Annotated in this window: 45 protein-coding genes and 2 pseudogenes (1 of these 47 only partly in view); 21 read left to right on the top strand and 26 right to left on the bottom strand. The window is 37.9% G+C overall.

The window, feature by feature from the left end; translation table 11 throughout:
- Positions 1-1,700: the 5' portion of a polyphosphate kinase 1 gene (ppk1, locus tag HMPREF0014_RS11965; RefSeq protein WP_004887241.1), read on the bottom strand. 376 nt of this gene lie to the left of the window's left edge; only the first 1,700 of its 2,076 coding nucleotides appear in the window; the start codon lies at positions 1,698-1,700; its stop codon lies off the left edge, out of view.
- 307 nt (positions 1,701-2,007) lie between these two features.
- Here ppk1 and HMPREF0014_RS11960 point away from each other — a divergent pair, with 307 nt between their 5' ends.
- On the top strand, positions 2,008-3,789 hold the full coding sequence (locus HMPREF0014_RS11960) for a bifunctional metallophosphatase/5'-nucleotidase (protein ID WP_006580913.1): 1,782 nt from the start codon (positions 2,008-2,010) through the stop codon (positions 3,787-3,789).
- 72 nt (positions 3,790-3,861) lie between these two features.
- Here the strand turns inward: HMPREF0014_RS11960 and HMPREF0014_RS11955 are convergent, their stop codons facing one another.
- A complete protein-coding gene (locus HMPREF0014_RS11955) occupies positions 3,862-4,263 on the bottom strand; it encodes a transcriptional repressor (protein ID WP_004887245.1) in 402 nt (133 codons plus the stop codon).
- Positions 4,264-4,399: 136 nt separating this feature from the next.
- Positions 4,400-6,361: a TonB-dependent receptor gene (locus tag HMPREF0014_RS11950; protein ID WP_004887246.1), complete on the bottom strand. Its 1,962-nt coding sequence runs from the start codon at positions 6,359-6,361 to the stop codon at positions 4,400-4,402.
- A 217-nt stretch (positions 6,362-6,578) separates the two neighbouring features.
- On the opposite strand from HMPREF0014_RS11950, the gene HMPREF0014_RS11945 reads away from it, so the two are divergent.
- Entirely contained in the window at positions 6,579-9,713 is a 3,135-nt protein-coding gene (locus tag HMPREF0014_RS11945; protein WP_004887247.1) for a multidrug efflux RND transporter permease subunit, read from the top strand.
- A 45-nt stretch (positions 9,714-9,758) separates the two neighbouring features.
- Here the strand turns inward: HMPREF0014_RS11945 and HMPREF0014_RS26235 are convergent, their stop codons facing one another.
- The 5 genes and pseudogenes from HMPREF0014_RS26235 to HMPREF0014_RS11925 form a co-directional block, all read right to left on the bottom strand.
- A complete protein-coding gene (locus tag HMPREF0014_RS26235; protein WP_227501432.1) occupies positions 9,759-10,028 on the bottom strand; it encodes a phosphopantetheine-binding protein in 270 nt (89 codons plus the stop codon).
- A pseudogene (locus tag HMPREF0014_RS11940) lies at positions 10,011-10,628 on the bottom strand (isochorismatase family protein); the annotation flags it as partial. The pseudogene HMPREF0014_RS11940 and the gene HMPREF0014_RS26235, both read right to left, overlap by 18 nt.
- Before the next feature lie 20 nt (positions 10,629-10,648).
- Positions 10,649-12,313, bottom strand: a complete 1,665-nt coding sequence (locus HMPREF0014_RS11935; RefSeq protein WP_004887249.1) for an AMP-binding protein — start codon at positions 12,311-12,313, stop codon at positions 10,649-10,651.
- Positions 12,314-12,324: 11 nt separating this feature from the next.
- On the bottom strand, positions 12,325-13,548 hold the full coding sequence (locus HMPREF0014_RS11930) for an isochorismate synthase (protein ID WP_004887250.1): 1,224 nt from the start codon (positions 13,546-13,548) through the stop codon (positions 12,325-12,327).
- A 44-nt stretch (positions 13,549-13,592) separates the two neighbouring features.
- Positions 13,593-14,363, bottom strand: coding sequence for an SDR family oxidoreductase (locus HMPREF0014_RS11925; RefSeq protein WP_004887251.1), 771 nt, complete (start codon positions 14,361-14,363; stop codon positions 13,593-13,595).
- Positions 14,364-14,628: 265 nt separating this feature from the next.
- Here HMPREF0014_RS11925 and fes point away from each other — a divergent pair.
- The 4 genes and pseudogenes from fes (at position 14,629) to entS (ending at position 24,484) form a co-directional block, all read left to right on the top strand.
- Positions 14,629-15,828 (top strand): annotated as a pseudogene (gene fes, locus HMPREF0014_RS11920) (enterochelin esterase).
- 29 nt (positions 15,829-15,857) lie between these two features.
- Positions 15,858-16,073, top strand: coding sequence for an MbtH family protein (locus HMPREF0014_RS11915; RefSeq protein ID WP_004708805.1), 216 nt, complete (start codon positions 15,858-15,860; stop codon positions 16,071-16,073).
- 12 nt (positions 16,074-16,085) lie between these two features.
- Entirely contained in the window at positions 16,086-23,237 is a 7,152-nt protein-coding gene (locus HMPREF0014_RS11910) for a non-ribosomal peptide synthetase (protein ID WP_006580916.1), read from the top strand.
- Positions 23,234-24,484, top strand: coding sequence for an enterobactin transporter EntS (gene entS, locus HMPREF0014_RS11905; protein WP_004887256.1), 1,251 nt, complete (start codon positions 23,234-23,236; stop codon positions 24,482-24,484). The genes HMPREF0014_RS11910 and entS overlap by 4 nt, the downstream gene beginning before the upstream one ends.
- 42 nt (positions 24,485-24,526) lie before the next feature.
- Here entS and HMPREF0014_RS11900 read toward each other — a convergent pair whose 3' ends face one another.
- Entirely contained in the window at positions 24,527-25,258 is a 732-nt protein-coding gene (locus HMPREF0014_RS11900) for a 4'-phosphopantetheinyl transferase superfamily protein (RefSeq protein WP_004887259.1), read from the bottom strand.
- Between the two features lie 413 nt (positions 25,259-25,671).
- Here HMPREF0014_RS11900 and HMPREF0014_RS11895 point away from each other — a divergent pair, with 413 nt between their 5' ends.
- Complete coding sequence (locus HMPREF0014_RS11895; protein ID WP_004887261.1) at positions 25,672-25,962, top strand: hypothetical protein; 291 nt, start codon at positions 25,672-25,674, stop codon at positions 25,960-25,962.
- 2 nt (positions 25,963-25,964) lie between these two features.
- Positions 25,965-27,569, top strand: a complete 1,605-nt coding sequence (locus tag HMPREF0014_RS11890; RefSeq protein WP_020992228.1) for a PepSY-associated TM helix domain-containing protein — start codon at positions 25,965-25,967, stop codon at positions 27,567-27,569.
- A gap of 46 nt (positions 27,570-27,615) precedes the next feature.
- Here HMPREF0014_RS11890 and HMPREF0014_RS11885 read toward each other — a convergent pair whose 3' ends face one another.
- The 4 genes from HMPREF0014_RS11885 to HMPREF0014_RS11870 form a co-directional block, all read right to left on the bottom strand.
- Positions 27,616-28,236, bottom strand: a complete 621-nt coding sequence (locus tag HMPREF0014_RS11885) for an ATP-binding cassette domain-containing protein (RefSeq protein ID WP_004887264.1) — start codon at positions 28,234-28,236, stop codon at positions 27,616-27,618.
- Positions 28,237-28,240: 4 nt separating this feature from the next.
- A complete protein-coding gene (gene modB, locus HMPREF0014_RS11880; protein ID WP_000971578.1) occupies positions 28,241-28,933 on the bottom strand; it encodes a molybdate ABC transporter permease subunit in 693 nt (230 codons plus the stop codon).
- Positions 28,930-29,715, bottom strand: a complete 786-nt coding sequence (modA, locus tag HMPREF0014_RS11875) for a molybdate ABC transporter substrate-binding protein (RefSeq protein WP_006580918.1) — start codon at positions 29,713-29,715, stop codon at positions 28,930-28,932. Before modA ends, modB begins: the two co-directional genes overlap by 4 nt.
- A 182-nt stretch (positions 29,716-29,897) precedes the next feature.
- On the bottom strand, positions 29,898-30,248 hold the full coding sequence (locus HMPREF0014_RS11870) for a LysR family transcriptional regulator (protein ID WP_006580919.1): 351 nt from the start codon (positions 30,246-30,248) through the stop codon (positions 29,898-29,900).
- A gap of 222 nt (positions 30,249-30,470) precedes the next feature.
- On the opposite strand from HMPREF0014_RS11870, the gene antA reads away from it, so the two are divergent.
- From antA to HMPREF0014_RS11850, 4 genes are all read left to right on the top strand, one after another.
- A complete protein-coding gene (gene antA / locus HMPREF0014_RS11865) occupies positions 30,471-31,886 on the top strand; it encodes an anthranilate 1,2-dioxygenase large subunit (RefSeq protein ID WP_004887269.1) in 1,416 nt (471 codons plus the stop codon).
- A 2-nt stretch (positions 31,887-31,888) separates the two neighbouring features.
- Positions 31,889-32,380: an anthranilate 1,2-dioxygenase small subunit gene (gene antB / locus HMPREF0014_RS11860; protein WP_000076813.1), complete on the top strand. Its 492-nt coding sequence runs from the start codon at positions 31,889-31,891 to the stop codon at positions 32,378-32,380.
- A gap of 5 nt (positions 32,381-32,385) precedes the next feature.
- Positions 32,386-33,420: an anthranilate 1,2-dioxygenase electron transfer component AntC gene (gene antC / locus HMPREF0014_RS11855; protein WP_079377033.1), complete on the top strand. Its 1,035-nt coding sequence runs from the start codon at positions 32,386-32,388 to the stop codon at positions 33,418-33,420.
- Positions 33,421-33,870: 450 nt separating this feature from the next.
- Positions 33,871-34,929: an AraC family transcriptional regulator gene (locus HMPREF0014_RS11850; RefSeq protein WP_004887271.1), complete on the top strand. Its 1,059-nt coding sequence runs from the start codon at positions 33,871-33,873 to the stop codon at positions 34,927-34,929.
- Between the two features lie 56 nt (positions 34,930-34,985).
- Here HMPREF0014_RS11850 and HMPREF0014_RS11845 read toward each other — a convergent pair whose 3' ends face one another.
- Genes HMPREF0014_RS11845 through HMPREF0014_RS11825 form a run of 5 tightly spaced genes read right to left on the bottom strand, consistent with a single transcriptional unit; the run spans position 34,986 to position 39,876 of the window.
- On the bottom strand, positions 34,986-35,933 hold the full coding sequence (locus HMPREF0014_RS11845; RefSeq protein ID WP_004887272.1) for a transporter: 948 nt from the start codon (positions 35,931-35,933) through the stop codon (positions 34,986-34,988).
- 53 nt (positions 35,934-35,986) lie between these two features.
- Positions 35,987-36,517 carry a flavin reductase family protein gene (locus tag HMPREF0014_RS11840; protein ID WP_000379652.1) on the bottom strand — a complete coding sequence of 177 codons (531 nt, stop codon included), beginning with the start codon at positions 36,515-36,517 and terminating at the stop codon, positions 35,987-35,989.
- A 28-nt stretch (positions 36,518-36,545) separates the two neighbouring features.
- Positions 36,546-37,784, bottom strand: a complete 1,239-nt coding sequence (locus HMPREF0014_RS11835) for a styrene monooxygenase/indole monooxygenase family protein (protein WP_004887273.1) — start codon at positions 37,782-37,784, stop codon at positions 36,546-36,548.
- A gap of 43 nt (positions 37,785-37,827) precedes the next feature.
- Positions 37,828-38,613, bottom strand: coding sequence for an SDR family oxidoreductase (locus HMPREF0014_RS11830; RefSeq protein ID WP_004887274.1), 786 nt, complete (start codon positions 38,611-38,613; stop codon positions 37,828-37,830).
- A 12-nt stretch (positions 38,614-38,625) separates the two neighbouring features.
- Positions 38,626-39,876: a dienelactone hydrolase family protein gene (locus HMPREF0014_RS11825; RefSeq protein ID WP_004887275.1), complete on the bottom strand. Its 1,251-nt coding sequence runs from the start codon at positions 39,874-39,876 to the stop codon at positions 38,626-38,628.
- Between the two features lie 330 nt (positions 39,877-40,206).
- Between HMPREF0014_RS11825 and HMPREF0014_RS11820 the strand changes: the two genes are divergently transcribed.
- Positions 40,207-41,550, top strand: a complete 1,344-nt coding sequence (locus tag HMPREF0014_RS11820) for an MFS transporter (protein WP_004887277.1) — start codon at positions 40,207-40,209, stop codon at positions 41,548-41,550.
- A gap of 70 nt (positions 41,551-41,620) precedes the next feature.
- On the opposite strand, the gene HMPREF0014_RS11815 is transcribed toward HMPREF0014_RS11820, so the two are convergent.
- The 3 genes from HMPREF0014_RS11815 to HMPREF0014_RS11805 form a co-directional block, all read right to left on the bottom strand.
- Complete coding sequence (locus HMPREF0014_RS11815) at positions 41,621-42,607, bottom strand: AraC family transcriptional regulator (RefSeq protein ID WP_004887279.1); 987 nt, start codon at positions 42,605-42,607, stop codon at positions 41,621-41,623.
- 325 nt (positions 42,608-42,932) lie between these two features.
- Positions 42,933-43,718, bottom strand: a complete 786-nt coding sequence (locus HMPREF0014_RS11810) for a 3-hydroxybutyrate dehydrogenase (RefSeq protein ID WP_004887282.1) — start codon at positions 43,716-43,718, stop codon at positions 42,933-42,935.
- Between the two features lie 33 nt (positions 43,719-43,751).
- Positions 43,752-45,173 carry a GntP family permease gene (locus HMPREF0014_RS11805; protein ID WP_004887284.1) on the bottom strand — a complete coding sequence of 474 codons (1,422 nt, stop codon included), beginning with the start codon at positions 45,171-45,173 and terminating at the stop codon, positions 43,752-43,754.
- Between the two features lie 669 nt (positions 45,174-45,842).
- Between HMPREF0014_RS11805 and bla the strand changes: the two genes are divergently transcribed.
- The gene (gene bla, locus HMPREF0014_RS11800) at positions 45,843-46,697 is read left to right on the top strand and encodes a putative subclass B3 metallo-beta-lactamase (protein ID WP_006580921.1); all 855 of its coding nucleotides are present in this window, start codon (positions 45,843-45,845) and stop codon (positions 46,695-46,697) included.
- A 136-nt stretch (positions 46,698-46,833) separates the two neighbouring features.
- On the opposite strand, the gene HMPREF0014_RS11795 is transcribed toward bla, so the two are convergent.
- Positions 46,834-47,277 (bottom strand): BLUF domain-containing protein, encoded by a 444-nt coding sequence (locus tag HMPREF0014_RS11795; RefSeq protein WP_004708845.1) that lies wholly within the window; start codon positions 47,275-47,277, stop codon positions 46,834-46,836.
- A gap of 229 nt (positions 47,278-47,506) precedes the next feature.
- On the opposite strand from HMPREF0014_RS11795, the gene HMPREF0014_RS11790 reads away from it, so the two are divergent.
- Positions 47,507-47,770, top strand: a complete 264-nt coding sequence (locus HMPREF0014_RS11790; RefSeq protein WP_006580922.1) for a hypothetical protein — start codon at positions 47,507-47,509, stop codon at positions 47,768-47,770.
- Between the two features lie 372 nt (positions 47,771-48,142).
- On the opposite strand, the gene HMPREF0014_RS11785 is transcribed toward HMPREF0014_RS11790, so the two are convergent.
- Both HMPREF0014_RS11785 and HMPREF0014_RS11780 read right to left on the bottom strand, forming a co-directional pair.
- Positions 48,143-48,559: a hypothetical protein gene (locus HMPREF0014_RS11785; protein WP_002050243.1), complete on the bottom strand. Its 417-nt coding sequence runs from the start codon at positions 48,557-48,559 to the stop codon at positions 48,143-48,145.
- 97 nt (positions 48,560-48,656) lie between these two features.
- Positions 48,657-49,484 carry an RsiV family protein gene (locus tag HMPREF0014_RS11780; RefSeq protein WP_006580923.1) on the bottom strand — a complete coding sequence of 276 codons (828 nt, stop codon included), beginning with the start codon at positions 49,482-49,484 and terminating at the stop codon, positions 48,657-48,659.
- A 183-nt stretch (positions 49,485-49,667) separates the two neighbouring features.
- On the opposite strand from HMPREF0014_RS11780, the gene HMPREF0014_RS26230 reads away from it, so the two are divergent.
- From HMPREF0014_RS26230 to HMPREF0014_RS11750, 6 genes are all read left to right on the top strand, one after another.
- Complete coding sequence (locus tag HMPREF0014_RS26230; protein WP_004887292.1) at positions 49,668-50,057, top strand: hypothetical protein; 390 nt, start codon at positions 49,668-49,670, stop codon at positions 50,055-50,057.
- Between the two features lie 147 nt (positions 50,058-50,204).
- Positions 50,205-51,086, top strand: a complete 882-nt coding sequence (locus HMPREF0014_RS11770; protein ID WP_004887293.1) for a LysR family transcriptional regulator — start codon at positions 50,205-50,207, stop codon at positions 51,084-51,086.
- Between the two features lie 244 nt (positions 51,087-51,330).
- Positions 51,331-52,035 (top strand): CoA transferase subunit A, encoded by a 705-nt coding sequence (locus tag HMPREF0014_RS11765; RefSeq protein ID WP_004887294.1) that lies wholly within the window; start codon positions 51,331-51,333, stop codon positions 52,033-52,035.
- A gap of 1 nt (position 52,036) precedes the next feature.
- Complete coding sequence (locus HMPREF0014_RS11760) at positions 52,037-52,678, top strand: 3-oxoacid CoA-transferase subunit B (RefSeq protein WP_020992227.1); 642 nt, start codon at positions 52,037-52,039, stop codon at positions 52,676-52,678.
- 115 nt (positions 52,679-52,793) lie between these two features.
- Positions 52,794-54,203, top strand: a complete 1,410-nt coding sequence (locus tag HMPREF0014_RS11755; protein WP_006580924.1) for a TIGR00366 family protein — start codon at positions 52,794-52,796, stop codon at positions 54,201-54,203.
- A 65-nt stretch (positions 54,204-54,268) separates the two neighbouring features.
- A complete protein-coding gene (locus HMPREF0014_RS11750) occupies positions 54,269-55,441 on the top strand; it encodes a thiolase family protein (protein ID WP_004887297.1) in 1,173 nt (390 codons plus the stop codon).
- Positions 55,442-55,501: 60 nt separating this feature from the next.
- On the opposite strand, the gene HMPREF0014_RS11745 is transcribed toward HMPREF0014_RS11750, so the two are convergent.
- Together HMPREF0014_RS11745 and HMPREF0014_RS11740 are read right to left on the bottom strand one after the other, a co-directional pair.
- Positions 55,502-56,398: a LysR family transcriptional regulator gene (locus tag HMPREF0014_RS11745; protein ID WP_004887299.1), complete on the bottom strand. Its 897-nt coding sequence runs from the start codon at positions 56,396-56,398 to the stop codon at positions 55,502-55,504.
- A 237-nt stretch (positions 56,399-56,635) separates the two neighbouring features.
- On the bottom strand, positions 56,636-57,532 hold the full coding sequence (locus tag HMPREF0014_RS11740) for a LysR substrate-binding domain-containing protein (RefSeq protein WP_002050172.1): 897 nt from the start codon (positions 57,530-57,532) through the stop codon (positions 56,636-56,638).
- Positions 57,533-57,671: the final 139 nt, after the last annotated feature.

The following is a 57,671-nucleotide window of genomic DNA, read 5'->3' as shown; positions in this document are numbered from 1 at the left end:
TCAATTTGTACACCCGCTTGAGAAGCTTTATAAAGCGCGCTGATGAGCTGTGGTTCAGTAAGCGCATTCACTTTAATGATGATGTGTGCTTTTTTGCCAGCAAGGCTATTTTTAATTTCTTGTTCAATAAGCTCTAGCAACTGAGAGTGCAAGGTAAAAGGTGCATGAAAAAGTTTCTTAAGCTTTGCCATTTTGCCCATACCGGTCAGTTCTTGGAAAATCTTATGTACGTCTTCACAAATTTCAGCATCACTCGTAAGCAGGCCAAAATCGGTATAAATTTTGGCATTCACCGCATGATAGTTGCCTGTACCTAAGTGGACATATCTTTTAATTTTGTCTTGTTCACGGCGAACAACTAAAATCATTTTAGCGTGAGTTTTATAGCCAACAATGCCATAAACGACAACTGCACCTGCTTCTTGCAATACGTTAGCTACTTCAATATTGGACTCTTCGTCAAAACGTGCTCGTAACTCAATAACAGCAGTGACCTCTTTACCGTTACGCGCCGCTTCTGCAAGAAGTTGAACGATTTCCGAGTTGGCACCACTACGGTATAAGGTTTGTTTAATTGCCAAGACATTTGGGTCTTGAGCAGCTTCCCGAAGAAACTTAATAACGGGTGCAAAAGAATCAAATGGATGATGAAGTAAAACATCCCCTGCTTTTAACACATCAAAAATTGGCTTTTTGCTATAGAGAAGTTTTGGTAAAACCTGTTGATACGGTTTATAGCGCAACTCTGGCAAATCAAAGTTGGAAATAAAACGGGCTAAATTGACAGGACCATCGACGTAATAAAGATGTTCTGCATCTAAATCAAATTGCTCTAATAAATAGTTCGCAATTTCTTCAGGACATTTTTTTGCTACTTCCAAACGAACTGCTTGACCAAAACGGCGTGAAGATAATTCACCTTTTAAAGCTGCCGCCAAGTCTTCTACATCTTCAGAAACGGTTAAATCAGCATTTCGGGTCACACGAAATTGATGACAGCCTGTCGCTTTCATACCCGGAAATAAATCCGAAATATGCTGGTGAATAATGGCAGAGAGCAGAATGTAATGTTCTGCACCACCGGAAATATGCTCCGGAATTTTAACAAGTCTTGGTAAAGAACGCGGTGCCGGCACAATAGCTAAATCAATCTGACGTCCGAAAGCATCTTTGCCTTCCAAAGTCACAATGAAGTTAAGACTTTTATTAACTAACCGTGGAAATGGGTGTGCAGGATCAAGACTAATTGGTGTAACTACAGGTTGTACTTCTTTAAAAAAGTACTCTTTAATCCATTCTTTATGTTTTTCTAATATATCGCCGTGCTGAATAAAGTGGACGCCATAGCCTTGCAACTGTGGCAACAACGTATAATTTAAAATCTTATATTGCTCTTCAACGGCTTCATGAGCATTTTTCGAAATTTGCTTTAATACTTCTGGTAATGGCAGACCTTCTGGTCCAGTCGCTTGTGTCATTAGGCTAATTTTCTGGATTAAACTTGCCACACGAATTTCAAAAAATTCATCCAGATTACGTGAAAAAATAATTAAAAAATTTAAACGTTCAAGTAATGGGTGTTCAATATCTTTGGCCTGAGCGAGCACACGCTTATGAAACTCTAATAAAGAGAGTTCTCTATTGATATATGTCTCTAAATTATGCTGGTTTGAGCTAGATAATGTAGGTAATGATGTCATTCTTGACTCTTATAATGGATAAAAAGTGAACATGAATAAAAAAGATTAATTTAAAAATATATAACCGATTTTATTCACTGAACATTTTGTAACTGTTTTATTGCAAATTCATGAATTTTTTATGAAAAACTTAAAAATTAACATCTATTTATGTGTCTTAAATATTTCCTTTTATTAGTTTACCTCTAATATTATCTTAGCATTAATTTTTTAAAGATCATCTGATTTTGATTAAGATTTAGTTTTCATCAAATATTCACACAGTATGCGTATTTTTTATGCATCTTAATTCACCAATTGATAAAAAATGACAACTTTAAATATATTATTTAAGACAACATCTTTATGTCTGGCGATGGCTTTATTAGCCGGTTGTAATGATAACAATGACAGTGATTCAAATACATCTGCGCCCCGAAGTAACCAGATTGTCGATATTTTAGCTTTTAATGACTTTCACGGAAATCTAGAGCCACCTAAACGCTACGTTGATGCCGCTAACCCTAATGACGCGTCTCGAACAGTTCGTATTCCAGTTGGTGGTGTGAGTTACCTTGCAGACGCAATTAAAAAACTTAGAGCTCAAAATCCAAATAATGCTGTTGTTTCAGCGGGTGATTTAATTAGTGCTTCGCCACTCACTTCTTCATTATTTTTAGATGAGCCAACCATTGACGTCATGAATGATATTCAAATTGACTTTAATGCAGTCGGTAACCATGAGTTTGACCGAGGTACAGATGAGTTACGCCGTTTGCAAAATGGTGGATGTCAACAATATACAAGTACAGTACCCTGCCAAATTAATAAAAACTTTAGTGGGGCGAAATTTAATTTCCTTGCAGCTAACGTCGCAATGAAAAACGATGCAAGTAAAACTATTTTTCCAGCTTATAAAGTCAAAATGTATGGCGGAATTCCAGTAGCATTTATTGGTTTAACGCTTAAAGCGACTCCAAGTATTGTTTCTGCAGCCGGCATTAAAGATGTTGAATTTCGTGATGAAGCGGATACGGTCAATGCGCTAATTCCTGAACTACAAAAACAAGGAATTCAGGCAATTGTTGTAGTTGTTCACGAAGGTGCTGCACCAAGTACTAAACTTAATGAAAAAACTTGTGATGGCTTAAGTGGACCTATTTTAGGTATTTTAGATCGCTTAAATCCGGCAGTTGATATTGTTGTTTCAGGGCATACGCATCAATCTTATATTTGTGACTATGCAACTAAAAATCCAGCTAAGCCATTCTTACTGACTTCAGCTGGCCAATACGGCACACTTATTACCGATATTAAGATTGAGCTAGACGGTAAAACTGGCGATATCATTAAAAAAGATGCTAAACAAATTCCGATTCAAAGTGAGGCCTATACTTCAGGCACAATGACCGTAAGCCTTACAGATCTTTATCAAAAATTTAGTAAGACACCAAGTATTGAAGCGATTTTAGATAAATACCGTCAGGCGGTAACAACCATTTCTGGACGCGTAGTTGGAACTTCTACTGCCGTTGTGAGCCGTACTCAAGTCGAAAGTGGTGAAAGTCCGTTAGGTGATATGATTGCCGACGCACAACAAGCCTCTGCTCTTAAAGCAAGCGATCAAGGTTCAGACTTTACACTCATGAACCCAGGTGGTGTACGTGCCGACCTCTTAATTAATAACAATAACCAAATTACTTTTGGTGATATTTTTGCGGTTCAGCCTTTTGGTAACTCTATTGTGACACTGAGTTTAACCGGTAAACAAATTCGAGATGTGCTTGAGCAGCAATGGTCTGGTGGAAATGCAAGTTCTCCTAAAATTTTACAGCCGTCTAAAGAGTTAAGTTATCAATATTCAGCAAACACAACCGTTTCACCACGAGCAAGCAATATTATGGTTGCTGGTTCCCCATTGGTTGATACGAAGGTGTACCGTGTAACGGTAAATAGTTTCTTAGCAGATGGTGGTGACAACTTCACTGTATTAAAAGATGGCCAGAACCGCGTTGGTGGTGGTCAAGATATTGATGCCTTTGAAAGCTATGTTGCTAAAAATTCACCACTCATTATTCCGTCTACAACTCGAATTAAAGTCATCAAATAATTTCATTTAATGAAGTATAAAGGACAGTACGAAGCTGTCCTTTATTTTTATATGAAAATTTAAACGAAATTTTTATTCAGTATAGAGGTTAAGTTCTACACTGCTGATGTCTGTTCCAGTATTTGCAAAAATAATATCTATAACTTCGTGTAATAGTTCCTTCACTTTTTCATGTTCAAAGCTTGAAGTTTCGGCTGTTTTTAAGCAAATCAGATTACAACTCATTTTGTCTTTTCTGAGTTTATAAATACTTTTACTTTTTCCCAAAAACACTCTTTTGACGAGTTTACGATTTTCAAATTCAGATAAAATTCGGTAAATAGTTCCTAGCGTAATTTTATATTCATTTTTAAGTTGTGCATAAATACTATCCGCACTTAAGCCATGTGGGTTCTGATTTAAAATTTCAAAAACCTGTATTCTCGATTTTTTTATCGGTAGTCCATTTAATAATGATTTTGATATTGTCGTCATGTTAATTAACCTGAATGTTTAGAAATATAGGAATTTTTAAAAATTATTTTGTCTATATTTACTTGAAATCATGGGTGTTTTACTAAAAATCTCAAAGCCTATTCCCCTATGAATAAGCTTTGAGTCTAGATTTAGCTTAGAAACTATAAGTCGCTTTTAAGAAGTAATTGCGGCCATAAAGTTTGGTATTAAAGGTTTTGTTTTTATCCTCCAAATCAACATCGGTCAGGTTTTTTACACCATAGTCCAGTGTTAAACGTGGCGTAATAGGAGAAGTAAATGTCACGTCATAGGTGGTATAAGCTGGCAACTCTTTAGTTGCAGAGTACATTTGTTTGCCTACATAACTCACGCCTGCATTTACACGAAAGTCTTGAACTGGTGCCCAGGAAATAGAGCCATTGGCAAGCCATTCTGGTCGTTCGGTTAAGTCTTTACCTGTGGTTTTATTTTTTGCGTCGAGATAAGTTGCGTTTGCCTTAACACCTAAATTGTCAGTGAAATCATATCCACCTGTAAGCTCAACACCTTTGAGTTCTGCGCGACTCACATTGGTCCAGATTTTTCTAAAATCACCTACTAAACGCGGGTCACCATCACTCAAGGTAATTGCTTCAATCAAGTTCTTCACATCGTTTTGGAAAACTGTAACGCCAGCATTCCAGTTTGGACGGGTCACAATTAAGGATGCTTCATAGTTTGTACTTTCTTCGGGTGCTAGGTTTGGATTACCTCGAATGTGACAACTACCTCCACATGAAATCATCGAGTAGTTAATGTCTAACTGAGCAGGAGCCGGAACTTTATAAGCTTGTCCCACGCCACCTTTAAGTATGACTCCTTCAGCGAGTTGATATGCTAAATAGGCTTTACCTGTGGTTTTACCATCAAAGTCATCAAAATCGTCATAACGACCACCTAATGTTAAGGTAAGTGCGTCATTAATATGGGTATCGTTTTGAACAAATATACCGTAGCTCTTTTGCTGATTCTTTCCAGTGCCGATATAACTTACGACATCTGTAATTTTCTGATCTTTATAATCAAAACCACTGGTCGTATTATTCATGAGCCAGTCAAAGTTGGCAAAAGCACGGCCAATTAAATTTTCTTGTTTATAGTGACGGCTTTGAGGCGCATCGTATTCACTGTCATAGTCATAAATTTTGGCGGTTTCTTTACCGATATAAGCTTCTGTTTTACCCCAAGCCCATTTACCACGGTGAGCAATCCCCACATTGGTACGTTTCATTTCTGATTCTTGAATGGAGGTAGCTGCATCTTGAGTTAGCGGGCGTTTATCGTTGTTATAGCCCAAATCTAGATCTAAGGTTTGCTGGTCATTAATATTCCAGCTTAAAGTACCATTTACGTTTTTGGTGTCTTTTTCTACAAAATATGCACCATCTGGATCTGGCTGGCCCTTTCTATACCATGCATCGCGGTTATAAGCATCACCTGCCAGAGTGAAACTTAAATTATCGGTTAAACCACCGTATAGATTAAACCCGTAACGGTACTGGTTTTTACCATCACCACGGTCTGCTCGGTTATATTGACCAAAAATAGAACCGTGTAATTGTCCATCTTCTGCTTTTTTGGTAATAATGTTAATAACACCGCCCATCGCATCTGCACCATAGAGAGATGACATTGGCCCACGAATCACCTCAACACGCTCAATACTATTTAAAGGAATCGCACTCCAGTCAAAGTCATTGCCTCGCCACATGGCGCCATTAGATGACATGCGTTTACCGTTTAAAAGAATTAAGGTGTAGTTCCCTGAGGTATTCAGCATTCCCCGTATAACGATTTTATCTTGACCACTGTTATAGTTATAAACCCCAGCTTGTTTTTGTAAAACATCGGCAAGGCTGAGTGCCGCGCTACGTTCAATATCTTCACTTGTGATTACACTAATCGATGCAGGTGCTTTATCTACATCTTGTTCTTTTAAAGCAGCAGAAACCACAATAGTTTTAAGTTTTTGAACAGGTTCATTTGTGCCTTGTTGGTCAATATCGGTATTTGCTTGGACTGCAAATGGAAGCAGTGTTGAGAGGGCGACCACCAGCGCCTTTTTTGTTAACGTCATTTCTCGGTCCTTATATTTTATAACGATTACCATATGATAATTGTTATCATTTATGATGTGCCGAGCATGATAGCCCCATGACTTTTATTGTTCAAGATAAAAGTAATTATTATTTATATAATGATAATCATTATTGTTTGTTTGGTTTAAAAAAGTTAATATTGCAATTTGGTGTGCCTAAAAACCTATTGAAAACAAGCTTAAAGTAGACATAACAATGCTCTCTCGATTTTTTATTTATCACCCTATTTTTGTATCTGTCATTGCCATCACTATTCTTATTTTTGGTTTTTTTTCTATTCGTGCAATGCCGGTTGAGCGTTATCCAAACCTAGCTCCTCCAAGTGTCACAGTGATTGCTAATTACCGAGGTGCGTCTGCTGAAACTGTTGAAGAAAGCGTAACTCAGATTTTAGAACAACAAATTAAAGGACTAGATAACTTACTTTATTTCACATCAAATAGTGAATCGTCAGGAACGACCAGTATTGATATTCATTTTAAAATTGGTACAGATATCGATAAGGCACAATTACAAGTACAAAATCGCATTAACAGTGCATTAAACCGTCTACCTGAACAGGTCCAACGACAAGGGGTAAATATTTGGAAAACCACAGGTGATATGCTGTTAATTGTGGGGCTATACGATGAAACAGGAAAAGCCAGCAATATCGAATTATCGGACTATATGGTCAATCACTTTGAACAACCACTCTCACAATTGCAAGGAATTGGTGAAGTGGATGTGTTTGGTTCAAGTTATGCAATGCGTATTTGGTTAAATCCAAATCAACTTAGAAATTATCAACTTATGCCGAGTGATGTTGAACAGGCACTTGAAGATTACAATACTCAAATAGCTGCTGGCTCAATTGGTGCTATGCCTTCTGCTTCTGATCAGAATATTTATGCCAAAGTTACTGCTGGTTCTCGATTAAAAACAGTCGATGATTTTAAATCGGTTGTCGTTAAAGCTAATGTAGATGGCAGTCTGGTTTATTTAAAAGATGTGGCGAGAGTTGAATTAGGCGCCGAAAACTATGAAAGTATCAATACGCTAAACGGCTACCCTTCCGCTGGTTTAGGTATTTCACTCAGTCCTGATGCGAACGCGATTGAAACCTCTGGTCTAATTAAAGCAAAAATTGAACAGCTCAAGCAGCATCTACCTACTGGATATAAAATTGTTTATCCACGTGACAATACACCGTTTATTGAAGAGTCCATTAAACAAGTCATCATTACTCTGCTTGAAGCTGTGGTGTTGGTCGTCATTGTCATGTATCTCTTTTTACAAAATTGGCGCGCTACACTTATTCCAACCATTACTGTACCTATTGTGATTTGCGGTACCTTTGTTGTGTTGTATTTGACTGGTATGAGTATTAACACTCTTACCCTGTTTGCACTGGTTTTAGCGATTGGATTATTAGTCGATGACACGATTGTAGTGGTTGAAAATGTTGAACGGCTTATGCATGAACAACATTTAAGTGTTCGGGATGCATGCTTAGCATCGATGCAGGAAATTACTGGTGCATTGATTGGTATTACCTTGGTACTAACCGCCGTATTTATCCCGATGGCTTTTTTTAGTGGTTCAACGGGTATGATTTACCGCCAGTTTTCAATTACCCTAGCGGCTGCGATGTTGTTATCTTTATTGGTAGCCATGTTTATTACGCCAGCTTTGTGTGCTGTCTTACTAAAAAAACAAACTCAAAAACCTAAATGGGGACAAAAACTTGAGACTTTGCTTGAAAAAGTTAAAGTTGGTTTTAGTTTTTTAGCAACAAGTTTAATCAAATTTAAAGCACTTTCATGTCTTGTCGTGTTGGCTTTAGTTGCTGTTTTAATTGTGATTTATCGTAGTTTGCCGACGAGCTTTATTCCAAATGAAGATCAAGGTTTGTTGGCTGTGCCTTATAGTTTGCATAACAGTGCTTCTATGAGCCAAACACAAGAAGTAGGTAAACTGGTCAATAACTATTTCTTTGAACATGAAGCTAAAAATATTAATACCGTACTAGTAGTTAATGGACAAAACTTTTCAGGAAGTGGTCCAAATTTAGGCATGGCCTTTGTTTCCTTAAAGCATTGGAATGAACGTAAAGGTGAAGCTAATACTGCAAGTGCTATTCGTGAACGTGCGCAAAATTACTTGCAAAAAAACTTACCAGCTAAAGTTATGGTGGGTATGCCTGCAAGTGTTTCTGGTTTGGGCCAATCTGATGCTCTAGAACTTTGGCTCAGAGATGTAAATGGTCAAGGACGCAATGAACTCATTAAACAATATAAAGCTTTAGAAAATGAATCTCGCAATTATCCTGCTTTTGAAAATTTAAGCCCGCTTGTAAGTGAGAATAAGGCTGAGGTTTTCATTCAGCTCGATCAGAATAAAGCCAAAATATTAGGGATTGATCAACAAGCGATTCGCTCAACCCTATCAACTGCTTGGGGTGGAAACTATGTGGGTGATTTTGTTGAAAGAGGCAAAATTAAACGAATTATTATGCAAGGTGATGCTGAATTTCGTTCTAAACCTGAAGATTTAGCTTATTGGCACGTCCGTAATAATACAGGTGGAATGCTTTCTCTTGCACATTTTGGTCGAAGCGAATGGATTGGTGGCCCAGAGACCTTAACGCGATTTATGGGGCTTGCTGCCATACAACTTGAAGCAAATGTCAGTTCTGGCTTTAGTTCAGGTCAGGCGATGCAACAGTTAAGTGATATGGTGAGCAAACAGTCTGGTGTAGATGTCGCATGGAGTGGCCTCTCTTTACAAGAGCAGCAATCGAGCCAACAAGCCTTATTTTTATACATTATCTCTATTTTATTTATTTTTTTATGTTTAGCCGCTTTATATGAAAGCTGGAAAGTACCTCTTATTATTTTACTAGGACTTCCACTAGGAATTACTGGAACTCTTGTATTTGCTCAAATCTTTAGCTTACCAAACGATGTGTATTTCCAAATCGCGTTACTAACGGGTATTGGTTTGTCTTGTAAAAATGCGATTTTAATTGTGGAGTTCGCAACTAAAGCCATAAAACAAGGTAAAGGCTATGTTACTGCTGCGTGTGAGGCTTTAGCTTTACGCTTACGTCCAATTTTAATGACGTCTTTAGCTTTTGGTGCAGGTGTTATTCCCCTTGTCGTTGCTACAGGTGCTGGTGCCGTGAGTCGCCATGAAATTGGTATGAGTGTATTTGGCAGTGTAGTTATAGGAACTTTACTGGTGCCTGTATTTACGGTCTTTTTCTTTGTTTTGGTACATAGTTTACCGGTTTTAAAATGGTCGCTTGGCCGTGTATTTAGATATAGAAAAGACCATTCATCTTTATAAAATAAAAAAAGCAGATCAATGATCTGCTTTTTTTATCATTTGAATTTAAGCGACTAGTTTCTCAATCCATACTTCTAATGTAGGTTGTTCTGCCAAATCTTCAAAGCTTACCTGAGCACCATAAGCCTGCCATTTACCCACTAAAGTCATTAAGCGAACTGAATCAAGCCCAAGCATGAGTAAATCATCATTTAACTGAATGTCTGAAGCTGGAATTTGTAATTGTTCACTTACCGCGAGAACAATTCCTTCTGGGGTTAATGGCGAGGTTGCTTGTTCGAGTTCCCAAGCACGAGTCACTTGTTGAGTTGTCATCACCTGAGCACAACGTGTACTCGCATATTTTAATGCCATATCGTGCTCTTCGCGACTAAAGTCAGCGAGTGCATCTCCACATAAAAATGGTTGTATGTTTAGCATAAATGCTTCTGCGGCACTCATGAGACAGCCAATATGGGCATAAACACCACAAATAATAAGTTGATCACGGCCCGACTCACGCATGAGTTGTTCAAGTGGGGAAAACTTAAATGCGCTATAACGCCATTTTGTTAAAACAGTATCATTTTTCTGAGGCGAGATTTCCGGCAAAATCTGAGTAATATACGGATCATCTTTTAACCCGGTTCCCCAAAAATCGGTCAATAGTTGACGGTGTTCAGGCGTCTGATTACCGGGCTGTGCAGTATAAACCACTGGAATATTAAATTTACGTGCGGTTTTAATCAGTTCTTTGGTATTTCTAATGAGCTCTGGAATAGGTGCTTGAGTTTGGTCATAAAAATCTAAAAAATACTGCTGCATGTCATGGACCAGTAACACGGCGCGATTGGTATGTAACTGCCAATGGGTTTTATTGGGCGTAAACTCATGGGCTTGAGGCATACTGTAGCTAGCAATTTTGGGAATACTCATTAAATTTTCCTTTTTTATCTTTAGGCAAGAACATTGGTTTTAGTTTCAAGTTGTTGACGTAATCTTTTTTTGTTGATTTTTCCAAAAGCTGTATATGGAAACTGCTCGATAAATTCGACACGATCAGGAATTTTGTAGGTAGCAAGCCCATAGTCTTTCAGATGTTGTCGAACTGACATCGCAAGGCGAATTGGACTTGGATCATCAGGTTGTGATTGCCATGCCACGAAAGCACAACTTTTTTCACCCATAACTTCATCGGGCATAGCAACCAGCGCTGCCAAGCGGATTTGTGGATGAGTTAATAACGCTTGTTCCACTTCTTCAGTCGCAATTTTTTCACCAGCACGATTAATTTGTTCTTTTGAACGCCCTTCCACAACAATGCAGCCATCTTCACGGATACGGACTAAATCGCCTGTGCGATAAAAACCGTCTGGTGTAAAAGAACGAGCATTATGCTCCGGTGCTTGGTAATAGCCGCGAATGGTATAGGGGCCACGAGTGAGCAAATGCCCTACCTGTCCAGCTTCTACGGGTTGGTCATGATCATCTAGTACTAAAATTTCGTCATCTGGCGAGATTTTTAAACCTTGGGTATGAATAATTTGTTCTTTTGACATGCCAAAACGGGTGTAGTTCACAAGCCCTTCAGCCATTCCAAAGACTTGTTGCAAACTAACCTTAAACTCATCAATTAAACGTAAGGCAGCAGCATCGGGTAAGCGTGCTCCACCGACTTGCAAGCAACGTAGAGTTGATAATATTGAATCTTGATCTTTGGCTGCTTTATCCATCCACGGTCGAACCAAGGCAGGAACCAAACAAGCATCTGTCACACCGTGTTTTTTAATAAGTGGGAATGCAGTTTCAGGGCTTGGATCTGTACCTAAAACCACCGCGCCGCCAGCATAAAAAATGCCTAAAGAACCAGCCGAGCTCATTGAAAAGTTATGTGCCGCAGGTAAAACCATCAATAAACGTGAAGTCTGATTGAGTTCGCAAATTTTGGCACTTTCACGCACACTGTATAGATAATCATCATGAGTACGTGGAATCAGTTTTGGAACACCTGTGCTACCCCCCGAAAGCTGTAAAAAAGCCACTTGATCTGCTGTAGTTGGCGAGATTGCTTCCGCTAGAATTTCTGTTTCTTTTAATAGATTTTCGATAGCAACAAAATTGCCAGCATCTCCAAGTACAAATACATACTCTAAGCAAGCTGCTGTTTGCTGAAGCTTTCCGGCAAGCTCTCGGTAGTCAAATTTTTGTGCACCAAAATCAGAACAGAAATAAGCTTTTGCTTGCGTTTGTTTAAAAAAGCTACTGAGTTCAGCATATCGATGGGCAGGCAATGACATGATAGGTAAAGCACCTAATCGAATCAGGGCGAAAAATAGAACATAGAACTGATAGTGGTTTGGCATTTGTACGACGGCTTTATCACCCGCGCGTAAGCCATATTGATATAAATGGCTTGCACAACAGTCAACTAAGTTGTCAAATTTTTCATAGCTAACAGCTTTATCTCCATCATAAATTGCAATATTTTTCGCATACTTTTGAGCACTTTCCCGTAAAAAGTCACTCAGATTTTGCCCAATCCAATAGCCTTTTTTACGGTAAGCCATGGCAAATTCTTCTGGATATGGTACAGCGCCCTCTAAATACTTTATTGTTGTCATCTGTATATTCCTTATCGTGGTAATTGGTCTGGTGAAATGTGCAGGCCATCAAGTACAGTACGGAACTTTGCAGCAGTTTCAGCATGTTCAGCTTGTGGACGTGAGGCTTCCACAATTCCTGCACCGGCAAATAAACGGGCAATATTTTGATAAATACGAGCACAGCGCACGGTCACAGACCATTCACCATTACCTTCGGCATCGGCCCAACCCATGGTTCCGGCGAATAGTTCACGGTTAAATGGTTCAAGTTGCTGAATCAAATTTTTTGCTACGGAACTTGGCTCACCACAAATTGCAGGTGTTGGATGTAGACGTTCAATTAAGTCAAAAACATGAGTATCGGCTTGCTTAAGCTCGCCCGTAATGTGTGAGGCCAAGTGCCAAAGACGTTTGGTGCGAATAAGTGAAGGTTGTTTGGGCACATGTAGTTGCTTGCAGAAAGGAGTGAGTTCATCGGCAATCATTTCGATGACAAGAGCATGCTCATGTTGATCTTTTTGTGAAGCCAGTAAAGCTCTTGCATTATTTTGGTCAACAATTGGGTCATCATCGCGTGCTAATGTGCCCGCAACAGGTTTACTCCAGATTTTATTATTTTGCTTTGCAATTAATAGTTCAGGACTTGCACCAACAAACCAACCTTCGCTTTGAGGGTGTCTTGCGACTGCATAGTTATATCCTTCAGGATTATGCTTGGCCAAGTTATAAAATACATCTGAGACTGGAAGATTCTCTTCAAATTCAAGTTGTAAAATACGTGCAAGTACTGCTTTATCTAGCTTTTGTGCCCGCATTTGTTGTACTAAATATTCAACCTGTTGTTTATAGTGTTCACCTGAAGGTAAATAATCGGCCTGCTTTAAGATTAAGTCATCAAGATTAATATCAGTTTGTGAAAATAAAGCTTTCTGGTAAACCTTGGCATCTAGCATTAGCATTAAATTGACATCTGCCGATGAACTAAATGGCAACCCACCCATAACCTTGGCATCGCTATAACCATCTGCAATTGCTTGTTGTAATTGTAGACGGGCTTCGTTTAGCCACTCTTTTAGCTGAGTGTCTTTTGTAACCTCAATATCTTTAAGTTTTTGATGACTCGATATGATGTATTCAGGAGTCGTAAATATAAAACCAGCGTTATCAGTGCAATTTAAAACTTCTTTTGCGAGTGTAATTCTGCTTTCAGTAAAATTTTCTCGTTGGATAAAATACGGATGCTGTACCGACATCTCGCAACTCCTTATAAAATTATTTTGTTGTGATGAATTAATATTTAAACGCCTAATGTGGCTCCCCCATCGACCACAATTTCTTGCATAGTAATTTGTGCTGCTTGGTCTGAAAGTAAAAAGCTAACGGTATTAGCGATATCTTCAGGCTGGGCAAGTTTTCTAAGTGGAATGCCAGTGCGGTACTGGTTTAAGTCGCCATCAATAACAGCAGGTGGAGGCGAATTGTCTGTCCAAAGCTGTTGTTGCATTTGCGTTAAAGTAGAACCTGGCGAAACGATATTGAGTCTGACTTGATGAGGTGCGATTTCAAGTGCAAGATTACGGCAGTAATGACTCAGTGCCGCTTTACTCGTTGCATACATGCCGAGCTGCATACGTGGCATACGTGCACTATTTGAGCTAATAGTGACAATACTTCCCTGTTTTTTTTCACAAAAGTGCTTGGCAAGTTGTTGACTAATTGCGATGGGTGCCATGACATTCACCGCAAAAAGTGTTTGCCAATCTTCCGGTTTTGCTTCAAGCATAGAACGCATAATTAATACGCCCGCTGCATTTACTAATCCTGTAATGTTGTGCTTTTCCAAAAGCTCTGCAATTAAATTTTGAGTAGTTTGTTGCTGTGTAATGTCTTGTGAAATTCCTTGCCAACGTGATATTTCATGGTTTTCTAGCTTTTGAATGATTTCCCATTGTTCTGGGTTTTCCTGTTGATCAATACCAATCACTTGATGCCCTTGCTGCAATAATTTTTTTGCAATAGCAGCTCCAATACCTCTTGCAGCACCTGTGACCACGATGGTAGAGCTCATATTTAACTCCTGTTTGAAGCGATATTAAATTGCGCAACATAATTGCAAATAATTATCATTATTATCAAGTGCAATAAATATCAAACATATGATTACAATCTAAATCCAGCTATTTATTAACCATAATTTTAAATTAAGTTATTGTTTTTAATTAATATTATAAAAATAAGCATTTCTTTATTGATTATAATGATAATTGTTTTCATTTACTAATGAGAATCATTTTGATAATTTGACCGCGCTTTCTTGTCAAGATGGACTCAAAATGAAGCCATTTTCTCATCCTTTACATCCCCTATTTCAACAACTCAATGTTGGGAGTGAACTCTGGTGGAATACCATTAAAAAAGTAGGTAGCCCACTCGTTAACCTACAAAAAAATAAAGCGCTATGTACCTTTGTTTGGCGTAGTGCTGAGTCTAAAGAAAGTATTGGTGTTTACATCGATATCTATTCACAGAGCCCTTCTATCTATGAAAAGTGGAATCGTTTTAGCCATATAGCTGGAACGGATGTGTACTTTTTTGAAATAGAACTTCCTCTAGACTGGTCTGGGAGTTACGTTCTAGTTGTCACGAAAGATGAAGCTCCAAACTCAACCTGTACTACTACTCGACGTCAGTGGTGGCAAACACAACTAAAGGAAAACGCTCAAATTGATCCTTTAAGCCACCAAGCAGTTTATACAGGACATTTAGCGCGTTATATCAATCAGATTCAACTCAAAAACACAAAATCTTTAATAGACGATTGCCGAATTACAAAGACATTTAAATGGTCAAGTCGCTTATGCCAACAAGATTAGTTGGTTGATATTTTTATTAGTGGTGAATTAACAGAAGAAAATCTGCCATTAATTATTTTGCTTGATGGCCAAATCTGGAGTCGAGAGCTTTCTCTTCTTCCTGAAATTCAACATTTAACTGTTTCATCTAAGATTCGACCAGCAGTTTATGTTTTTGTTCATAGTTTAAATAGCCAACAACGTCAGCGAGATTACGGATGTCATGATCTGTTTTGTCAGGCACTTTTAAATGAGTTAATTGAACAACTTATTCAAAAATACACCTTTATTTCACATCAAAATATCACATTGTGTGGGCAAAGCCTAGGCGGGTTATGTGCACTTTATAGCGCTCTGCTTTATCCAGATATTTTTCAGCGGCTAATTTTGCAATCCGGATCGTATTGGTGGTCGGATTTTTCAAAAAGTGCTTTAGCCAAAGAACACATAGGTAACCTTTTAGAATTCGTTAAAAAATCTCCAAATGCTTTATCTCAAAAAGCACAGATTTATATCAGTGCAGGCATCTATGAAACCGATATGCAAGAAGATGCACTTCAACTTTACCAACAATTGCAAGCATTTAATGACGTGAGTTTCCAATGTTTTGCAGGAGGCCATGATCCTGTGAACTGGCGCCCAGACTTACTTAAAGCATTGCAAGTTTTTCTTTCACTATAACCATTTGTTTCATCAAGGATAACAATACTATGAGTAACTTACAGGAAAATTATATCAATCCATTTGATAACGAAAGTTTGTCTTTTCAAGTTCTAAAAAATCAGCAAGGTGAATTTAGTTTATGGCCTGCGCAGCATCCCGTTCCGTCTGGATGGGATGTGCAGTATGGTCCTGACACACGGTCTTCATGCATTGCTTATGTAGAAAAGCATTGGTTAACCATTAATCCTTTTCAGCAAGCGTAATGGAGAGCAGCTATGAATCAAGCATTACATAATGAGTTTACCCAAGATCTTTCTGGTCCAACACGTTTTGAGCTGGCTTCTACACAATTGGGGATATTTCTAGCCGACCATTTAAGTTCTATTAACGATCTATATACCATTGCACACTGTCTTGAACTGCCTAAATCAGTTGATCTTTCATTATTTAAACAAGCCATTCAAATCGGTTTAAATGAGGCTGATACCGTTATTGCTTCATATTCATCTGACCCGTCAAAACCTTTTATTGAGCTTAATCATCAGGTCCAAATACAAATAGAGGAGTTTGATTTTTGTCATTTAACACCTAAAAAAGCTCAGCAACGCCTATGGGATTGGATGCCAACCGATCGGTTATGCGCAAAATCACTCAAAGAAACCGATAATCACTTATATCGTCAAGTGTTATTTATTACTCATAATAAAGTGTATTGGTATCAGCGTTATCATCACATCATGCTGGATGGCTTTAGTATGATTAACCTGACAAAACGTATTGTTGATTTGTACCAGCACTTGCAAGCAGGAAAAGCTCTTAACCCTTCGCCTTTTATTGATGTTCAACAGGTTATTCATGAACGTCAAGCTTATGAAAATAGTCATCAATTTAAGCAAGATCAAAATTTCTGGAAGACATATTGCCAAGATTTACCAAGTCCTGTCACTTTAAGTACGCATCATTTAGCATCAAAAACTACTGCACAATTTGTTAAACATCATCTTCGTTTTTCTTCAGGAATTTTAGCCCTGATACAACAGATTGCTTCAAATCTCAAAGTTGGTTTGAATGACATGATGATGTCATTGTCATTACAATATATTTACAAAATGACCGACAAAGCAGAATTGGTTGTCGGTATTCCATTTATGCGCCGTTTAGGTTCAAAAGCAATTCGCTCGACTTTACCCGCGGTAAATGTCTTACCGGTAAAGTTCAGTGTGAGTGAAAAAGACAGTTGGGCGAGCTTAGCGCTGCATGTGCAGGCACAATTGCAACAGATACGTCCACATCAGAAATATGATGCTGAACAAATTTTAAGAGATTTAAATAGTATCGACATTCATGAACGAATGTATGGCCCTATTTTAAACTATAAAGCTTTTGACCAAGATCTGGTGTTGGATGGTGAAAAAGTTAAAACACACCACATTTCTACAGGTCCAATTGATGATTTTGAGTTTTCTTTTATTGTTCAAGATCAAGAACTCATTATAGAACTGCGTGCAGATGCAGAGCGCTATACACAAGATGAGCTCTTTATGCATGGGCAACGTTTAACTCTATTGCTTGAACAAGCGCTGATTCAACCAGAACAACAATGGAATAGTTTTAATATTACCCCACAGCAGGAACTTGCTGCCCTGACTCAAAGTGGTATTGGTCCGCGTATTAGTCATCCTGAACAATATAATAATGTTCTAGATATTTTTTATGAACAAGTTAAAAAGTATCCCGAACGTACGGCAATCGTGAGTGGCGAACGTCCAAATCTTGAGCATCTTAGTTTTGCTGAGCTTGCAGTAGGCGTGAATCAATTGACTCGTTTTTTACAAGAAAATGGTGCTAAAAAGCAAAAGGTTATTGCTGGGGCTATTCCTCGTTCGATTGACTCAGTTGTGGTGATGTTATCTGTACTAAACTCTGGTGCGAGTTTTTTGCCTCTAGATTTAGATTATCCAATCGATCGTATGCAAATGATGTGTGAAGATGCCAACCCATTATTTGTATTAACCACTCAAGAACTTGCACAAAAGCTACCGCAAAATATTCCGCAGTTATATCTTGATCATGAAGATGTTCAAATACAAATCCGAAAGCAAGATGCGAGTGATATTCCTGCCGAAAATCGTAAATTTAATTTCCAAGACGTCGCTTATGTAATTTTTACCTCGGGAAGTACGGGCCGTCCTAAAGGTGTAATGAATACACATGGTTCTTTACTTAACCTTATTTTAACACATAAACCAACTATTTATTGGCCTGTATTAGAAGCTGTAAATCAGCGTTTCCCTAACCGTCCACTACGTGCAGCGCATACACACTCTTTCTCGTTTGACTCATCTTGGTTGCAAGTTTTCTGGATGTTATGGGGCCAAGAGCTACATATTTTTGATGAAAATATGCGGCGTGATGCATTTGGTTTAGTGCAAGAGATTCAGCAACGACAAATCGATACACTTGATTTACCGCCATCTTTTTGTGCGCAAATGATGACGAATGGTTTATTTACTGAAAACCAGCATCAACCAACGCTTATTTTAATTGGTGGTGAAGCTGCACCGTTAGCTTTATGGCAACAACTTAATGCTCAGCCTGAACTTTTTGCTCATAACTTATATGGCCCAACGGAATATACGGTTGATACTTTCCGAGCAGAATTAAAACAGACAGCTCGTCCTGTTATCGGTAACCCTATTGGTAATACACAAGCCTATGTACTCGATCGTCATTTACAACGATGCCCGACTGGCGTTATTGGTGAGCTTTATATTTCTGGTTTTGGGATTGCCAACGGTTATTTAGGTCGCGCGGACTTAAGTGCTGCCCGCTTTGTAGCAAATCCATTTGAACATGGACAGCGTATGTACCGTACAGGTGATTTAGTTCGCTGGAATAGCGTGGGTAAACTTGAATTTATGGGACGCTGTGATGACCAGATTAAAATTCGTGGTTATCGTGTGGAGATTGGTGAAGTTGAAAATGCGCTTTCGATTTTAGCCAATGTTGAAAGTGCTGTCGTGATTGCAGAACCGATTAATAATAGTCATCGTTTACTCGGTTATTGTGTAGTCAAAAACATTGAACTTGATGAAAAAACCAGTGAGCAATTAAGTCAGCAATATCTAAGTCAGTTACGTCAAAACTTACCTGAGTACATGGTGCCTTCTGCCCTAACGGTTATGTCCGAATTTCCACGAAATGTAAGCGGCAAAGTCGATAAAAAGGCGCTACCACGTCCTCAAATTCGTGCCCATAGCCGAATGCCCGAAACACCTGAACAGCAACTTCTATGTCAAATTATTGCATCTGTTCTTAAGCTTGATGCTATTGGAATTGATGACGACTTCTTTATGACAGGTGGTGATAGTATTTCTGCGATTATGCTTTGTACTCAATTGCGCCAACGTGGGTACGGCTTAAGACCAAGTGATGTATTCCAATTTAAAACAGTCGCCGCTATAGCACAGCAACTCACCCGACTAGATGAGCAACAAGCAGCCATTTCAAAACCGTTATTTTCAGCTGAACTAGAACAAAAGGTTCAAGAAAAATATGGTAAAAACAGCACCATTTTACCTTTGCTTCCTTTGCAAAAAGGCATGCTGTTCTTGTCTCAAGTTGAAAAACAATCGAATTATAATGCTTTTACTCGTCTTAGCTTAAATGGAGACATTGATCCGGTACGTTTGCAGCAAGCGTTGATTACTGTATTAAAACGTCATCCTCAACTAGGTGGACATTTTGATAGCGAATTAGCTGAAGAACCTGTTTTTATTTATTCATTACACCCTACTCAAGCTTGGCCAGTTCAGTTTTGTTCAGTCACTCCCGATCTGCTTGAGCAAAGCATTCAAGAAGTCTTACAGCAGCCGATTCACCTTGACCAACCTTATGGCCTGATTCGGGCGACTTTAATTCAACATGCTCCTGAACAGTCAGAACTATTGATTATGGTGCATCATCTGTTAACAGATGGCTGGTCAACTCCACTATTTTTACATGATTTTATTAAGGCCTATCAGCAAGTTAACCAGCCATTGCCTGCACTTGAACATAGTTATGAAAAGGTCATTAAAGCCTTATCTGTACGTGACCATGAAATATCAAAAGTGATATGGCAACGTGATTTAGCTGATTTGCAGCCACTTATTTTATTTAATCAACCACAGAAAGCTGTACAGGAAACTTCATATCGTTTAAGTGCTGAGTTGGGTGCAAAACTTCAGCACAAATTACGCCAGCAAGGCATCACGCTTAATGTCTTCATGCAAATGATTTGGGCAATAACCTTAAATATTTATGCTCATCGTGAAGATATTGTATTTGGTACACCTGTTTCTGGGCGTTCAGCACCTATTAATGGTTTAGAACAGCAAATCGGATTATTTTTAAATACAATTCCAGTGCGTGTGAAGCTCAACATGCAGCAATCACTTTGGGAACAATTACCTCATTTACAGCAATTGCATGTTGAGCATTTAGAACATGATGGTTTAGGCCTACACGGTATTCAACAGTTAATAGCTCAAGGCAATCTTTTTGATAGTTTGCTAGTTGTAGAAAACTACCCAGATAGCCAATATTTACAGCAAAAACTTGGTAATGCTGCAATTTCAAAGCTCACAAATCGCGGTTATAGTCACTATCCACTTGCGTTACTGGTCATCCCTGATCATCAAATTGAGCTGTTGCTCGAACAGCGTGGTGTAATTGATCAGCCTGAGCATTTTCTTGAGCGAATGGTTCAATTAATTGAAATCGCATTAAATGAACCGGAGACTTGTCTAGGTCACTATTGCTTACAACTTGCTGGGGAGCGTGATTTAATCCAGAAAGTTAATCAAACTCAACATGAAGTTCCTCCAACAACCTTACAGCAATTACTCAGAGAACAAGCTCGAAATACTCCCGACAAAACAGCGTTATGTGATGAACATCATCAGCTCAGTTTTAGTGACGTACGTTTTCAAGTTTGTGCTTTAGCTCAGCAATTACAAAAAATGGGCGTGCAGGCTGGAGACATAGTTGCCGTTGCCCTGCCAAGATCAATCAAACTCAGTATTGCTATTTTAGCGGTGATTGAAGCAGGTGCAGCTTATTTACCTATTGATTTACAACATCCGTCTGAGCGCATCAAATTTATGTTGCAGGATGCCAAATCTAAACTTGTGATTGGTGAACAAAAAGATCTAGCTGCTATTGCCCATCCATCAATAGCTACCTTTGCTTTTAATGATTTATTTGATGAAACAAAGGTTGATTTAAGTAGTTATAAAACGACAGTTATTACCCCACAACATCCAGCATATTTAATCTATACATCGGGTACAACAGGCCAACCCAAAGGTGTCATGGTTTCTCACCACGCCATTGTGAACCGTATTTTATGGATGCAATCAGAATATCCACTGTCAGCCAACGATACGATTTTGCAAAAAACGCCATGCACTTTTGATGTCTCTGTATGGGAATTTTTCTGGTCGTACTTAGTAGGTGCACGATTGGTTATGGCACCTGTAGATGCACACCGTGATCCATTGGCATTATTAAGCCTTATTCAAAAATATCAGATAACGACATTACATTTTGTACCTTCAATGCTGGCTGTTTTTGAAAATGCTGCCACCGAAATTTTGTCATCTGCTCAGCTCCAAAGTTTGCCAATCCGCCGAGTATTCTGTAGTGGTGAGGCATTACCAACGGCTTTAGCAAAATCATTTACCGAGCACTTTAGCTGTGAGTTGCATAACTTATATGGCCCAACAGAAGCTGCGGTAGATGTGAGTTATATGGATGCAACACTGGGATTACACCCAGAAGAAAGTAGCGTTGCAATTGGCTATCCAGTCTGGAATACCCAGCTTTATATCTTGGATCAATACTTACGCCCTGTTCCTGTTGGAGTAGATGGTGAGCTTTATCTGGCAGGCCACCAACTGGCTATGGGTTATTTACATCGAGCGGACTTAACAGCAACACGTTTTGTGGCAAACCCATTTGCAGCAGGTCAACGCATGTACCGCACTGGTGATATTGCCCGTTGGCATGCAGACGGCAGTATTCAATATGTGGGCCGTGCTGACGACCAGTTAAAAATACGTGGGCAGCGTATTGAACTGGGTGAAATTGAACAGCAATTGTGCTTAATCAGCAGCCTTGATGTAGTTGTACATCCTATTTCTTCTGAACAAAATAAAGCTGATGTTCAGTTGGTTGCTTACTTGCAAACAACAGCACCTGTGGATATTGAGAAGTTAAAGAAACAATTAGCGAAACAGCTTCCAGCTTATATGGTGCCTACACACTATGTGCTAGTTGAGAAATTCCCATTAAGTCATAATGGGAAGCTAGATCGTAAAGCACTGCCGCAACCAAAAATTAATCCTACAAATACAGAAAAACAGTACGCCACCACTGCTTTTGAACACGAACTGACACGTATTTTCCAGCAAGTTTTAAATACGGATCAAAATATTGGTGTGAATGAAGATTTCTTTGCCCTTGGTGGACATTCTATTTTAGTAATGAAGCTTGCAATTGAAATCCGAAAGGTATTTAAGCGGACCATTCCAATAGGTCAGTTGATGAGTCATGTCACAATTCAACGTTTGGCGGCTTTACTTCTTACACAAGAACGTTTGGCAGAAGTCGAACAAACTGGCATGCAACCCATTTTACCGATCCGTTCTGGCTCTGCGCATCCATTGTTCTGTTTTTACCCAGGTTCTGGTTCCGCATGGCAATATACGGTATTGAACCGTTATCTACATCCTGATTTACCAATTATTGGGTTGCAGTCACCTCGCCCAGATGGCTTATTGGCAAATAGTACAGATATGGATGAGCTGGTTGAAAAACAACTTGAGATTATTCGCAAGCAACAACCAACAGGCCCATATACTTTATTAGGTTATTCACTTGGCGGTACGGTGGCTTATGCGGTTGCAGCGAAGTTAATTGAACAAGGTGAAAAAGTTGATTATCTCGGCTTATTAGACACTTACCCTGCTGAAATTCATCAGTGGTTAGATTTGTCAGTAGAGGAAATGAATGCTGAAGCTGAACAAGAGCAGCTTCAATTCTTTAATGATATTTTAGCCGATGCAGATACGGCATTAAGTGAAGAAACACGGCGTTTACAAGAGGATATTTTCGCAAACTATCGCGATGCCGTCCGTTTATTAAAACCTTATAAAATGCCACATTTTGATGGTGAACTACATTTAGTTGTCGCTGAAAAAGACTTGCTACCCTATATCCAACCAGAACAACAATGGTCACCCTTAGTTAAAAAACTCAATATTGTTCGACTAAGCGAAGCAGACCATACTGATATATTGTCACCGCAGCAGCTTGAAACACTTGGCCCGATTTTAAACCGCATGATCTGTCAGGCACGCGGTTTAGAGGAGCACACGCCATGAGCTTCAAATCTATATTGACCGATTTTACTCTTTTAAAACGTAATGCTCATTTCCGACATGTATTTATTGCCCGCACATTGTCATTGTTAACCATTGGCATGTTGGTCGTGGCTATTCCAAAACAAGTCTATGAAATTACGGGTAGTTCGTTAAATGTTGCAGTTGCTATGGCTTTTGAAGGCATCGCCATGTTTATTGGTATATTACTTGGTGGCTTACTTTCAGACCGCAAAGATCGAAAATGGCTGATTCTATTAGCACGTGGTGTGTGTGGTTTAGGTTTTGCTGGTCTCGCCATCAATGCCATGTTTGAGCACCCTTCACTCTATGCCATTTATTTTCTATCCGCATGGGATGGTTTCTTTGGTGCACTGGGTGTAACTGCAATGATGGCAATCATGCCTGTGATTGTAGGGCGTGAAAATATCGTACAAGCTCGTGCGATTAGTATGGTATCCGTACGTCTTGCAACCGTGATTTCACCAGCAATCGGCGGTATTTTAATTGCTGCTAGTGGTGTCGCAACTGTGTATTGGGTCTCAACGGTTGGTACTTTACTTACTGTATTTTTATTGATGGGATTGCCTGCACTTAAACCGCAACATACATCAAATGGTGAAAGTCCTCTTCGACAATTAGCTCAAGGGTTCAAGTTTGTTTTTAAAAATAAAGTGGTCGGTAGCACCATTTTAATTGGAACATTGCTTAGTTTTAGCAGTGCTATTCGAATTATTTTTCCACAAATGGCAGATGAAATTTTCCACGGCGGTGCATTTGAACTCGGACTTATGTATTCAGCTGTTCCTTTAGGTTCAACCTTGGGTGCCTTACTCAGTGGATGGACAACACGTTTACTCAGACCCGGCTTAGTCATGCTCTATACCTGCTTAGGTGTTTTTGGTTGTATGATTATGATTGGGCTCTCTCCTTGGTTACTGGTGACCTTGCCCATTTTATGTTTGTTCGGATATTTGATGTCGATTGCGAACTTGCTTCAATACAGCATTGTGCAAGGACATACACCTGATGAATATTTAGGACGCATTAATGCTATCTGGCTTGCACAAGATGCTTTAGGGGATTCAATTGCCACAACAACTTTAGGCCTTTTAACTCGGTTTTTACCAATATCAGGAAGTATTCTCTTCTTTGGGATAGTAAGTTTTGCGGTAGGATTTATGTTCTTATTCCATTCTCAAGATATGCGTGAAACCGGATTTCAAGATCCTAAACTACAAGAAAATTAAAATCTAAATAAAAAAGAAGGCAATGCGTTGCCTTCTTTTTCTTTAAACAGAATAGCTTGCTTGATAAACCCAAGTCATAACACAGTCTTGTTCTACAACCCATCCCCCTTGATATTGTTCTAAAAGTTGATAACGCTGTTGAGTTTCTAATGTAAAAGCTAACGTTAATGTTTGATTGTCAAAATTAATATCAACAATAGATGCCTCTAGGAAATCAATATATTGCTTTGCTGTGGAATAAACTGCTTTATATAGGCTTTCTTTTACAGAGAAAATTAAGCTTACGTATCGGGAAAAATCAAAAAACTTAGTCGCCTTACAGCTCCATAAATCAAGCTCAGATGGCGCTAAAATAAGGTGTGCACTTTCTTTTGCAAATTCTGAAGTTACCCAGTGCTCGATATCAACTCCCAAATAAATCGCGTTATTTGATAGCCCAACAATTAACTTATTTTGTGAATGACTAATACTACCCAAAATATGATTTGGCCAAATGGGCAAATGTTCATACATAGAAGTTATTGGCTGATTCAAACTGAAATGATGATTTAAAACAGCCTGTGCTAAGACCCTACCACATAAGTACTCATTTTTACGCTCGATACGCGCTTGAGCAATTTTTAGGGGATGCTCTAACTGTTGATCTATATGCAAATGCTGTGTTTTTGATAAGTCTACCCCATAACAGAATAGCCCCGATGTGAAAAAAATAGAGCTCGAAATTTCATAAATTGATTTGCTGAGTTGTTCAGGAATATATAGATAATGACTCACTGTATTTGGCTTCAAAATAAATACTTTTAATATGTTCTCTCTTATCTTAACTTACGAGCCGCAATTTAATAAATAATTATACTTATCATTTGATAATAATTATTATTTACTTATACTGTTGGGTAAATTTTGACTTTAATTTACTTATAAACATCGATTATGAAACTTATAGGACTTTTTTTGACCCTGTTAGGAGCGGTCAGTATCTATTGTAGTCATAGCAATCAAAATCTGTTGTCTCACCATCTTCCAGCTCTATTTAAGTATTTGGGTCTAGTACTGTTGAGTGTTGGATTGATTGCACTCTTTGCGAGCTTACCAAAAGTTGTTGCTGCTTTCTGCTGGTTCATGCTCATCATTTTTGCATGGTCGTTTCTTCCCTTTATAGCGCTTTTTAAACGGAAATTGGTTTCATGAAAGCTAAAATTCAGTCTCCTATCCAGCCAGACTGGTGGAGTAAAACTTTTGCTGGCGGGGTTTTAGGACTAAGTCTTTCCATCGCGGTTGGCAATTTAGTAGTTCTATTAGGTCGTCCTTATGTTGCCATGGATTTATTAGTGCAATTGGGAATGTGGAGTGTGCCTTGGGTTTGGATGCCTATTATGTTTGCCAGTTATTTTTTTACGACCGGACAAAAAGCACTGATCTATTTATCCATTGCGAATGCCCTAGCGTATAGCTGTATTTTCGTATTGCGGGGTTAAACATGAAAGTACGTTCAGACATTATGAAATTAGCAAAAAGCATGCATACTTGGGTGGGTGTATGTGCAGGGATTTTGCTTTTTATCTGTTTCTTTGCTGGTGGGCTTAGCATGTTTCAGCACCACATTAGTAAGTGGGCTACGCCAACGCAGCAATTTTTACCTAAAGTTTCCCCCAACCAATATAATGAGCTTATTCAAAAAGTTCAGGCTACCTATCCTGCTGCACAAAAGAACTTCACACTAAATTTATCGTCTAATGAATTTCACTACGCGCCTATTACGTGGAGTGAACATGAACGTGGAGATGGCTTTAATACTGCTCAGTCTACGTGGATGGCAAGCTTAGACGATAAAGGTCAGTTAATCGTTGCTCAGGAAAACTTATCTAAAGCAGGCTGGCTAATCGAACAGTTGCATGAAACAGCAGGCATACCCGGCATGGCAGGTCATCACGGATTAGGACTTTACGTGATGGGCGTGGTTTCGATTTTATATTTTCTTGCTTTACTTTCAGGAGTGATTATTCTTTTACCAACTTTGGTGAAGGATTACTTTGTCATCCGTCCTGGTAAAAATAAAAAGCGTTTTTGGTTAGATGCACATAACGTGATTGGAATTACGAGCTTACCTTTTCACATCATTATTAGCATTAGCGTTATTGTCTTTGCTTTTCATGACTTTTTTTACGATGCGATTGGTCAGCTGGCACTCAAAGGACAGCCAGTTTTTCAGCGTTCTCCCCCTGCGCTTATTCAACCTAAACAAACACAAATAGATGTGCAGCAAATATTAGCTCAAACAAAAAAAGTAGCACCTGAATATTCAGTTGACTATATCCAGTTCAGTAACCTCGATAAACCTGAAAAAGCCAATGCACGTATAGCCTTGTATAGCCCCGATCAGATGTTACGTGGCGCAAATCAAGACTTTATGCGTATGAACCCCTATGCCGTTGAGCACTTTAACCATAAAGGTATTAATACTCAGACTGATGGAGGTAATAAGTTAATCAATGCCATGTTTAGCCTACATTTTGGAAGTTTTGGGGGTACGGGCGTACGTTGGATTTATTTTGTGTTAGGTGTCGGTGGCGCTTTCCTATTTTACACAGGGAACATTCTTTGGGTTGAAACTCGTGCACGTAAACAAAAGCGTGCTGAAGACTCTGTTCCTGTTCAACGTAAAGATGTGGTGTTCCTCGCGAACTTAACTATAGGTGCATGTTTAGGGTGTGTTCTAGCTGTCGTAGGCACAATGTTAGCTAGTCGTTGGCTTTTCGCTACACTCAACATTGAAAGTATAAATCACGTCTTCATGTATGGTTATTATGCGATTTTCCTACTGACTTTGATTTATACCTTTGTGATTGGCTACGCAAAAGCTTTACCACAACTGCTCTTAACCTTGGTTTTTGTGTTATTTGCGATTCCACTTACATCTCTTTTAGCCTACTTCATTCCCCAAAGTGGCTTATGGGTCCATGGAGGAGAAATCTTAGTAGTTGATTTCTTAGCTGTCATTTTTGCGTTCGCTTTCTGGCGTTTTTATCAACAAGCCCAAGATCGCCGAAAATCTGCTCCAACGGGCAGTTTATGGGCTAGCTAACAACCATAAATCAACATGGCTGAAATAATGTGTGAAATATGAAAAATTATAAAACCCACATTGTTTCGGTCAGTTGTTTAATTTCTTGAATATCATGACTTACATAAATCATCGGAATTTTTATTTCCTCTTTTACCTTCTGAAAAAAAGGAATAATTTCAGCTTTATGATTCGCATCTAATGCTGATAACGGCTCATCTAGTAGTAACAGCTTAGGTGAATATAACAATGCTCGACCCAGTGCCACGCGCTGTTTTTCCCCTCCTGAGAGTTTGATAGGCATACGTTGTAATAAGTGCCCTAACTTTAATAATTCAATAATGTAATCTGCTTCAAAGTGACGTTCTTGTTGGGAAAGATGCTTAAGACCAAATAATAAATTTTGCTTTACCGTTTTATGCGGAAAAAGCTGAGCATCTTGAAAAACCAATCCAACATGCCGCTTTTGCGTGCTCAAGTTAATTTTTTGACCTGAATCAAACCATGTTTGGCCCTGTATTTTAATGATTCCACTACGCGGAGTGTTCAGCCCTGCAATGGCATGTAAAATGGACGTTTTACCTGAACCCGATGCACCAAATAGCCCAATAACAGAAGCATCGGACTGGAAACTAGGCTCAATATGAAATTGACCCATGTGTAGCTGGAAACGGCAATCAATCAACATAATCTTACCGCCCTAAGCGCTTCTTTTGATAACGATGAAACCACTGTGCAAACCATAGTGCTAAAAAAGCCACGCTTAACGATAAAACAATAAGTCGTTGAATAGCGGCCTCGGTATCGGGTTGTTGCATTAAGCTATACATGGCTAGAGGCAAAGTCCGTGTTTCATTTGAAATATTACCAACAAAAGTAATAGTGGCTCCAAACTCACCTAGACTCCGGCAAAAGCACAAAATAGCACCAATTAAAATACCACTGCTGGCAAGTGGCAATGTGACATGGAAAAATGCCCCTAAAGATGAGGCACCTAATGTCTTTGCTGCCATTTCTAAACGCTGATCGACCAGCTCAATTGCTAGTCGAATCGATTGTACCAACAGCGGAAAACCCATTACTGCGGAAGCAAGAACGGCGCCTTTCCAGTTAAATGCAAAATCAATTCCGAGTGGAGCTAAATATTGCCCAATAATCCCGCGGCTCCCAAAAACTTGTAAAAGCAAATAACCAGGCACCACTGGCGGTAATACCAAAGGTAAAAACACCAATGTTTCAATGAATGACTTACCCCAAAAGTCTTTACGTGCTAGAAACCATCCCACACAAATTGCAGGAATAATACTGACAACAAGACAACTTGCTGCCACCTTACAAGAAAGTTGCAGCACGCTGAGTTCTTCTGGGGTTAAAGAGAACATCATGGTTTAACTGGAGCTAGCACACTAAAGCCATATTTTTTAAAGACAGCTTTGGCTTGGTTGCTTTGTAAAAATTGATAGAACTTTGTTGAATTTGGAGTCTTTTTAACTATCCCTATAGGGTAAGTAATTGGCGAATGTGTATTTTCTGGAAATACGCCAGCTACAGTCACATCTTTGCTAATCGCTGCATCGGTTGCATAGACAATCCCAACCTGACATTCACCACGCGCAACAAAATTTAATGCCGCTCGAACATCTTCTGTTTCAACTAACTTCGGCTCAATACGACTCCACCAACCTAAATTGATAAAAGCTTGTTTAGCATATTTGCCTACAGGCACACTTTTGGTATCTCCTGTACAAATCTTGCCTGTGAACACTTTATTGGGATCAGTGGTTTTATCTAATTTTATATTTAATGGTCTTCCTTTAGGTGTAATTAAAACCAAACGGTTACCTAATAAATTTATACGGTCATTTGCTGCAACTTGTTTTTTGTTTTGTAGATAATCCATCCACTGTGTATCTGCTGAAATAAAAATATCTGCGGGCGCACCTGCTTCAATTTGCTTAGCTAAGGTCGATGAGCCTGCATATGAAGTCTTAATTTCTACTTTATTCTGTTTTTCGTAAATTTTTTCTAAGTCTGCAATCGCATTCGTTAAGCTCGCTGCTGCATAAACGGTAACTGATTCAGCCTTGGCTGAAATATTAAAGATCCCTCCTATGCTGAGGATTGAACAAGCTAAAGCTAATTTTTTTATCTTTGTATTACTTACCATTATGTTTTACCTTTTTTGTCGTTTTTTGCAGCGATATATACCCAAGAATATAGCGATAAGCATAGACGATGAAAAGTAGAAATTATTTATAAAGATGGATATTTTTTCTGAGCAATTGAAAACTATTAGTAGATAAAACTGATTCGCGCTTAAATTCTTTGATTTATAAAGAATTCCTAATCTTATTTCTTTAAATAGCTACTCATAATTTGATAATCATATTCTAAGGCTTGTCGAGCATTGATTTCCATTTGGCGGTAATGCTCTAAGACTTTGTGGCCCAAAGCTGTAACAGCTGCCCCACCACCATGTGTTCCACCCGTTTGTGTTTCCACTAACGCTGTTTCAAAGCATTGATTCATGGTGTCGACCAACTGCCATGCACGGCGGTAGCTCATGTTCATAGATTTTGCTGCCTGTGAGATTGACCCCGTTTTCTCAATTGCTTCAAGTAAGTCTGCCTTACCCGGACCAAATGCAATATTTTGCTCTAAAAGAATTCTAATTTGTAATTTTAAATATTTTTCTTTCATAGACTTAGTTCACAAAGTTTCATTTTTATGCTGCTTAACATTATAGGGAACTTTAATAGGTTAAAACACATACAAATTTAAATCTCTACTCTTTCTTCAAAAGAATTCGATTAAAGAATCAAAACTGCACAAAGTGGATAAAGATCTGGAAAAAACGGATAGAGAGCAACGCTTAATCGCGGTTCAATCAGTTAAAAGCTGATTGATTGGAGGATTGAGTAAATGACCTCATCTAATTTAAAACAATGGAATGATTTTATAGATGGATGTATCGACTTCCGTCCTAACGATGGTGTGTTTCGTATTGCACGCGACATGTTTACCGAGCCAGAACTATTTGACTTGGAAATGGAGTTTATTTTTGAAAAAGTTTGGATTTACGCATGTCACGAAAGTGAAATTCCAAACAATCATGATTTCCTAACCGTTCAAATTGGCCGCCAACCGATTATTGTAAGCCGTGATGGTAAAGGCGAACTACATGCCATGGTCAATGCTTGTGAACACCGCGGTGCGACCTTAACACGCGTTGCTAAAGGCAATCAATCTACATTTACCTGCCCATTCCATGCATGGTGTTATAAGTCAGATGGTCGCTTGGTTAAGGTAAAAGCGCCTAGTGAGTACTGTGAAGATTTTGATAAATCAAGCCGTGGTTTAAAACAAGGCCGTATTGCCAGCTATCGTGGATTTGTATTTGTCAGTCTTGATACTCAAGCAACAGATTCACTAGAAGACTTTTTGGGCGATGCAAAACTGTTCCTTGATTTAATGGTTAACCAGTCCCCAACAGGTGAACTCGAAGTATTACAAGGTAAGTCATCTTATACCTTTGCAGGTAACTGGAAGCTACAAAATGAAAATGGCTTAGATGGCTACCATGTCAGCACTGTTCACTATAACTATGTCTCTACAGTCCAACACCGTCAGCAAGTCAATGCATCAAAAGGTGCGGAACTCGACACGCTCGACTATAGCAAGTTGGGTGCGGGTGACTCAGAAACTGACGATGGCTGGTTTAGTTTCAAAAATGGTCATAGTGTTTTATTTAGTGACATGCCAAACCCAACAGTTCGTCCGGGCTACAGCACGGTTATGCCATATATGGTCGAAAAATATGGCGAAAAATATGCTGAATGGGCAATGCATCGTTTAAGAAACTTGAACTTGTACCCTAGTCTATTTTTTATGGACCAGATTAGCTCACAACTTCGTATTGTTCGTCCTGTGGCATGGAATAAAACCGAAGTCATTAGTCAATGTATTGGGGTTAAAGGTGAATCTGCAGAAGCACGCCGTAACCGTATTCGCCAGTTTGAAGATTTCTTTAATGTATCGGGCCTTGGTACACCAGACGATTTAGTTGAATTCCGTGAGCAACAAAAAGGTTTCCAAGCACGACTTGAACGTTGGAGCGATATTTCACGTGGTTGTCAGTCTTGGGAATATGGTACGACCAAAAACTCACAAGATTTAGGCATTCAACCCGTTATTACTGGCCGTGAATTTACCCATGAAGGACTCTATGTAAATCAACATGGACACTGGCAACGTCTCATGCTGGACGGCTTAAATAAAAAAGCCTTGAAAATGCAGGATATTACTTTTGAAAATAATGCCGTAATGGATGAGGTGTAACCATGTCACAAGAACTACATTTTGCTGTATCTCAGTTTTTGTACAAAAAGGCAGAGCTTTGTGATGCTTATGACTGGGATGCCTACCTAGAGCTTTACGATGAAGATAGTGAATATCATATTCCACAGTGGATTGATGACCATAACTATGTTCAAGATCCAAATCAGGGCTTGTCTTATATCTATTATGCGGACCGTACAGGCCTTGAAGACCGTGTATTCCGTATTCGTACCGGAAAAGCAGCATCTGCAACACCGTTACCACGTACTTTGCACAGCATAAACAATATTCGAGTTAAAACACTGGAAGATGGTCTTATCGAAGCAAAAGTTGCATGGCAAACGCTTTATAACCGTCAAGGTTTAGAAGGCTGTTTTTACGGACATGCCACTTATCTTTTACGTCAAACCGCTGATGGTTTCCGTATTCGTCGTCAGCACAGCATTTTGCTGAATGACAAAATTGATTCCGTTTTAGACTTTTATCACGTTTAAGGGGAATGAAAATGGGACATTCAGTTGCACTTAACTTTGCCGATGGCAAAACCTTTTTTATTTCGGTAAATAAAGACGAATTGTTGCTTGATGCAGCAGTTCGTCAGGGAATTAACCTGCCGTTAGACTGCCGTGAAGGTGTTTGTGGTACCTGTCAGGGACAGTGTGAAACTGGTATTTATGAACAAGAATATGTCGATGAAGATGCATTAAGTGAACGTGATTTGGCCGAGCGAAAAATGTTAGCTTGCCAGACCCGTGTAAAATCCGATGCAGCTTTTTATTTCGATCATGATTCTGCTATCTGTAACGCTGGTGATACCTTAAAAATTGAAACCAAAGTGACTGCGGTTGAGCTGGTTTCTGAAACGACAGCAATCTTACATCTTGATGCGAGCAGTCATGCTGAACAACTTCAGTTTTTGCCAGGTCAATACGCTCGTTTGCAAATTCCAGATACTGAAGATTGGCGCTCTTATTCTTTTGCAAACAGACCAAACGCAACCAATCAATTGCAATTTCTCATTCGTCTGTTGCCAGACGGTGTGATGAGTAATTACTTACGTGACCGTTGTCAGGTTGGACAGACCCTACTCATCGAAGCGCCACTTGGTAGTTTCTATTTACGTGAAGTACAGCGACCACTTGTTTTTGTGGCGGGTGGAACAGGTTTATCAGCTTTCTTGGGAATGCTTGATAACTTGGTTGAGCAACCTAACTCACCTGCCGTTCAGTTGTACTACGGCGTAAATAGTGAAACCGACTTGTGTGAACAACAGCGTTTACATGCCTATGCTGAACAGCTACCCAACTTTAGTTATCACCCGATTGTGACTAAGGCAACGGAAACTTGGCAAGGTAAAGCAGGCTATATCCATGAGCACTTAAATAAAGATCAACTGGCCGAGCAGGCTTTTGATATGTATTTATGTGGCCCACCACCAATGATTGAAGCCGTTAAAAATTGGTTAGATGAGCAATCTTTGCAAAACTACCGTATTTACAGCGAGAAATTTTTACAGAGCAATACATCACGTTAAAGTATAAATAATTTAAAAACCACTGAAACCTGAAATGATTCAATATACTCTGCAAGGGGTATATTGAATTTTTGCATTTAAACTAAAAATTCCTATATATCAACAATATAAAATAATGAATTCCGACAAAATAAATTGACCAGTTCGCTCGGATTTGCTATAAATTTTGATAGATCTTAAGGAATAAGATCATGATGAGATTAAGTTAAAGTACCTTTTATATCCCCCTATTCTATTTCTCGAATATATTAAATTGATGGATAAAATTCGACTTAAAAATTTGAGAAAATCATATTAATTAGCGGTTAAATTGGTCTGTATTTTGCTTATATCTCATTGTATTTTACGCGTAACTTAATTTTTTTAAGTGCCGTATTTACTTGATGTAAAGCGAAGTTTTAAAGCTTTTGTAACACAGGTAAATACAGGAGTGAGCCAAAAGGGATATATATGAACCAAGCCAACTCCCATGAACTCAATGGACGTCATTTTCAAAATGAGTCTATCTTTACTGATCATAATTTGGTGTTCGATCACCACGATTTAAGCGAAACCTGCCGAAATGTAGGCCAAATTTTTAAACCGCATGATCTTAAAGTCTCTCATCAGAAGCGAGATTTTAGTGCAACTATGCACCATGTTAAAACAGGCGCATTGTCTATTAGCCGCTTGGAATATGGCGCAGATGTCATTATTGAACCAGATCATCTGGATAACTTTTACTTAATTCAAATTCCAACTCAAGGCTACGCAGAAATCGAGTTTGGTTCGCAAAAGTTTATTTCTTATTCTCAAGTTGCTTCTCTTATTTCACCTCAGCAATCTTTGCGTATGCGCTGGCATGCGAACTCACCCCAGCTCATTCTAAAAGTTTCAAAGGATGATTTTACTTACCATTGCCGACAACATATTGCCGATTCAGAAAATAACTTACTTATTTTTGACCCAAAATTAGATTTTTCTACCCAAGGTGGAGCCTATTTTTTGCAACTTGTTAGAACCTTAATGGATGCTTTAGCATGTGATCAGCACCCGCTTCATCATCCATTAGCCTTTAAACAGTTTGAGTCAAATTTATTTAATGCGCTCATTTATGGTCAGCCCAACAATGCATTACATAAGCTTGATCATTATAAAGAAAAAACCGTTTCTCCTTATTTCGTGAAACGTACAGAAGCCTACATTAAAGAACATTTGCATGAGCCGCTCAATGTCGAGATTTTAGCTGAACATGCAGGCGTGAGTGTAAGAACCCTATTTACTGGTTTTAAAAACTATTTGGGGACCACCCCAATGTCTTATTTAAAAGAATTACGCTTTGAACAAGCTCATTTAGAACTCATGCATAATGAAAATCTATCGGTTACTGACGTTGCATTTAAATGGGGATTTACTCACTTGGGTCGTTTTTCTCAAGAATATAAACGCCGTTATGGTGAGTTACCTTCGTCTACTCGCCGTTCTGGTCACAGTGAAGGTTCAGGCTTAATTACTTCAATTTTTTCTTAAACTAAAATAGATAAAAGCCTTTTATATTTGTTGATATAAAAGGCTTTTTTTATGATTTAAAAATGATGGACATAACGAACTTGTAGTCGCGTACCTTCTGGTCGGTTTTCAGCATCTTGCTCAAAATATGCATTTGCAACCAAGTGATCATTTTTAGAAAAACTATACATCGCACCGGGACCAATTGCCCAAACTTGTTCACGTCGACCTTTGACTTTTTCACCATCGACTTCGGTATCTGTAACTTGTTTTAGCCAATAGCCATTGAGCCCTAAACGGAACTGTTCGGTAATGGCATAGTCTGTTGCGAAGTTTGCATGAATTGCTTGCCCTGCCTGCATATCATTTGCTCCAGCAAACGCATAGCTTGGGTCATCATTTTTAAAGTTATAGAGATAATGGATACGTGTTGAAGCTGTCCATTTTGGATTAAACCAATATGTGGCAGCCCAATAAGGGTCAAATGAAACAGCGTTATTACCTGGATTAATATCTTTTTGCTGGTCGTATTCGCCAGTAGGTAAATTCACCTGAAACTCAAAACGATGTACAAACTTCGGTCCTTGTGCGCCCATGACTGGATCGAACTGAATAAAAGGCCCAATCATAATGTCCCCAAAGCCACTTTGGGCTTTAATTGCCGCATTATTCAAGCCATCATCCATGTCCATTTTACTGACAAAAGGAATCAGAAAATTTATGCCTAGACTGGCTTTATCTTTTACTCGGATATTCGATAAATAACTAATCTGCTCAACCAGTACTTGATAATTTAAATCTGTTTTAGGTAAACCGAGTTTTTGTCCATTGGCATCGACCAGTTTATTGCTATCGTAATTTTGAAAATAGGTTTGAGCATACCAACCGGGTCCTGCGGGTAATCCACCATCGAGAAAGCTGGTCATACCTAAGTTTACGGTCGGTAAATCATAGGCATGTGCAGCCAAAGGCACACCCAACAATGTCCCTGCTAAAAAGCCATGTTTAATTAAAGTGCTTTTCATCTTCTTATTTCCTATAAAAAAATCACGACCGGATTGATCGTGATTGTGGTGAATTAATGGGCTAATTCTGGATGCTCAGCAGCAATCCGATACTTTCCTGCGTGAAATACCAATGGTTCACCTTGGCGTTGTTGGTATTGTTCAATTTGACCAATAAAAATCAGGTGATCTCCGCCTTCATACTGATTTACATTGCGACAAACCAAGGTTGCGAGTGCATCAGTCAAAATTGGAACGCCAGCATTGCATTGTTGATGAGCAATGCCTGCAAATTTGTCTTCGGCACCTCGAGCAAAATGCCCCGAAAGCTGATGATGCTCTTGTGCCAACATGTGAATGGCAAAATATTCAGCTTCAACAAAATCAGGCAAACTTGGCGCCGTTTTTGAAAGGCTCCACAAAATTAATGGTGGGTCTAAAGACAGTGAGGAAAATGAATTGGCGGTCATACCTATTTTCCGGCCATCTTTGCCACGAGTTGTAATCACGGTAACACCAGTTGCAAACTGACCAAGCAAATTACGAATTTCTCTTGGGTTTTCGGCATTAATCGCTTGTAAAGCTAAAGTTTCAATTGTGTCCATTTTTAAATCTCCCTTTGATATTTTGACCTTAAGCGACTTTTGCTGCGGTTTTTGAGGCCAAGAATGCCTGAGCCTGATCTGCATCAAACCACCACGGGGCAAAAGAGCGCGGGTCATCAAAGTTATTGGCCATAATTGAAGCAATGCTCTGGTTTTGGCTTGCAGCTGCTAGGAGTTCAACGACATGAGGCTCTGGTGGTAATAACAAGCTATTGGTCCAAGCCACGACTTTTTCTGCATAAGCCCAATAGCGTTCAAAAGTTTGAAGCATCCATTGTTCGCTAAAGCTTTGATTATCATTGGCTAAAATGGCATCAAAATAGATCTTGCTACACTTAGCCGCATTGTTTGAGCCTTGACCGGTAATTGGATCATTGACCACTAAGGCATCTGCCATACCAAAAATCTTTTTGCCAGACGGTAAGGTTAAAACGGGCTTACGTACCGTCGGCGGGAAACGCCCTGCCAAATAACCGCCAGCATCAGTTAATTCAACATTTGCGCAGCGTTCATATTCCCAAGGCACAAATTTCTTGAGTAAGTTCAGACTACATTGCAGGTGCTGTTCTGGTGTTTTCACATCTTGCCAACAGTCCATTGGCCCATTTGGAATACCTTCAAATACCATAATGTCGCAAGGCCCATTGATGGTTAGTGCCGGAAATGAAAAGTACTCACCGACTTCGGGAATAATGTTAAAAGTCACACGTGAATAAGGTGAAATTGGCTTCATGTTTTTGACGTAGGTCAATGCCAAAGCGCGCTGCGGTTTATCGAAAACACTTCGTGCATCATCACGCTCAAACTGTTTAACAACTTCACCTTTACCAGCCGCGAGTAATACAAGCTCGTAGTCGTTTGCGAGTTGTTCTAACTCTTGTATTCCAACATCCTGAATCACCAATTGACCGCCACGGCGTTCAAATTCTTCCATCCAATATGGCATTTTGACGCGTTGATCGACCGATTGAGCGTAGCGCTCAAGACGAGCACTCCATTCAAATGCTTTACCACCATTTTCAGGATTAACTAAAGCTAGCCCAATGCCTTCTACGGCTGGACATTGTTCTTCCCAAAAATTTAAACCTAAATCACGTTCAGTTTGTAAAGCAGTATGAAACATACATTGGCTTGACATGACTTTACCTTGACGGATTTCATCGGCAGTTCGGTTGGTGATCATGGTTACATCGTAACCTGTATCTAATAACCCCAAACCAAGCTGTAAACCAGACTGTCCTGCTCCAACAATTGCAATACGGCGCATAATCTTCTCCATAATTTTCTAAATGTGCTTTTAAAACGCTGTGCTATTCGGCTAAACGCGGAATAGCGGGCTGTGATCCTTCAGGGCCCATTACTGAATAGCCACCGTCGACTGCGTAATCTGCTCCGGTCACAAAGCTCGCAGCGGGTGACAATAAAAACAAAACAACATTGGCGACTTCTTCGGGATGACCCAATCGGCCTAGCAAGTGATAATCGGCTGCAACGCTATCGGCTTTTTCACGGTTATTGCCGCTGACTTCTGCAATGACTCGTGACCATGTCCAACCCGGAGAAACTGAATTGACGCGAATACCATCGGCAGCAAAATCCATTGCCATACTTTGTGTGAGTTGACGTATCGCGGCCTTAGAAACCGGATATAACCAGCGTCCTGTTTGTGCCACTTTGGCCGAAATGGAAGTAAAGTTAACGATTGAACCTTGCTGTTCTTTTAGGTCATTGTATAAAGCACGGCTCAGCTCAACTGTAGAGATCAAATTAATATCGAGTGCTTGTAACCAGTCCTGACGTGAAGATTTAAAACCATCATCTAAGTAGGTACATGCTAAATTCACCAAGTAACTCACTTCACCTAAATGTTGATGAATATCTGCCACAGCTTGTTGAATAGCCGCATCACTAGTTAAATCGGTTTGAATAAACATCACATCATGGTTAAAGCTTTCGGCAATCGCCTTACCTTTTGCATCAATATCTAAAATAGCGACATGAGCACCTGCACTGACTAAGGCTTGCACAACAGCTTTACCAATGAGTGTTGCACCGCCACTCACCACAGCGACTTTTCCTATTAAATTTATATTCATTGCAGATCCTCCTTAATTGACTAGCTTGCCTTCACTACTTGACCAAGATGGCATCAAAGTATTGGACGGAAGATCTTCATCAAGAAGTTTTCGTGCTGTCTCGACACCTGCAACGGGTAAGCCTGTTGGGTCTAATAAACCAATTTGAACAAGTACAGATGCTTGGTCCCAGTAAATATGCTCATGACACAGCTTTGAACCTCTGAACTGAATTACACCTAACATTGGTATTTCGACATATTTACCAGTTGGTTTTACACCCGGTAATAACCAGTCAATTTCAGCGTCGTGGGTAAAGCTCATAATGAATTCGTCTACCACTTGCGTTGAGCCAACCGTACGAGAGATTGAAGTAATCTTCATATCTTTTGGGTTTTGATGAACAAAGTGATATTGATAAAAACGAGCAAGCTGGCTTTGGCCTACACCGCCAGTCAAGGTTGGGATATGGTTGACATAAGGTTCTGCAACCATTGTTGCCATGGTTGCTGGGACGTCACGCGTATCGAACTCATGACGAATATGCTCTTCCCATAGTGCAACTAGGTCATATTTCGGCCCAATTATTTCATGTAGAGCTGTTACTGTACGCTCGTGAGCGAAGCGTGCTGAAGGTTTGTGGTAATGGTTGCTTTTTGGTCGTGCAAAGGCATGATCAACGCCTTCGTAAACATAAGCTTGTACATTTGAATATTGGTTAGCTGCATCGACAATCGCTTGTCTCACATCTGGCGGTGTAAATTGGTCCAGTTCTGCAATATGTAAAACCAAACGTCCTTTTACGTTAGCTAACTCATCTAACGCTTTTTCAATGCCTACACCGTAATAACCTACGGCACATGCCACATCAGAAAGTCTGCAGCCTGCCAAATAAGCTAGCTTTCCACCTAAACAATAGCCCACTACGCCGAGACCTGTAGAGATATCACATTCTGGTCGTGTCTTTAGAAAAGCTAAGCTGTCTTGAATATCTTCAACACCAAGGTTTTCGTCATATTGTTGATAAAGTTCAAAAGCTTTTTGAAAATCATCTGGTGTATAACCGAGTTCAATATTAGGTGATATACGCCAAAATAGATCAGGAACCAAAACGGTATAGCCTTCTTCTGCAAGAAAATCTGCCTTTTCCCGCATTGCTGCATTCACCCCAAAGATTTCCTGACAAAGCACCACACCAGGTCCTTTTCCTGTTTCTGGTGTCGCTAGATATGCACTGAACTGCTTTCCAGATGCAGTTTGAATTTGAATGGTTTGACCAGCCATAGTGTCAACTCCTGACATTGTTATGGCTTTATCTTCTATCTGAAAATTTTTTTAGACTGTCCAAAAGCTGCAAGCATTATCCAATCTCTGCGCAATTATCAAAATCAAACAAACTGGATAGAAAAATTAAAAATAAGAAACACCTATATTTCAAATGATTAAATTAAAAAATGAAATGAATGCTTTTTATCTCATTTGGAAAAAATGGATGAATATTCGGACTTATTGGATAGTGAATATTGGTTAAAAATAATTCAATTAAAGACTCAGGTTTTGTAACGAATACATTGAATTACTCAGGGAATTAAATAATTTTAAGAAGGAATACATATGAAAACGATAGATGCAAACACGATTATCAATCGCGAAAAACTGTCTCCACTACAGTGGATAGTTTTTATCCTAGGCTTTTGTGTCTTTTTCTGTGATGGTCTAGATACAGGAATTATTGGTTTTGTTGCACCGGCATTATTGGATGATTGGGGAATTACCAAGCCTCAACTTGCTCCCGTTTTAAGTGCTGCTTTAGTCGGTATGTCAATTGGTGCAATCATTTCTGGCCCCTTAGCCGATAAATTTGGCCGTAAAGGTGTTATTGTTTTTACAAGCCTTTTGTTCTCAATATTTACGATTTTGTGTGGCTTTGCTAATTCAACTCAAGACTTAATGATTTATCGCTTTATTACTGGCGTAGGTTTAGGCGCAGCTATGCCAAACATTAGTACCATTGTCTCAGAATATATGCCTGTAAAACGTAAAGCATTTCTCACAGGGCTTGCTGGCTGTGGATTTATGCTGGGTATTTCTTGTGGCGGTGTGTTATCAGCTTATCTGTTAGAAAGCTATGGCTGGGCCAAAGTGATTATTATTGGCGGAAGTATTCCCCTAATTTTAGTGGTTGCTTTATTACTTAAATTACCTGAATCAACTCAATACTTAATTACACGTCATCAACAAGATAAAGCACAGCGTATTTTAGAAAATATTCAAGGCCATTCCTTCCAAGAGCCAGTAAAACTTATTTTAGCTCAAGCAGAAAATCCTTCAGATGAAAATCCGGTTAAAGTGGTTTTAGGAAAATACCTGTGGAGTTCAAGCATGCTTTGGATCTGCTGTTTTACCAGTCTTTTGGTGTTCTATCTTTTAACAAGCTGGATGCCAACAATTTTAAAAACAGCAGGTTTCAATACCCAACAGTTTAGTTTAATTGCTGCGATTTTCCCTTTTGGTGGTGTAATTGGCGCAACCATTATGGGATGGTACATGGATAAACTGAACCCAACTACAGTGATTAAATATTCATATCTCATCGCTTTCAGCCTATTTATTGTTGCTGGTCTAGTGAGCTCAAATATTTTCTTATTAGGCCTTACTATCTTCTTAATTGGTGCATTACTGGCTGGTGCACAGTCTTCATTACTGCCACTTGCAGCTATGTTCTACCCAGCGGTATGCCGCGCGGTTGGTGTTTCATGGATGCATGGTATTGGTCGTATTGGTGCAATTTTAGGTGCTTTCTTTGGCTCACTCATTTTCACCTTTAACTTAAGTTTAAGCGGTATTTTCTTTATTCTCGCTTTACCAACTTTCATCTCATTTATTGCACTTAGCTTGAAAGTAATTTATGAGAAATCTAAACACAAACAGGTGTTAAAGCTCGAAGAAAGTCTATAAACATTAATCGATAAATAAAAAAAACTGATTTAATTACTTAAATCAGTTTTTTTATTGTGAAAGTTAAATATCAGAAAATTTTGCCTTTAGTCTCACTTGGATTTTCGCCAAACTCTTCACGATATTCTTGAGAAAAACGACTTAAATGATTAAAGCCCCAGTCATAGGCAAGCTTTGAAATAGAAACCTTTTTATCTGCTCCTGTAGTGCTCAAGATTTTGTAAATTTGTTGGAGTCGATATTTTTTCAAATACGACATTGGGCTGGTGCCGTAGTACTGTTGAAATTCGTCATACAATTTTGATTTTGAAACCCCAGCCAACCGTTGCAAGTCTTCTGCACAGATTTCTTCGTGAGCATGTTCAATAATAAAATTACGAACCTTACGAATATAAGCTGGCTCATCTTGATATGAAAGTGACTTTAAAGCTTCAGAGTAGTTGTTTTCTTGAGATAATAGTAAGGCTTTAATTACAAAATTTTCATAGTCTTCAGATAACATCTGCAAACCATAAAAATTGCTATATTTCGATTTTAGCTGTAAAAAATTCTGAATATTCTTCCACCATGCGCCAATCAGTTGCTCAGAGTCTAAGTGCATTTCAGGGTTAAAAATGATAGGCGTTTCTATAGGTTTATTCAGTAAATCTGCAAGGACAATCTGCATACTTCGCTCAGGAATAACCACCTGAAATTTTCTACAGTCTTTATCGATAATCAGATCTTGTTGATCATTATTTGAAACAATTAGGCCTCTGTTTTCATCAGATTGATAATGTGCACCACGAATGTTGAGAGCTTGTCGCCCCTGTATAGGTAAACTAATGCTATACGCTTTTAAATTTGAGATGTTAATAGCGACATTTGCACCATAACTGATTGTGCCGATTGCCATTTTTTTATTAGGCAAACGCATTCCGTCATAATGGAAATCGAGATTGTCTTTATAAATCGTGTCTAGACGGTGTTCACCACAAATTGTGGACATCAGATTCTGCGCAAATTCAGCTTTGCGTGAATAATGATTGAGTTCCATCTGTTGGCTGAGTGATATCATATCCTTTTCACCTAGCTAAAACTTATTGCTAAAAAAGCAACTTGTATGCCAATTAATACCCTTTAATTGACGAGTTTTCCTGAAAGTATCTAATCAGGACATGCGTAAATATTACTTTCTCATACTCTATTAAATTTTAAAAATGGAAATAAGTTAAATACCTTTAAAGTATAAATTTATACCTTAACGAACTTATTTTATTCGTTTTTTTTATAACAAGTTATAGTAGAGATAAAACATTATTTTGAACAGTAGACGATCGTAAATTTTTAATGAATAAAAAAACCGCTTATATAAAATAAGCGGTTTTTATAAAACAATTAAATTATTGGGCCGTATAACCGCCATCCATCACGACAGCTTGGCCTGTTACCCCACCTGCTTTTTCGCTTGCGAGGAAAATTGCATAGTCAGCGATTTCTTCAACAGATAGCAAACGCTTTTGAGGAACCATTGCCAAAATTACATCTTCAAGTGCACTGTCTAAACTTACATTACGGGTTTTAGCCAAATCTGCAATTTGCCCACGAACCAATGGTGTATCTACATACCCCGGACATAAAGCATTTACTGTAATACCGTCACGTGCACATTCTAATGCGGCAACTTTTGTTAGACCAATTACGCCGTGTTTAGCACTGTTATAGCCTGCCTTTCCAGCGAAACCAATCAAGCCATTAATTGAAGCCATATTAATAATACGACCATATTTTTGAGCTTTCATGATTGGGAAAACATGTTTAATACCAATAAATGCCCCTGTTAACATAACCTGAACTAACTTTTGAAAAACGGCCGTTGGAAACTCTTCAATAGGCGCAACATGTTGGAAACCAGCATTATTAATTAAGATATCAACCGTACCAAAGGTCTTTTGAGTCAGCTCAATTGCTTGTTTATAAGCGTCTTCATCAGTTACATCACATGGTGCAGATAAGGCATCAAAACCTTGCTCTTTAAGTGAGTTCGCCGTTTCTTGGCATTTTTCGGCATTCATATCAGAAATGACAACTTTGGCACCTTCTTGAGCAAATTTCTTAGCAATCTCTAGACCGATACCACTTGCAGAACCTGTAATAAAAGCAACTTTACCGTCTAAAAGTTTAGTCATCTATTTACTCCTTAATACTTATAACGTGCTGATTTAAACAATACCCGTTACGGTAAAGACCGTAATCACCACAAATACTGCTAATGTTTTAATTACCGTAACTGCAAATATATCTTTATACGATTGTTTATGGGTTAAACCTGTAACAGCGAGTAAAGTAATGACAGCACCATTGTGCGGTAAGGTATCCATACCACCTGACGCCATCGCAACTACACGGTGCATAACTTCTGGTGGAATACCCACAGCTAAAATCGCGGCGTTATAATGTTCAGCCATCGCACTTAAAGCGATACTCATACCACCAGAAGCTGAACCGGTAATACCTGCTAAAACAGTTGTCGTCACCGCCCCATTTACTAAAGGATTTGTAAAAGTACTGCTCATTGCATGACTAATCATGGCAAAGCCCGGTAATGACGCAATAATGGCACCGAAACCGTACTCAGAAGCCGTATTCATCACGGCTAAAAGTGAGCCGCCGATACTCGCATTAATACCTTCTTTAAAGTTCGTTACTACACGTTGGTAATCAAACAAAATTGCAGTAATAATCCCTACAATGAGCGCAAGTCCAACCGCCCATATCGCACCAGTTTTCGCAACATCTACGGTGTAATCAGCTAGACCAACTGAGGCAAAATCAAAGCCATTTGGATACCATTCTTTGATTGCTTTAGATAAATATTTGTTCATTACTGCAACAAGAATGAGCGGTACAAATGCTAGAAACTGACGAGCCGAACTTCCATTATTTTGCAAGTTCATATCAGCTTCAACTTCTTGAGACGGTGTATTGTCTATACCAAAACCAGAGAATCCTTCCCCCGCTTTTGCAGCAGCGCGGCGACGCCATTCTAAGTAACTTAAACCCATGCATAGAACAAAAATAGCACCAATAATTCCTAGAAATGGTGCGGCATAAATATTGGTACCAAAAAAAGTGGTTGGAATTACGTTCTGGATTTGTGGCGTACCTGGCAATGCATCCATAGTGAATGTAAATGCACCCAGCGCGATGGTCCCCGGAATTAAACGTTTTGGAATATTCGCTTGTCTAAATAACTGATTGGCAAAAGGATAAATGGCAAATACAGCAACAAATAAACTAACACCGCTGTATGTTAAAATTGCACCTAGTAATACAACCGTTAAAATTGCTTTTTTTGCGCCAATCCATCTCACAATGGTTCGAGCGATAGACTCAGCAATCCCTGACATTTCAACGACTTTACCAAAAATTGCCCCGAGCAAAAACACAAGAAAGTAATCTTTAATAAAGTTCACCATTTTGGGCATAAAGACACCCGAATAAAACGGTAAAACATTGGCTGGGTTAATGAGTAAAACTGCAAGTAAGGCACAAATTGGTGCCATGAGAATGACAGAAAAGCCCTTGTAAGCTGTATACATTAACAGCCCAAGCGAAAGTAGAATTACAAATAATTCCCACATATATTCTTTCTCCCTAAAGAATAGATATTAGGTTCAATAAAATTACCAAAAGATATTTAGGTTATCCCAAACCTAAAATGATAAAAATCACAATATCCACGATTGGTAATAGATAAATGAGCTTAAAAATAAAATATCACTAAAATATTTAAAAACAATGTAATTTATTTAAATTTTAAAATATCAATAAAATACAGGTACTTATATAAATCTTCTAGTAAAACAAATTATTTAAAAGCCATTATTAATTTATAAAACTTATTAATTATTGAGTAAATTAAATTAATAATTTCATATTATTTAGTAAAGACAATTAAATAATATATTTTTTAAAATAATTTAGTAGATTTTCATAATTTAATCTTAAGAAAATAGTGAGAAAGCTGTATCTTAAACATCAAATCGCTATCCTCCCTACATTAAAAACTAGTCTTTACTAATTTATTAATTTGAATTTTTTGAGAGCTATTTATAGATTGAGCCAAAGGCTTTTTAAAGAGACTGGTTCTGAAATGACTTATCAGTAAGAATGAATGAAAAACAAACATAAACACATAAAAATTTAATGAATGGTCATATTTTTTTATGAATAAATTAGGGTCTAATTATAGCAAAGGCGTTAAAATATAAAACTTTAATTACTGCGACCAACCTACGAGTCCAATAAAGATGAAGAAAAAGATATTGTTTACAGGAAGTATATTGCTGACTTCTCTATCTGCCTCAGCTACACCATTAAAGTTACCTGATGACTGGACGCAAAATACTCAGCCATTCCAAATTACTGAAAATATATACTATGTAGGTACTCACGGTCTTGGAACCTATTTATTGACCTCTGATCATCAAGCTTTATTGATAGATACAGGTCTTCCGGAAAATACAGAGCAAATAGAGCAGAATATTAAAAAATTGGGTTTTAAGTTATCAGATGTAAAAATTATGGTTACAAGCCATGCTCATTGGGACCATGTAGGTGCACTTGCCCGCATTAAACAAGACACTGGCGCCAAATTAATTGCTATGCAGCAGGATGTTAAGGCTTTAGAAATAGGAAAACCAATAGGTGAAAACACCTTCCAAAGTATTCCTTTTACTCCAGTTAAAGTTGATAAAGTCATTCACGATGGAGAAGTAGTTAAACTAGGGAAATTAAAACTAAAAGCTACTCTTACCCCAGGCCATACTCCGGGTTGTACAACTTGGTCAACTGAAGTTAAATCTAATGGTAAGAATCTAAATGTTGTTTTCCCTTGCAGTCTCTCTGTTGCTGGCAATGTTTTACAAAATAATCATCAATATCCAAATATTGTAGAAGATTATCGTCAGAGTTTTAAGCGTTTAAAAAATATGAAGGCAGACATTGTGCTTACTAGCCATCCAGAAGTTGCAGATGTTATGGGAAATAAAGCGCGCAAAGATGCAGGTCAAGTTAATGCATTTATTCAACCAGAAAAACTTTCTGCTATTGTAAAAGATGCAGAAATGGCATTTGAAAAATCATTAGTTAGTAGTAAGCCGTAAATGTAAAATAGTACTATTTAGATTTAATATAAATTTAAAAGCCCTGATTGTGCAGGGCTTTTTTAGAAACTTTAATATCATCACCCTTCAACATTTTCTTTTTGGATCTATATCCAATCAAAAAATATATTTTTGGTTAAACTTGATATTGATCCGCTTTCAAATTGGGTTGATCTACAAGTAATTCAATAAAAGATGGGATTGAATTAGTGTTAAGTAAATACGGATTAAACTCATCAACATGATGATGAAAAAAGAAATCTTTTATTTTGGTATTTATAGGCGCAAATTTCATACTCCAATGTTTAAATAACCGCTGTTCGGACGGTTCCAAAAAGATGATTTCGCAGTTTTGATGTCTCGAATCTTTCAAAATTGATTTATAAAATAGCGTCTCAACTTGTTCTTTCTCCCCTTCTAAGTATTGTAAGAAGTATCCATTACCATAGTAAAGCACACCAGTAATGTCATTTTGAGAGTTGAATTTGACTGCTTCTGTGAGGATATCAATTAAATCTTGTTTTATTTGACTATGTTCACTATTGGTTTTACTTGCATACATAAAGCCTATTAAACTCATAGCGATAACTCGAAGATAAATGTCAACTGCATTCTGACACTTAGATATAAGCCTTACAATGCAACCTACTTAAAACCTTGTATTTCAAGAGTAAAGATTATTATCATTTTGAAAATGACAAACTTTAACAAGTAGAAATGTTTTGTAAATGAATGCCAACCTAACCAATTAACCAGAAAATCTTATTTCAAGTACACTTAAAACCTGTTTTTTAATTTGTGGCGGTCTAATGGAGAACCATGAAATTATTCTTCAAGACGAACACCATAAACAGCTTAAGATTGTCAAAGTTCAAGATGTTCGTTTTGATACTCATACACTGAACCATAGCTACCAATGGTTATGGGTATTTGATCATAGCTCAGAGTTTTTTCCATTTGAGCTGTGGGATCAACTCGACAGTGCAACCGTCCATCAAAAACTAAAGCTGAATAATCAGGTCTTTAAGATTATTAAGATTTTGACAAAGAAAACCAAATTAAGATATTCGTGATCAAAACTTTCTTTAACTAATTTTAATTAATAGAGAAGCTCCCGAAAGTGAGCTTTTCAAAACATTGTCTAGTGTAAAATTATTAATTTAGCGTACGTAATTAGGGTGTAACCATTAAGCCAGTGAGAGCTCCTTCTGGACTTAAAAAACCATTAACTGATTGTCCCTACAGCACACAGCTGCTTAATCAGACGATAAAGAAAATTTTATTTATAGGAATTTTCATCAAAAATATTCCGTAATAATAATTTTAAAGCAGTTAATGATTCTTAGTTCAATTAAGAAAAAACCCACTTAATAATGAGTGGGTTTAATCAAAACTTAATGAATATTAACTTTAATTAACTCATTGGCGTAGAGATTTTTAATCTCTTATTTCATTCGAGTTAGTCTTAAGTTAAAGTCAGATGGAAGTAAGATTCGATATTCGATCTCTGCCCCAGGTTTGACTTCTGTTTCTTGAGAAGTTGCAATATTAGGACACATCCCTGCACCAGTTTCTAATCTAAAAATATAATATTTAGGCTCAAGATAAATTGTAGCTATTTCATTTGAGCGAATTGAAAATACCTTTTCATTATTAACATAAATATCATGAGTACAGCCAGAACCCAAAAAACCTTTATCTCTTAAGAACGTAACTTTTGCTTGTTCAGGAGTGTGTTTCTTTAAATAATTCTGATTATACACTCTCTCATTAGGTATTGGTTTCGCTGTATTTGAAACAACAGGACTTGTTGAACACCCAATTAAACTCAAAACTAATCCTAAAAAAATAATCTTTTTCATGATATTATCCACTTTAATAATGAGTTAAATTTAACAGTTAAGAATAATAAAAACCACCCGAAGGTGGTTTAATCAATTTACAAACTATTATGAATCTCTACAGTTCAGTTTTTAAAGTAGGCATTGGCGGTAAAAAATCTGATTTTATCAGTTGATCTGTATCATAGAGTTCTAAACTCACAGGACCTGCGGCATATGGAGCCAATTCGTAAAGCTGAAAATCAAATGTAATCCCGCCTGATTGATTAATATAGAAATTTTCACTTACTTTAAAGTCTTCTTTACTAATATAAGGCTGCATATCTTTTTCTTGACACCAATATCCGTATTGTTTCCACAATTCTTCTTTAAGCGCATTCATCTTTCCATTGATAACAATATCTTTTAATTCAATGCGTTTTTTACTTTTTAAGTCAAAAATATAATCTTCAAAAGTTGCTATACCATGAGCCCCGCCAGAATATTCTGAACTTACTTTCGAAATTTGCACATATTGACCAAACTGTCCATTAAAGCGATAAACCACATTCTGTGACCAGTTATTAAACCCTTCAGCTTGGGTTTGATTTAGTTGCTTTTGCTTTTCTGAAGGAGGTATAAGAGCATCTGCATAATCTTTACGGATTTCCTTATCGATTACTTGATCAATCCATTCAATATTACTTTTAAGTGCAATCGCTTCTTTAGAGGTACATACAATTCCATCAACATCTGGATTTGGAGCACAAATTTTGGGTTGTTGAAACTTCACAAGAAAATTACGTACTAGCATAGCAGGAATTATATTTTCTTCTTTTGGTGGCTGTTCAGTTGCTTTTATAGTAGAGGTTTTTTCCATTTTTTCTGTTGGTTTTTCCTCTGCTTTTTTTATACATCCACTCAATACAAGTGGTACTACCATTAAGCCAAGAATAGTTTTATTCATCAATTATACCCTTACATAATTTATTTATCTTTTAAATTAAATTTTAAAGAATTTAAAAATTCATAGATATATTAATTGAAATTAGAATGACTTTATATGTTGATATTTTTTGAAAATAAATTTTGAAAAAATAATATTTATTTAATACAATAGTGAAGTAAGATATTGATAAGAAAACAAAATATGATGTGGATTAAATTTATATTGTATCCTTTGGGGATGTTTGTACTGTGGCAAACTATTTTCCTAATTGAACAAGTTTCCTTAGAAAGCTTAAATGCACCAAAATTACTTATGACTATAATTACACTTATTATAAATTGGGGAATGCAAATTTTGATTGGATATAAAATTGCTCAATTAGCACCAAAACATAAATTGATAGTAAGTACGACCTATATTATCTTTTTTACGTTTATGATCACTATCTATTCTATAACTATATTATTAGAGGGTTTGAAAGTTGCCCCTCAAAAAATTTGGATGTGTTATTTATTTTTTCATCTAATTGGCATGTTCATATATTTTGCAAATAATAAGGATGAATTTTGCTGGAACGACTTACTAAAGTAGCTAGTATTTTTAATAGTTATTGCTTATTCCATATTAAGTAAGAATTTGATCATTCTTTTTCATAATTTTTTGTCAAAAAACATCATTTTAGGCAAATTTTCGTATAAATTACTCTTCTAGGTAAGTTGAGTAATTTAAAGGAAAGAAATGACGCTTAAACAACTAAAAGCTTTTTTAGCCCTTGCACGTACACTCAACTATGCCAATGCTTCTTTAGAGTTACATTTAAGCCAATCAGCTTTAAGTCTCACCATCAAAAGTTTAGAAGAAGAGTTAGGCGGTAAACTGTTTAACCGTAATACACGCCGTGTTGAGCTTACCCAAGAAGGCAAATCCCTCATTCCGTATGCAAAAAAATTACTCGCCAATTGGGATGAAATGGAAAATGATGTCAAACAACGCTTTAAGCTTAATCGGGGAACTTTAAGTATTGCATCTATGCCTTTTGTGACTCACGCAATTTTGCCTGAAGTAATTCACCAGTTTTTAGCACTTCACCCCAATCTTAATTTTTCAATTCACGATATTCCAAATGAGACCATTATAGAAAAAGTTCAGGATGGTATTTTTGAGCTTGGTATTTGTTTTGAACCAGATCTCACCGAAGGTTTAGAGTTTAAACCCCTATTTGAAGAAGATTTCTTGGCTCTATTGCCAAAGACTCATCCACTTGCTCAATCATCTTCTATTACATGGCATGAGCTTTGTTCAAACCCATTTGTGACCTTACAGAAACCTTCAATTGTTCGATATTTAGTGGAGCAAAATTGTTTGCGAAATAATATAACGCTCGATTTAAAAGTGGAATGTCATCAAATTTCATCACTCTCAAGTTTTGTGGCTTACGGTATTGGAGTAAGTGCAATTCCAAGACATTTTGCCAAACACGTTGATAAGGAACATAACGTACTGATTGATTTAAAAGATGAAGCCATTCATAAAACAGTAGGAATTGTTTATAAAAAGAACTTTGAAATTTCAAATATTTCTGCTCAATTTATTGAAGCACTGGTTCAATATAAATTTTAAAAAATTAAAGACTGTCTTTTAAGATGAATTAAGCACACGTTTAAAATAAATTTATTAATTATTATATTTTTCAGTATATTGCAATCAGTTTTTAACATTTTTTGCTCAGTGTAAAACTTTTTTTTTGTTGAGAGTTTGATACCATTCATTGTTTATACTTATTAATCCTTTAAAAAAATTAACTTCTATAACGCAAAATGTGATGCTAAAACTAAATTACTAAGGGATATAGGAAAACAACAGAATGAATAAAGTTTATGCCAATGCAGAGGCAGCACTGAAAGATGTTATTGCAGATAATCAAACACTTGCTGTAGGCGGTTTTGGTTTATGCGGAATTCCTGAAAAACTGATTATTGCAGTTAAGCAAAGTGGCGTGACTGGTCTCACATGTATTTCTAATAATGCAGGTGTAGATGATTTTGGTTTAGGTATTTTGCTTCAAACCAAACAGATCAAAAAAATGATCTCTTCTTATGTTGGTGAAAATAAAGAATTTGAGCGCCAGTATTTAAATGGTGAACTAGAAGTTGAACTAACTCCACAAGGTACCTTAGCTGAAAAGTTACGTGCAGGAGGCGCTGGAATTCCTGCATTTTACACACAAACTGGCGTAGGTACACTCATTGCCGAAGGTAAAGAAGAACGTACTTTTCATGGCAAGAACTACATTCTAGAAGAGTCGTTAACAGCAGATGTGGCTCTTGTTAAAGCATATAAGGCAGACAAGGCAGGTAATTTAGTTTTTCGTAAAACTGCTCAAAATTTTAACCCTGAATGTGCAATGGCTGGAAAAATTACAATTGCGGAAGTTGAACAGGTGGTTGAAATTGGTGAATTGGATCCAGATGAAATCCACTTGCCAGGTATCTATGTAAACCGCATCGTATTAAATGCATCACCTGAAAAACGTATTGAGCATAAAACTTTAAGCACGGAGGCAGTATAAAATGGCTTGGTCACATAATGAAATGGCACAACGTGCTGCAAAAGAACTTGAAGATGGTTTTTATGTCAATTTAGGTATTGGCTTACCTACTCTTGTTGCCAATTATATTCCTGAAAATATTAATGTTTGGCTTCAATCTGAAAATGGCTTATTAGGTATTGGTGAGTTTCCAACCGAAGAAACTGTTGATGCAGATTTAATTAATGCCGGGAAACAGACGGTTACTGCTCGTCCTGGTGCAGCCTTTTTCTCAAGCTCAGAATCTTTTGCCATGATTCGTGGTGGCCATGTCAACATTGCAATTTTAGGTGCGATGGAAGTTTCTGAAAAAGGTGACTTAGCGAACTGGATGATTCCGGGTAAGAAAGTCAAAGGTATGGGCGGTGCAATGGACTTGGTTGTTGGTGTCCAAAAAGTTGTGGTTCTAATGGAACACTGTGCAAAAGACGGTACACCAAAAATCGTGAAAAGCTGTAGTTTGCCTTTAACAGGTAAAGGTGTTGTTCATCGCGTGATTACAGACTTAGGTGTAATGGATATTACGCCACAAGGTGTAGAGCTCATTGAACTAGCTAAAGATGTTACGCTCGAACAAATTCAAGCTGCTACAGGTGTTGAGTTTTATAAAACCTTAGTTGCGTAAATTCTAAGATTTAGTTAGCTGTACAAGACTCAAGTTAGTAAGTGAGCTTGGGTCTTAACCCTTTTAAGCACCGGATGTGCTGTTTATAAATAAGAACGAGAAGGATTTTTCAGTTATGGAAAAACAGCAAGGAATTTTTGAAAGATTTGCACTTCGGATTAGTGAATGGTCTGAAAAATGGTTTCCTGATTCATATATTTTTGCTCTGCTTGGCGTCATTATTGTCTCTGTCGCTGCTTTAGCTATTGGCGCCCCAATCCACGATGTGGCCACTTCATTTGGTAATGGCTTCTGGAGTCTTATTCCCTTTACCCTGCAAATGACGATGCTCATTATTGTAGGTTATGTCGTTTCTGTATCTAAGCCCGTAAAATTCCTGATCCAAAAAATGGCACGTATTCCAAATTCTGGTCGTGGTGCTATTGTTTTAGTAGCAACTGTAAGCTTATTAATTTCTCTGGTGAATTGGGCTGTTAGTACAATTCTTACTGCACTTTTAGTAATTGCATTAGCAAAACGTAAAGAGCTGAATATGGATTATCGTGCTGCTGCGGCAGCCGCAATCATTGGTATGGGAGCAACTTGGGCGCTTGGAATTAGTTCATCAGCAGCACAGCTTCAAGCCAATAAAACCAGTTTACCTGAGTCAATTTATAACCTGACTGGTGTTATTCCATTTACCGAAACTATTTTCCTTTGGCAATCAATTGCTATGACCATTATTTTGGTGATTGTTTCAATTGCAATTGCTTACTGGTCAGCTCCAAAAGGTAATAATGTTAAAACAATTGATAGTTTTGATGTGCAGTTTGAAGAAGACAAACCACATGAGGAAAAATCGACACGCCCAGGCGACTGGTTAGAAAACTCACCTATTTTAACGATTATTGTGGTGGCTTTAGGCTTAATCTGGATGTTTTTTGAATTTTCAAAAAGTAATCCAATTATTGCGATTTCAAGCTTAAATACATACAACTTTGTGTTTTTAATGCTTGGTTTAGCTTTACATGGCACACCACGAAACTTCTTAAATGCTGTCGCAAAAGCAGTTCCAGCCGTATCAGGAATTTTAATTCAGTTTCCACTTTACGGAAGTATTGCATTTATTATGACCCAAGCTTTAAATAGCCAAGACTTATCGCTGTCACATTATATTGCCGAGTTTTTCGTTTCAATCGCATCAAAAGAAACCTTTGCGATTGTAATGGGAGTTTACTCTGCGGTACTTGGATTCTTTGTACCGTCAGGTGGTGGAAAATGGATTATTGAAGCCCCATATGTTATGCAAGCAGCAAATGATTTAAAGGTTCATTTGGGCTGGTCTGTACAAATTTATAATGCAGCCGAAGCTTTACCAAACTTAATCAATCCATTTTTTATGCTTCCAATGTTAGGCATTTTAAAACTAAAAGCAAAAGATGTGATTGGTTTTACAGTGACTCAGCTCGTTGTGCATTTTCCTTTAGTTTTATTCTTGCTGTGGTTCTTTGGTAGAACGCTCAGCTATACCCCTCCAACTTTTTAATTTAGTGGCGCCTTTAGTTTAGGCTAAAGGCAAATTTAGCAAATAAACCAATAAGAGATATTAAGATGAGTTCAATTGTTATAGTTTCAGGTAGCCGTACTGCAATGGGTGGTTTTCAGGGTAGTTTATCTTCTCTAACTGCTCCAGAACTTGGCGCTGCTGTCATCCGTGAATCGATCCAACGTGCAGGTGTTAAACCTGAACAAGTAGATGAAGTGATTTTCGGTTGCGTACTTAGTGCTGGTATTGGTCAAGGTCCTGCTCGTCAAGCCATGCGTAAAGCTGGTGTGCCTGATCATGTCGGAGCTGTGACCATTAATAAACTTTGCGGCTCTGCAATGAAAGCGGTGTTAATGGCATCAGATACCTTAAAAGCAGGCAGTGCCAATATTATTGTGGCTGGCGGCATGGAATCTATGACAAATGCACCTTATATTTTGCCTAAAGCTCGCGGTGGTTATCGTATGGGACACGGTGAAATTAAGGACCATATGTTTTTAGATGGCCTTGAAGATGCAGAAACAGGTCGTTTAATGGGTTCTTTTGCGCAAGACATGGCAAACACCAAAGGCTTTACCCGTGAGCAAATGGATGACTTTGCAATTTCTTCACTTAAAAAAGCGCAAACTGCGATTACGGAAGGTTATTTCAAAGAAGAGATTGTTCCTGTTGAAGTAAAAACCCGCAAAGGTGTTGAAGTTGTTGATCAAGATGAGCAACCATTAAAAGCAAATCTTGAGAAAATTCCAACTTTACGCCCTGCTTTTAGCAAGGACGGTACAATTACAGCCGCTAACTCAAGCTCGATTTCTGATGGTGCTGCTGCATTAGTACTAACCACTGAAGAATATGCTCAAAGCCATGGGTTAAATACCTTAGCAAAAATTGTGGCAACTTCGACGCACTCTCAGCATCCAAGCGAATTCACAATTGCTCCAATTAGTGCAATTCAGAAAGTACTTGAGCGTGCTGGTTGGTCTGTTGATGAAGTAGATGCTTGGGAAATTAATGAAGCTTTTGCAATGGTGGCAATGGCACCAATTCATGAACTAGGTATTGATGAAGCTAAAGTGAACATCCATGGTGGTGCATGTGCATTAGGCCATCCAATTGGCGCTACGGGTTCAAGAATTATCCTTTCTCTTATTTATGCACTAAAACGCTTAGGTAAAAAGAAAGGCGTTGCGGCTCTATGTATTGGTGGTGGTGAAGCAACGGCCGTTGCGATTGAAATTTAATTCAAAATTATAAGAAGGTGTAAGGATTTTCTTACATCTTCTTTTTTATAAGTAAAATTCCTAAGCTGTTTTAAATAGCTCATAACAAGTTTGACGGAACCATTTATGGCTACTCTTATGGTGACAAGACATATGCCAATGTTGCTTAACGTCATAAGTTGGAAAATCAAGCGGTGCAGGTAAAATTTGTAAGTTCTCTCTAACCAATAAAACTTGGCTTAAATAATATGGAACAGTGGCAATCGCATCTGTTTCCTGAACGACTAGACCTACACCTAAGTAACTTGGTAAACGAATTAAAATATTTCGATCCAACCCTTTATTTTGTAGTTCATTTTTAATGTGATAATGCCCGATACCTGCATCAATATCGATATGATATTCGCGCATATAATCTTCTAAAGTAAAATTATTTGGATCTAAACGCGGATGGCTTTTTGAGCTAATCACAACATAGTGTTGACGAAAAAACTTCTGCTGATAAAAACCTTCTTCTAATTGTGGTAAGAAACCTATCGCCAAATCAATTTCACCATTTGCCATTTGATAGCTGGTTTCTGGCGTAATAGGTCTAATATTTAAACGGATGAGAGGTGCTTTTTCTTTTAAATAGTTGGTTAACTGAGGCAGTAAAACCAAATGTGACACATCAGTCATTGCAATCGTAAACAGCTGGTCTGATGTCAATGGATCAAAGTTCACATTAAAGTTATTAATACTTTCAACTTTATCAATAACTTCACTAATCAGAGGAAAAATCTGCTTTGCCAGTTCGGTCGGAATCATTTCATTGCCGACTCGAATAAACAAAGGATCATTAAAATGTTGACGAATTTTGTTTAGACCGTTACTTACACTCGGCTGTGTTAGACCAATAGCATCTGCAGCCATTGAAACACTTTTGAACCGATAAATATGATAAAAAATATTTAATAATCTACTGTCTAGATCAAACAAAATTGTCTCCGCTTGGACTTAATAATCCATTGAAATAAGTTCAAAAGCAGTTATAAATGATAGAAAAATTCTTCTACCCTACTTTTGACTTATTGAATTTTACTCTAAATTAGCAAAGAATTCAGACGAGGGGCAATGCTTTATCATGCCTTTCATCATAAAGACCCAAGCATAATCTACTTATTTGCTTAATTTATATATAAATATCGTGTACTTCACCCTTTGAATGAGTATGCGTTATAGTTCTTGCTGGGCTTTAAAACCATTCCATATTTGTTGTACCGATTTATTATCACTCAAATTATTTTTGAAAATATAAATATCTTGAGCAAGGCAATATTCTTGCTGATCTAAAATAACCAATTTCCCAGCTGCAAGGTCTTCTTCAACATTAATTTTCGGAATCCAAGCAACCCCTAGACCTTGTAAAACCAGCTCTTTTAAATTGGTGGCATTATCAGTTTCATATAACGTTTTATATACGAGCTTACCTTCAATAAGTTGGTCCACTAATTTTCTTAAGTATGCGTGTTTACTATACGCTAGTAGAGCAAAGTTACTTTGTATTGTATGTTTTGGGCTATGGTCGGGTTCAGTTGCAGAAACCGGTACAATGACCGTTTCAGCAATTTTAATACCACTTAAAATATCATCTCCAACTTTTCTAATATTGCTTTTATCTGCATAGCAAATCATGAAATCACAGGCGCCTTCTTTTAACAAAGATAGGCCTTCTCCACTATTCGTTGCGACAATTTCAATTTTTAAATCACGAATAAGAGTAGGAAATTTCTTTAAAAATGTTGTTAAAAAACCTGAAGCTAATGAGTGAACCACACAGAAACGAATGGTAGATTCAGTCTCATTCTTAATATTTTTAATAAGTTTTGCGGTCTCCTCTACCTGTTTTTCAATATTCTTAGACATCACTAATAAAATTCGGCCAATATCTGTAAATTCGATGTTGTTTTTGTTGTTCCTAATAATGACTTCAGCACCAATCATTTCTTCAATTTGTTGAATTCTTCGAGTAAATGCAGACTGGCTAATAAATCTTTTCTCGGCTGCTTTCGAAATCGAACGTTCACGTTCTAATGTGAGGAGATCCTCTACCCAACGGACTTCTAAATTCATCTTATCTATTCCCTTTTAGATTTGTAATTTTATTAATTGATATTTGATCCTAGCCAAAATAATGGACAGTACTTCCCTCTAAAGATAACGTAACGTTAACTTTGGAGATCCAAGAAATGGCCAAACGTTTTAGTGCTGA

The organism is Acinetobacter sp. RUH 2624 (assembly GCF_000162375.2).
GTDB classification, from domain to species: Bacteria; Pseudomonadota; Gammaproteobacteria; order Pseudomonadales; family Moraxellaceae; genus Acinetobacter; species Acinetobacter nosocomialis.
This window is presented reverse-complemented; position numbering and strand designations above follow the sequence as displayed.

Excerpts from the sequence above, each read along its gene's own strand:
- HMPREF0014_RS11790 (WP_006580922.1), top strand. The coding sequence starts at position 47,507 with ATGGAGAACCATGAAATTATTCTTCAAGACGAACACCATAAACAGCTT.
- HMPREF0014_RS11825 (WP_004887275.1), bottom strand. The coding sequence starts at position 39,876 with ATGGCTGGTCAAACCATTCAAATTCAAACTGCATCTGGAAAGCAGTTC.
- bla (WP_006580921.1), top strand. The coding sequence starts at position 45,843 with ATGAAGAAAAAGATATTGTTTACAGGAAGTATATTGCTGACTTCTCTA.
- HMPREF0014_RS11915 (WP_004708805.1), top strand. The coding sequence starts at position 15,858 with ATGAGTAACTTACAGGAAAATTATATCAATCCATTTGATAACGAAAGT.
- HMPREF0014_RS11765 (WP_004887294.1), top strand. The coding sequence starts at position 51,331 with ATGAATAAAGTTTATGCCAATGCAGAGGCAGCACTGAAAGATGTTATT.
- HMPREF0014_RS11770 (WP_004887293.1), top strand. The coding sequence starts at position 50,205 with ATGACGCTTAAACAACTAAAAGCTTTTTTAGCCCTTGCACGTACACTC.
- HMPREF0014_RS11960 (WP_006580913.1), top strand. The coding sequence starts at position 2,008 with ATGACAACTTTAAATATATTATTTAAGACAACATCTTTATGTCTGGCG.
- HMPREF0014_RS26235 (WP_227501432.1), bottom strand. The coding sequence starts at position 10,028 with ATGACAACTCAACAAGTGACTCGTGCTTGGGAACTCGAACAAGCAACC.
- HMPREF0014_RS11850 (WP_004887271.1), top strand. The coding sequence starts at position 33,871 with ATGAACCAAGCCAACTCCCATGAACTCAATGGACGTCATTTTCAAAAT.
- modB (WP_000971578.1), bottom strand. The coding sequence starts at position 28,933 with ATGATGTTCTCTTTAACCCCAGAAGAACTCAGCGTGCTGCAACTTTCT.
- modA (WP_006580918.1), bottom strand. The coding sequence starts at position 29,715 with ATGGTAAGTAATACAAAGATAAAAAAATTAGCTTTAGCTTGTTCAATC.
- antB (WP_000076813.1), top strand. The coding sequence starts at position 31,889 with ATGTCACAAGAACTACATTTTGCTGTATCTCAGTTTTTGTACAAAAAG.
- antC (WP_079377033.1), top strand. The coding sequence starts at position 32,386 with ATGAAAATGGGACATTCAGTTGCACTTAACTTTGCCGATGGCAAAACC.
- HMPREF0014_RS11740 (WP_002050172.1), bottom strand. The coding sequence starts at position 57,532 with ATGAATTTAGAAGTCCGTTGGGTAGAGGATCTCCTCACATTAGAACGT.
- HMPREF0014_RS26230 (WP_004887292.1), top strand. The coding sequence starts at position 49,668 with ATGATGTGGATTAAATTTATATTGTATCCTTTGGGGATGTTTGTACTG.
- HMPREF0014_RS11935 (WP_004887249.1), bottom strand. The coding sequence starts at position 12,313 with ATGACAACAATAAAGTATTTAGAGGGCGCTGTACCATATCCAGAAGAA.
- HMPREF0014_RS11930 (WP_004887250.1), bottom strand. The coding sequence starts at position 13,548 with ATGTCGGTACAGCATCCGTATTTTATCCAACGAGAAAATTTTACTGAA.
- HMPREF0014_RS11945 (WP_004887247.1), top strand. The coding sequence starts at position 6,579 with ATGCTCTCTCGATTTTTTATTTATCACCCTATTTTTGTATCTGTCATT.
- HMPREF0014_RS11870 (WP_006580919.1), bottom strand. The coding sequence starts at position 30,248 with ATGAAAGAAAAATATTTAAAATTACAAATTAGAATTCTTTTAGAGCAA.
- HMPREF0014_RS11950 (WP_004887246.1), bottom strand. The coding sequence starts at position 6,361 with ATGACGTTAACAAAAAAGGCGCTGGTGGTCGCCCTCTCAACACTGCTT.
- HMPREF0014_RS11835 (WP_004887273.1), bottom strand. The coding sequence starts at position 37,784 with ATGCGCCGTATTGCAATTGTTGGAGCAGGACAGTCTGGTTTACAGCTT.
- HMPREF0014_RS11795 (WP_004708845.1), bottom strand. The coding sequence starts at position 47,277 with ATGAGTTTAATAGGCTTTATGTATGCAAGTAAAACCAATAGTGAACAT.
- HMPREF0014_RS11810 (WP_004887282.1), bottom strand. The coding sequence starts at position 43,718 with ATGACTAAACTTTTAGACGGTAAAGTTGCTTTTATTACAGGTTCTGCA.
- entS (WP_004887256.1), top strand. The coding sequence starts at position 23,234 with ATGAGCTTCAAATCTATATTGACCGATTTTACTCTTTTAAAACGTAAT.
- HMPREF0014_RS11780 (WP_006580923.1), bottom strand. The coding sequence starts at position 49,484 with ATGAATAAAACTATTCTTGGCTTAATGGTAGTACCACTTGTATTGAGT.
- HMPREF0014_RS11820 (WP_004887277.1), top strand. The coding sequence starts at position 40,207 with ATGAAAACGATAGATGCAAACACGATTATCAATCGCGAAAAACTGTCT.
- HMPREF0014_RS11885 (WP_004887264.1), bottom strand. The coding sequence starts at position 28,236 with ATGTTGATTGATTGCCGTTTCCAGCTACACATGGGTCAATTTCATATT.
- antA (WP_004887269.1), top strand. The coding sequence starts at position 30,471 with ATGACCTCATCTAATTTAAAACAATGGAATGATTTTATAGATGGATGT.
- HMPREF0014_RS11830 (WP_004887274.1), bottom strand. The coding sequence starts at position 38,613 with ATGAATATAAATTTAATAGGAAAAGTCGCTGTGGTGAGTGGCGGTGCA.
- HMPREF0014_RS11955 (WP_004887245.1), bottom strand. The coding sequence starts at position 4,263 with ATGACGACAATATCAAAATCATTATTAAATGGACTACCGATAAAAAAA.
- HMPREF0014_RS11785 (WP_002050243.1), bottom strand. The coding sequence starts at position 48,559 with ATGAAAAAGATTATTTTTTTAGGATTAGTTTTGAGTTTAATTGGGTGT.
- HMPREF0014_RS11750 (WP_004887297.1), top strand. The coding sequence starts at position 54,269 with ATGAGTTCAATTGTTATAGTTTCAGGTAGCCGTACTGCAATGGGTGGT.
- HMPREF0014_RS11910 (WP_006580916.1), top strand. The coding sequence starts at position 16,086 with ATGAATCAAGCATTACATAATGAGTTTACCCAAGATCTTTCTGGTCCA.
- HMPREF0014_RS11755 (WP_006580924.1), top strand. The coding sequence starts at position 52,794 with ATGGAAAAACAGCAAGGAATTTTTGAAAGATTTGCACTTCGGATTAGT.
- HMPREF0014_RS11840 (WP_000379652.1), bottom strand. The coding sequence starts at position 36,517 with ATGGACACAATTGAAACTTTAGCTTTACAAGCGATTAATGCCGAAAAC.
- HMPREF0014_RS11925 (WP_004887251.1), bottom strand. The coding sequence starts at position 14,363 with ATGAGCTCTACCATCGTGGTCACAGGTGCTGCAAGAGGTATTGGAGCT.
- HMPREF0014_RS11895 (WP_004887261.1), top strand. The coding sequence starts at position 25,672 with ATGAAAGCTAAAATTCAGTCTCCTATCCAGCCAGACTGGTGGAGTAAA.
- HMPREF0014_RS11890 (WP_020992228.1), top strand. The coding sequence starts at position 25,965 with ATGAAAGTACGTTCAGACATTATGAAATTAGCAAAAAGCATGCATACT.
- HMPREF0014_RS11805 (WP_004887284.1), bottom strand. The coding sequence starts at position 45,173 with ATGTGGGAATTATTTGTAATTCTACTTTCGCTTGGGCTGTTAATGTAT.
- HMPREF0014_RS11760 (WP_020992227.1), top strand. The coding sequence starts at position 52,037 with ATGGCTTGGTCACATAATGAAATGGCACAACGTGCTGCAAAAGAACTT.
- HMPREF0014_RS11815 (WP_004887279.1), bottom strand. The coding sequence starts at position 42,607 with ATGATATCACTCAGCCAACAGATGGAACTCAATCATTATTCACGCAAA.
- HMPREF0014_RS11845 (WP_004887272.1), bottom strand. The coding sequence starts at position 35,933 with ATGAAAAGCACTTTAATTAAACATGGCTTTTTAGCAGGGACATTGTTG.